General features: G+C 71.8%; 40 protein-coding genes and 2 pseudogenes. 18 read left to right on the forward strand and 24 right to left on the reverse strand.

Translation table 11 applies throughout. The features are described from left to right. Window positions 1–105, reverse strand: a pseudogene (locus tag G3I60_RS46040) (glycosyltransferase); the annotation flags it as partial. Window positions 106–246: 141 nt separating this feature from the next. On the opposite strand from G3I60_RS46040, the gene G3I60_RS38070 reads away from it, so the two are divergent. Further along, entirely contained in the window at window positions 247–1,014 is a 768-nt protein-coding gene (locus G3I60_RS38070) for a response regulator transcription factor (RefSeq protein ID WP_164297833.1), read from the forward strand. After that, window positions 1,007–2,119, forward strand: a complete 1,113-nt coding sequence (locus G3I60_RS38075) for a sensor histidine kinase KdpD (RefSeq protein ID WP_164608335.1) — start codon at window positions 1,007–1,009, stop codon at window positions 2,117–2,119. The genes G3I60_RS38070 and G3I60_RS38075 overlap by 8 nt, the downstream gene beginning before the upstream one ends. 2 nt (window positions 2,120–2,121) lie before the next feature. Here the strand turns inward: G3I60_RS38075 and G3I60_RS38080 are convergent, their stop codons facing one another. The 7 genes from G3I60_RS38080 to G3I60_RS38110 form a co-directional block, all read right to left on the reverse strand. Beyond that, window positions 2,122–3,201 carry an NAD(P)-dependent oxidoreductase gene (locus G3I60_RS38080; RefSeq protein ID WP_164297784.1) on the reverse strand — a complete coding sequence of 360 codons (1,080 nt, stop codon included), beginning with the start codon at window positions 3,199–3,201 and terminating at the stop codon, window positions 2,122–2,124. A 52-nt stretch (window positions 3,202–3,253) separates the two neighbouring features. Further along, entirely contained in the window at window positions 3,254–4,204 is a 951-nt protein-coding gene (locus G3I60_RS38085) for an LD-carboxypeptidase (protein WP_164297786.1), read from the reverse strand. After that, a complete protein-coding gene (locus G3I60_RS38090) occupies window positions 4,201–6,189 on the reverse strand; it encodes a prolyl oligopeptidase family serine peptidase (protein ID WP_164297788.1) in 1,989 nt (662 codons plus the stop codon). Before G3I60_RS38090 ends, G3I60_RS38085 begins: the two co-directional genes overlap by 4 nt. Further along, complete coding sequence (locus G3I60_RS38095; RefSeq protein WP_164297791.1) at window positions 6,186–7,544, reverse strand: M20/M25/M40 family metallo-hydrolase; 1,359 nt, start codon at window positions 7,542–7,544, stop codon at window positions 6,186–6,188. Before G3I60_RS38095 ends, G3I60_RS38090 begins: the two co-directional genes overlap by 4 nt. After that, window positions 7,537–8,370, reverse strand: a complete 834-nt coding sequence (locus G3I60_RS38100) for a M55 family metallopeptidase (RefSeq protein WP_138355534.1) — start codon at window positions 8,368–8,370, stop codon at window positions 7,537–7,539. The genes G3I60_RS38095 and G3I60_RS38100 overlap by 8 nt, the downstream gene beginning before the upstream one ends. Before the next feature lie 88 nt (window positions 8,371–8,458). Then, complete coding sequence (locus tag G3I60_RS38105) at window positions 8,459–9,181, reverse strand: class I SAM-dependent methyltransferase (RefSeq protein WP_164297793.1); 723 nt, start codon at window positions 9,179–9,181, stop codon at window positions 8,459–8,461. 83 nt (window positions 9,182–9,264) lie between these two features. Continuing rightward, a complete protein-coding gene (locus G3I60_RS38110; protein WP_164297795.1) occupies window positions 9,265–11,748 on the reverse strand; it encodes a SpoIIE family protein phosphatase in 2,484 nt (827 codons plus the stop codon). Window positions 11,749–12,029: 281 nt separating this feature from the next. Between G3I60_RS38110 and G3I60_RS38115 the strand changes: the two genes are divergently transcribed. Next, complete coding sequence (locus tag G3I60_RS38115; protein WP_343241812.1) at window positions 12,030–13,676, forward strand: MFS transporter; 1,647 nt, start codon at window positions 12,030–12,032, stop codon at window positions 13,674–13,676. 97 nt (window positions 13,677–13,773) lie between these two features. Here the strand turns inward: G3I60_RS38115 and G3I60_RS38120 are convergent, their stop codons facing one another. Further along, window positions 13,774–16,206, reverse strand: coding sequence for an MFS transporter (locus G3I60_RS38120; RefSeq protein WP_203674885.1), 2,433 nt, complete (start codon window positions 16,204–16,206; stop codon window positions 13,774–13,776). Window positions 16,207–16,369: 163 nt separating this feature from the next. Further along, a complete protein-coding gene (locus G3I60_RS38125) occupies window positions 16,370–16,819 on the reverse strand; it encodes an SRPBCC family protein (RefSeq protein ID WP_164297800.1) in 450 nt (149 codons plus the stop codon). A 102-nt stretch (window positions 16,820–16,921) separates the two neighbouring features. Between G3I60_RS38125 and G3I60_RS38130 the strand changes: the two genes are divergently transcribed. Both G3I60_RS38130 and G3I60_RS38135 read left to right on the forward strand, forming a co-directional pair. After that, entirely contained in the window at window positions 16,922–17,956 is a 1,035-nt protein-coding gene (locus tag G3I60_RS38130; RefSeq protein WP_164297802.1) for an Rv2578c family radical SAM protein, read from the forward strand. 10 nt (window positions 17,957–17,966) lie between these two features. Further along, a complete protein-coding gene (locus G3I60_RS38135; protein WP_239070793.1) occupies window positions 17,967–18,518 on the forward strand; it encodes a GNAT family N-acetyltransferase in 552 nt (183 codons plus the stop codon). Here G3I60_RS38135 and G3I60_RS38140 read toward each other — a convergent pair. Then, complete coding sequence (locus tag G3I60_RS38140) at window positions 18,461–19,009, reverse strand: adenylosuccinate lyase (protein ID WP_164297805.1); 549 nt, start codon at window positions 19,007–19,009, stop codon at window positions 18,461–18,463. The two genes, G3I60_RS38135 and G3I60_RS38140, sit on opposite strands and share 58 nt — an antisense overlap. Window positions 19,010–19,364: 355 nt before the next feature. Here G3I60_RS38140 and G3I60_RS38145 point away from each other — a divergent pair, with 355 nt between their 5' ends. The 8 genes from G3I60_RS38145 to pssA all read left to right on the forward strand — a co-directional run bounded on the left by G3I60_RS38145 (window position 19,365) and on the right by pssA (window position 29,218). Then, window positions 19,365–21,179, forward strand: coding sequence for a 3-hydroxyacyl-CoA dehydrogenase family protein (locus G3I60_RS38145; protein ID WP_164608336.1), 1,815 nt, complete (start codon window positions 19,365–19,367; stop codon window positions 21,177–21,179). Between the two features lie 97 nt (window positions 21,180–21,276). Further along, on the forward strand, window positions 21,277–22,089 hold the full coding sequence (locus G3I60_RS38150; protein WP_239070796.1) for a TetR family transcriptional regulator: 813 nt from the start codon (window positions 21,277–21,279) through the stop codon (window positions 22,087–22,089). 399 nt (window positions 22,090–22,488) lie between these two features. Beyond that, entirely contained in the window at window positions 22,489–23,844 is a 1,356-nt protein-coding gene (gene ccrA, locus G3I60_RS38155) for a crotonyl-CoA carboxylase/reductase (protein WP_164297812.1), read from the forward strand. Further along, window positions 23,844–25,841, forward strand: a complete 1,998-nt coding sequence (locus G3I60_RS38160; RefSeq protein WP_138355544.1) for a protein meaA — start codon at window positions 23,844–23,846, stop codon at window positions 25,839–25,841. Before ccrA ends, G3I60_RS38160 begins: the two co-directional genes overlap by 1 nt. Before the next feature lie 2 nt (window positions 25,842–25,843). Beyond that, window positions 25,844–26,350 carry a MaoC family dehydratase gene (locus G3I60_RS38165; RefSeq protein WP_138355605.1) on the forward strand — a complete coding sequence of 169 codons (507 nt, stop codon included), beginning with the start codon at window positions 25,844–25,846 and terminating at the stop codon, window positions 26,348–26,350. A gap of 1 nt (window position 26,351) precedes the next feature. Then, the gene (locus tag G3I60_RS38170) at window positions 26,352–27,572 is read left to right on the forward strand and encodes an acyl-CoA dehydrogenase family protein (protein ID WP_138355545.1); all 1,221 of its coding nucleotides are present in this window, start codon (window positions 26,352–26,354) and stop codon (window positions 27,570–27,572) included. A gap of 169 nt (window positions 27,573–27,741) precedes the next feature. After that, complete coding sequence (locus G3I60_RS38175) at window positions 27,742–28,389, forward strand: phosphatidylserine decarboxylase (protein WP_138355546.1); 648 nt, start codon at window positions 27,742–27,744, stop codon at window positions 28,387–28,389. Continuing rightward, entirely contained in the window at window positions 28,376–29,218 is an 843-nt protein-coding gene (gene pssA, locus G3I60_RS38180; RefSeq protein ID WP_138355547.1) for a CDP-diacylglycerol--serine O-phosphatidyltransferase, read from the forward strand. Before G3I60_RS38175 ends, pssA begins: the two co-directional genes overlap by 14 nt. Window positions 29,219–29,386: 168 nt before the next feature. On the opposite strand, the gene G3I60_RS38185 is transcribed toward pssA, so the two are convergent. Further along, window positions 29,387–30,511 carry a glycerate kinase gene (locus G3I60_RS38185; RefSeq protein WP_343241813.1) on the reverse strand — a complete coding sequence of 375 codons (1,125 nt, stop codon included), beginning with the start codon at window positions 30,509–30,511 and terminating at the stop codon, window positions 29,387–29,389. A gap of 335 nt (window positions 30,512–30,846) precedes the next feature. Between G3I60_RS38185 and G3I60_RS38190 the strand changes: the two genes are divergently transcribed. From G3I60_RS38190 to G3I60_RS38200, 3 genes are read left to right on the forward strand one after another with little or no spacing between them, the layout of a single operon-like run. After that, on the forward strand, window positions 30,847–31,026 hold the full coding sequence (locus G3I60_RS38190) for a hypothetical protein (protein WP_164297817.1): 180 nt from the start codon (window positions 30,847–30,849) through the stop codon (window positions 31,024–31,026). Window positions 31,027–31,084: 58 nt separating this feature from the next. Further along, on the forward strand, window positions 31,085–31,618 hold the full coding sequence (locus G3I60_RS38195) for a GNAT family N-acetyltransferase (protein WP_164297819.1): 534 nt from the start codon (window positions 31,085–31,087) through the stop codon (window positions 31,616–31,618). A gap of 10 nt (window positions 31,619–31,628) precedes the next feature. Further along, the gene (locus tag G3I60_RS38200) at window positions 31,629–32,186 is read left to right on the forward strand and encodes an NUDIX hydrolase (protein WP_164297821.1); all 558 of its coding nucleotides are present in this window, start codon (window positions 31,629–31,631) and stop codon (window positions 32,184–32,186) included. Here G3I60_RS38200 and G3I60_RS38205 read toward each other — a convergent pair. From G3I60_RS38205 to G3I60_RS38215, 3 genes are read right to left on the reverse strand one after another with little or no spacing between them, the layout of a single operon-like run. After that, window positions 32,168–33,985 carry a gamma-glutamyltransferase gene (locus G3I60_RS38205; RefSeq protein WP_164297823.1) on the reverse strand — a complete coding sequence of 606 codons (1,818 nt, stop codon included), beginning with the start codon at window positions 33,983–33,985 and terminating at the stop codon, window positions 32,168–32,170. The genes G3I60_RS38200 and G3I60_RS38205 overlap by 19 nt on opposite strands. Window positions 33,986–33,992: 7 nt before the next feature. Then, window positions 33,993–34,490 carry an NUDIX hydrolase gene (locus G3I60_RS38210; RefSeq protein WP_164297825.1) on the reverse strand — a complete coding sequence of 166 codons (498 nt, stop codon included), beginning with the start codon at window positions 34,488–34,490 and terminating at the stop codon, window positions 33,993–33,995. 8 nt (window positions 34,491–34,498) lie between these two features. Continuing rightward, window positions 34,499–34,966 carry an SCP2 sterol-binding domain-containing protein gene (locus tag G3I60_RS38215; protein WP_138355553.1) on the reverse strand — a complete coding sequence of 156 codons (468 nt, stop codon included), beginning with the start codon at window positions 34,964–34,966 and terminating at the stop codon, window positions 34,499–34,501. A gap of 122 nt (window positions 34,967–35,088) precedes the next feature. Here G3I60_RS38215 and G3I60_RS38220 point away from each other — a divergent pair, with 122 nt between their 5' ends. Then, entirely contained in the window at window positions 35,089–35,871 is a 783-nt protein-coding gene (locus G3I60_RS38220) for a DUF4037 domain-containing protein (RefSeq protein WP_164297839.1), read from the forward strand. Between the two features lie 78 nt (window positions 35,872–35,949). On the opposite strand, the gene G3I60_RS38225 is transcribed toward G3I60_RS38220, so the two are convergent. After that, window positions 35,950–36,549, reverse strand: coding sequence for a TIGR03086 family metal-binding protein (locus G3I60_RS38225; protein ID WP_138355554.1), 600 nt, complete (start codon window positions 36,547–36,549; stop codon window positions 35,950–35,952). A gap of 95 nt (window positions 36,550–36,644) precedes the next feature. Here G3I60_RS38225 and G3I60_RS38230 point away from each other — a divergent pair, with 95 nt between their 5' ends. Then, complete coding sequence (locus tag G3I60_RS38230) at window positions 36,645–37,385, forward strand: Sir2 family NAD-dependent protein deacetylase (RefSeq protein WP_164297828.1); 741 nt, start codon at window positions 36,645–36,647, stop codon at window positions 37,383–37,385. Here the strand turns inward: G3I60_RS38230 and G3I60_RS38235 are convergent. The 8 genes and pseudogenes from G3I60_RS38235 to G3I60_RS38270 all read right to left on the reverse strand — a co-directional run. Next, complete coding sequence (locus G3I60_RS38235) at window positions 37,357–38,784, reverse strand: NAD(P)/FAD-dependent oxidoreductase (protein ID WP_164297830.1); 1,428 nt, start codon at window positions 38,782–38,784, stop codon at window positions 37,357–37,359. The two genes, G3I60_RS38230 and G3I60_RS38235, sit on opposite strands and share 29 nt — an antisense overlap. Continuing rightward, window positions 38,784–39,602: an inositol monophosphatase family protein gene (locus tag G3I60_RS38240; protein ID WP_138355557.1), complete on the reverse strand. Its 819-nt coding sequence runs from the start codon at window positions 39,600–39,602 to the stop codon at window positions 38,784–38,786. The genes G3I60_RS38235 and G3I60_RS38240 overlap by 1 nt, the downstream gene beginning before the upstream one ends. A 12-nt stretch (window positions 39,603–39,614) precedes the next feature. Continuing rightward, window positions 39,615–41,135, reverse strand: a complete 1,521-nt coding sequence (locus tag G3I60_RS38245; RefSeq protein ID WP_138355558.1) for an NCS1 family nucleobase:cation symporter-1 — start codon at window positions 41,133–41,135, stop codon at window positions 39,615–39,617. A 17-nt stretch (window positions 41,136–41,152) separates the two neighbouring features. Further along, on the reverse strand, window positions 41,153–42,163 hold the full coding sequence (locus G3I60_RS38250) for a TIGR03842 family LLM class F420-dependent oxidoreductase (protein WP_138355559.1): 1,011 nt from the start codon (window positions 42,161–42,163) through the stop codon (window positions 41,153–41,155). Between the two features lie 10 nt (window positions 42,164–42,173). Then, complete coding sequence (hydA, locus tag G3I60_RS38255) at window positions 42,174–43,586, reverse strand: dihydropyrimidinase (protein WP_138355560.1); 1,413 nt, start codon at window positions 43,584–43,586, stop codon at window positions 42,174–42,176. After that, on the reverse strand, window positions 43,583–44,914 hold the full coding sequence (locus tag G3I60_RS38260; RefSeq protein ID WP_164297831.1) for an aspartate aminotransferase family protein: 1,332 nt from the start codon (window positions 44,912–44,914) through the stop codon (window positions 43,583–43,585). Before G3I60_RS38260 ends, hydA begins: the two co-directional genes overlap by 4 nt. Before the next feature lie 5 nt (window positions 44,915–44,919). Further along, window positions 44,920–45,762, reverse strand: a complete 843-nt coding sequence (locus tag G3I60_RS38265) for a nitrilase-related carbon-nitrogen hydrolase (RefSeq protein WP_138355562.1) — start codon at window positions 45,760–45,762, stop codon at window positions 44,920–44,922. Between the two features lie 200 nt (window positions 45,763–45,962). After that, window positions 45,963–46,443: pseudogene (locus tag G3I60_RS38270) on the reverse strand (hypothetical protein); the annotation flags it as partial.

Here is a 46,443-nt window from a genome sequence, read left to right on the forward strand (position 1 = left end):
GCCGGACGGAATGCGCTCCAGCACCCAGGGCAGGGCACCGGCCTCGTCCAGGCACGGCAGTACGACGTCGACGGGCGGTGTCGGTGGGTTGGTCACGCTCTTCACCCTACGAAGCAGAAACCGACATTCCGGGCTTTGGATCCTTACGAAACACGGACGTCGGACTCCTGAGCCCCCACCCGGGAGCCCGCTCCCGGCGCCCGGTGCCAGACTCGAAGCGTGACCACCGAACCCGCACAGCGCCGCATCCTCGTCGTGGACGACGATCCGACCGTCGCCGAAGTCGTCGCGGGATACCTCCTGCGCGCGGGCTTCGCCGTGGACCGGGCCGCCGACGGACCCACCGCGGTGGCCCGTGCCGCCGCCGTCCGCCCGGACCTCGTCGTCCTCGATCTGATGCTGCCCGGCCTGGACGGGCTGGAGGTGTGCCGGCGGATACGCGAGCGCGGCCCCGTCCCGGTCGTGATGCTGACCGCCCGCGGCGACCAGGACGACCGGATCCTCGGTCTGGAGGTCGGCGCGGACGACTACGTCACGAAGCCGTTCAGCCCGCGCGAGCTGGTACTGCGCGTGGAGTCCGTACTGCGCCGCGCCGGGACACCGCCGCCCGCCGGCCCCTGGCTGCGGTCGGGGCCGCTCGCCCTGGACCCGGCCGCCCGGCGCGCCACCCACGGCGGCACGGAACTCGCCCTGACCATCCGTGAGTTCGACCTGCTCGCGTTCTTCCTCCGGCACCCCGGGCGGGTACTGGGACGCGAGGAGCTGATGCGGCGGGTGTGGGGCTGGGAGTTCGGCGATCTGTCGACCGTCACCGTGCACGTACGGCGGCTGCGCGAGAAGGTCGAGGCCGATCCGGCCCGGCCGCTGCTGATCAGCACGGTCTGGGGCGTCGGCTACCGCTTCGACCCGCCACCCGGCACTCCCCCTGCGGATCCCGTGCCCGCAGTGGCGGAATCGGCAGCACCCGCGGCAGCACCTGAGGCAGTACAGGAAACGGTGAATCCCGATGCATGACGTCCTGCTGATCGCGGCCTACGCGGCGCTCGGCGCCGCGGCCGCCGGACTCCTCGGCGCGCTGGCACTGCGGCTGCTGCGGAACCGGTCGGTGGCGCTGTCGCTCGCGGTGGTCGCCGCCGTCACGGTGGCGGCGATGCTCGCCGGCACGCTCTCGGTCGCCTGGGCGATGTTCCTGTCCTCGCACGACCTCGGCGTGGTCATAACGGTCTGCGCGATGGCCGCCGTCGTCTCGCTGGGCGTGAGCCTGCTGCTCGGCCGCAGGGTCGTCGCGGGCAGCCGCGCGCTGGCGACCGCCACCCGCGACTTCGGCGACAGCGACATCTTCGCCGCGCCCGCCGGGGCGCCGACCGCCGAACTCGCCGACCTGGGCCGCGAACTGGCCGCCACCAGCGCGAAGCTCGCCGCGTCACGGGAGCGCGAACGCGCGCTGGAGGCGTCCCGCCGGGAGCTGGTGGCCTGGATCTCGCACGATCTGCGCACCCCGCTCGCCGGGCTGCGCGCCATGGCCGAGGCGCTGGAGGACGGCATAGCGGAGGACCCCGCGCGCTACCACGCGCAGATCAGGACCGAGGTGGAACGCCTCAGCGGCATGGTCGGCGATCTCTTCGAACTCTCCCGCATCCAGGCGGGAGTGCTCGCCCTGGCACCGTCCCGGATGTCCGTCTACGACCTGGTGGGCGACGCCATCGCCGGCGCCAATCCGCTGGCCCGCGAGCACGGGGTCCGGCTGATCGGCGACGGCGTCGAGTCCGTGCCGGTGGAGGTCGACGGCCGCGAGATGACGCGGGTGCTCGCGAACCTCCTCGCCAACGCCATCCACCGCACCCCGGCCGACGGAACCGTCGCCGTCTCCGCGCACCGCGAGGCCGACTCCGTGGTCCTGTCCGTCACCGACGGCTGCGGCGGCATCCCCGCCGACGATCTCCCCCGGGTCTTCGACACCGGCTGGCGCGGCACCGGAGCCAGGACGCCTCCCGCGGGGGCCGGACTCGGCCTCGCGATCGTCCGCGGCATCGTCGAGGCCCACGCCGGCCACGCGGCCGTGCGCAACGTACCGGGCGGCTGCCGCTTCGAGGCGGTCCTGCCGGCCGCCTCGGGCTGACGTCAGGCCGGGGCGGGCGCTGCGGCCCCGCGCAGGGCGGCCCGGGCGAAGTCCCGCATGCCGTCGGTGAAACCGACGGCCGGCGCCCAGCCGAGTTCGGCGCGGATGCGCGCGGACGAGGCCGTGATGTGCCGGACGTCGCCGAGCCGGTACTCGCCCGTCGTGACGGGGGCGGGCCCGCCGGTGGCCGTGGCGAGGGCGGCGGCCATGTCGCCCACGGAGTGGACGGTGCCGCTGCCGACGTTGTACGTCCGCAGCCCGCCGGAGGGTCCGCCGGTGAGCGCGCCGAGGGCGGCCGCGTTGGCTGCCGCGACGTCCCTTACGTGCACGAAGTCCCGCCGCTGGGCGCCGTCCTCGAAGACGCGGGGGGCCTCGCCGCGTGCCAGGGCCGAGCGGAAGAGCGCGGCGACGCCCGCGTACGGGGTGTCGCGCGGCATCCCGGGGCCGTAGACGTTGTGGTACCGCAGGGACACCGCGCGGCCGTCGGCCGCGCGGGCCCAGGCGGCGGCCAGGTGTTCCTGGGCGAGCTTGGTGGCGGCGTAGACATTGCGCGGGTCGGTGGGGGCGTCCTCGGTGACGAGGCCGGGGGCGAGCGGATCGCCGCACTGCGGGCAGGGCGGTTCGAAGCGGCCCGCGTCGAGATCGGCGACCCGGCGCGGTCCCGGGCGGACGACGCCGTGCCGCGCGCAGGCGTACCGGCCCTCGCCGTAGACGACCATGGAGCCGGCCAGGACCAGGGACCGCACTCCGGTCGCTGCCATGGCGGCGAGGAGCACGGCCGTGCCGTGGTCGTTGCAGCTGACGTAGTCGGGCGCGTCGGCGAAGTCCTTGCCGAGTCCGACCATGGCGGCCTGGTGGCACACCGCGTCCACCCCGCGCAGCGCGTCCTCGACGGCCGCGCGGTCCCGGACGTCGGCCCGCCGCCAGTCGGCTCCGGCCGGGAGGACGGGCGGTTCGGCGCGGTCGCCGTGGGCGGCGGGGAGCAGGACGTCCAGGACGCGCACGTCGTGTCCGGCTTCGAGGAGGGCGGTCACGATGTGCGAGCCGATGAAGCCCGCGCCTCCGGTGACGAGTGTCAGCATGCTCCGACGCTACGGTCCCGGCCGGTCCTGACGGCGTGACCCGGCCGGGACGTCAGCGGTCCGTAAGGAGTGCCGGGACCTCGATCGTCAGGGTGCGGGCGTCGGCGTCCAGGACGGCGGGCAGGCCGAGGGGCACGGTGATCGCGGAGTCGCAGTGCCCGAACCCCAGCTCCTCCACGACCGGCACCCCCAGATCGCCGAGCCGGTCGAGCAGCAGCGGGCGCAGGGTTTCGTACGGGCCGCACTCCGCCCAGGAGCCGAGGACGATCCCGGCGACGCCGTCCAGCCAACCGGAGCGCAGCAGTTGGGTGAGGTAGCGGTCCAGCCGGTACGGCTCCTCGCCGGTGTCCTCCAGGAGCAGGATCCCGCCGGCGGCGCCGGGCCGGGCCCCCGGGGTGCCGAGTTCCGCGGCGAGCAGGCAGACGGTACCGCCGAGGGTCCGCCCGCGCGCCCGGCCGGGGACCATGGTCCGGGCGGCGGGCGAGCTGAGGACCTGGACGGTCCCGGGCTCCATCAGGGTGCGGCGCAGATGGTCCTGGGTGGGGTCGTCCTTGAGGAAGGTGGCGGCCGCGGCCATGGGGCCGTGCACGGTGGCGAGCCCGAGCCGGGTGGCGAACGCCTCGTGCAGCACGGTGATGTCGCTGTAGCCGATGAACGCCTTCGGCTCCACGGCTCGCATCGCGTTCCAGTCCAGCAGGTCGACCATGCGCTGGACGCCGTAGCCGCCGCGCGCGCAGAGCACCGCCGCCACCGAGGGGTCGCACCACGCCTGCTGGAGGTCCCGGGCGCGGTCCTGGTCCGCGCCGGCCAGGTAGTCCAGGCCCGGGTGCCGGTCCAGGACATGCGGCGCGACGACCGGGTCGAGGCCCCAGCCGCGCAGGATGTCGAGCCCGGCGTCGAGCCGCTCCCGCGGAACGGGTCCGCTGGGGGCGACGACGGCGACCCGGTCGCCGGGCACCAGTCGGCGCGCGCGACGCAGCGGCTCCGGAACGGTCCCCGTCATCTGGTGAGACCCAGCTTCGGCACACCGGGCGGCACGAAGCCGAAGACCTGCCCGTAGAGCGAGAGTTCGGCCTCCAGACAGGCGACGATCGTGTCCTCGCGGCGGAAGCCATGGCCCTCGCCCTCGAAGGTGAGGTACGCGTGCGGGATGCCGCGCCCGGCGATCCGTTCCAGGAAGCGCTCGCACTGGACGGGTGGACAGATCACGTCGTCCAGTCCCTGCAACAGCAGGAACGGTGCGGTGACGCGGTCGGCGCCGTTGACCGGCGAGCGGTCGCGGTACCGGTCGGGGACCTCGGCGAGCGGGCCGACGAGGGACTCCAGGTACTGCGATTCGAAGTCGTGCGTCTCACCGTTCGCCGACCAGCCGGTGAGGTCCAGGATCGGGAAGCTGATGGCGCCGCACGCGTACAGGTCGGTGGAGGTGAGCGAGGCTCCGGTGGTCCAGCCGCCGGCGCTGCCGCCGCGGATCGCGAGCCGGGCCCCGTCCGCGGTGCCCTCGTCGACCAGGGCCTGGGCGACCGCGGCGCAGTCCTCGACGTCCACGACGCCCCACTGTTCGCGGAGCCGCTCGCGGTAGGCGCGGCCGTAGCCGGTGGAGCCGCCGTAGTTGACCTCGGCGACGCCGATGCCGCGCGAGGTGAAGTAGGCGATCTCCACATCGAGCACCATCGGGACCCTGCTGGTGGGGCCGCCGTGCACCCAGATCACATAGGGCGGCAGGTCGCCCGCCGGCGCGCCGGCCGCCGGGTTGTGCGGCGGGTACACCTGCGCGTGCACTTCACGGCCGCCGGGTCCGGTGAAGGTCCGGGCGGTGGGGTCCGGCAGATACGCGGGGTCGACGGTGTCCTGGTGCGCGCAGCCGATGACGCGGGTGTGCCCGGTGCTGGTGTCGAGTTCGACGACCTCGAACGAGGAGCGCGCGCTCGCGGCCACGTCGAGCACCCGGGTGCCGGAGGTGGCGAGGCCCGCGGCCCATTCCGTCCAGCGGCCCGGGACGTCGGCCAGTTCGCCGGTGGCCGGGTCGAGTATGGCGAGGCGCTGGGCTCCGACGCCGTGCAGAACGGCGAGCAGGCCCTCGCCGACGGGGGCGAACCAGCGGTAGCCGAGCTTCCACACCGGGCCGGCGAACTCCTCCTGGCGCGGGCAGAGGTTGACGGCCTCGCCGGTGCGGGGGTCGACGCGGTGCAGATTCCACCAGCCGGTGCGGTCCGTGGCGGCGATCAGGGTGCCGTCCGCGGCCCATTCGGCCTGGGCCACCGATTCCTCGGAACCGCCGATCAGGGTGCGGGCGCCGGTGAAGGCGCCGGTGAAGGCGCCGTCCTCCCCGACCTGCGCGAGCTTGAGCTCGGTGCCGTCCCAGGGCATCAGCGGGTGGTTCCAGGCGATCCAGACGACCTGCCGCCCGTCCGGTGAGAGCCGGGGGCCGGTGACGAACCGGTCGGCGCCGTCGGTCAGTTCGCGCACCGCACCGCGGTCGGCGGCGGCCGACCCGTCCAGCGGCACGGCGGCGATGACGCGCCGCACGTCGGAGGGCCCGTCGCCGGTGAACTCCTCCAGGACGCACCAGACCTCGCCCCGGTCCTGGTGGATCTGCGGGTCCACCCACCGCAGACCGTCGCCCACCGCCGAGACGGGCGTCAGCGGCAGCGGTTCCGCACCCGGCCGGTACGCGTACAGGCGCTGGTCGGCGAAGTTCACGAAGACGATCAGCGGGCCGTCCGCGTCCGGTGTGCCGGCCCACGGCCGGCCGCCGTACTCCATGACGCGGCTGCGGACGTTCCACGGTGCGGGCAGCGGGCACTGCTCGCTGCCGTCCGCGAGCCGCCGGACCAGCGCCCGGCGCCCGCCCTCGGCGGGGCGCGGCTCGGTCCACCACACCTCGTCCCCGACGAAGCCCACGAATTCGGGGCTGCCGTCGTGCGACGCGGCGGTCGCCGCACCGATCGGCGACGGCCAGGCTCCGTACGGGACGTCCTGGGTCATTCCGGTGCCTTCCCTGAGGAGGAGGTCAGAAAGCGGTCGAGCACCTGGACGCCGAAGTGCAGCGCCTCGACCGGCACACGCTCGTCCACTCCGTGGAAGAGCGCCTGGTAGTCGAAGCCCGGGGGCAGCTTCAGCGGAGAGAAGCCGTAGCCGGTGATGCCGAGCCGGGAGAACTGCTTGGCGTCCGTGCCACCCGACATGCAGTACGGGACGACGTGCGCCTCCGGGTCGAAGTGCTCCAGCGCCTCGCGCATCGCCGCGTACGTTGGCGAGTCCACCGGAGCCTGGAGCGGCACCTCGCGGTGGTGGAACTCCCACTCGACGTCCGGGCCGGTGAGCCGGTCCATGGTCTCGGTGAACTCGGCCTCGCCACCGGGCAGCATCCGTCCGTCCACGTAGGCGGTCGAGGTCCCGGGGATGACGTTGATCTTGTAACCGGCCTGCAGCATCGTCGGGTTGGCGCTGTTGCGGACCGTCGGCTCGACGAGCGCGGCGGCCGGGCCGAGCTTGCCGAGCAGCCCGTCCACATCGTCCAGATCGGGTTCGATGCCGTGCAGCGCGGCGAGTTCGGTGAGCGAGGCGCGCACGGTGGCGGTCAGCCGGACCGGCCAGTCGTGTTCACCGATCCGCGCGATGGCCGCTGCCAGCCTGCTGACCGCGTTCGCCGGATTGACCTTGGAGCCGTGTCCGGCCTTTCCGTGCGCCGTCAGCCGGAGCCAGGCGGTGCCGCGCTCGCCGGCGGCCACCGGGTACAGCCGCATGCCGCCGCCCGCGTGGAAGGTGAAGGCGCCCGATTCGCTGATGCCCTCGGTACAGCCCTCGAAGAGATCGGCGTGCTGGTCCGCGAGGAAGCCGGAGCCGTACACGGCGCTGTCCTCCTCGTCCGCGGTGAAGGCGAGCACAAGGTCCCGGGCCGGACGGCGGCCGGTGCGGGCCATGGCCCGCACCGTGGCCAGCACCATCGCGTCCATGTTCTTCATGTCGACCGCGCCGCGGCCCCAGACCACTCCGTCGCGGATCTCGCCGGAGAAGGGGTGCACGCTCCAGTCCGCGGGCTCGGCCGGGACGACGTCCAGGTGGCCGTGGACCAGCAGCGCGTCGGCGCCGGGGTCGCTGCCCTCGATACGGGCCACCACATTGGTACGGCCGGGGGCGGACTCCAGGATCATCGGCTCGATCCCGGCGTCGGACAGCAGCTCGGCGACGTATTCGGCGGCGGGCCGCTCGTTGCCGTCGCCGCCACCGCGGTTGGTCGTGTCGATCCGGATCAGCTCGGAGGTGAAGCGCACCACCTCGTCCAGCGCCTGCTGGTCCACCCCCAGGCCGACCGATTCGAAGACCGCTTGCTCAGCCATACTGTTCCTCCACCGCTGCCGACACGAGCGTGGTGACCGCCTTGAAAGCGCGGATTCCCTCGTACATGGTCGGTGATGTGTAGCCGACTCGGCGTTCGCCGGTCCGCGCCACGCCGGGTACCACCGTGGCGGCCCCGGCAAGGTGTACGGCATCGAACTCGAGCTCGATGTGGAACGGTCCGTCCTGCGCGGGCTCATGGCGCACCGCGAGGGCCACCGCCTCCTTCGCCGCGGCCCGGATGTCGGCCGCGGTCCTGGCCGGGGGCCGGCAGACCGCCGCGTACCGCGACACGTAGTCCTTGACCGCGACCGTGCGGGCCCGCGGCGCGTAGCCGCGCGCGTCGGCGCCGGTACGGTCGTCGCCGGTCACCAGGATCACCGGCACACCGTACTCGGCGACGACCAGCGCGTTCAGCCGCCCCTCGCTCGCCGGCTCACCGTTGGCCCACACGCCCGTGATCGAGTTGGCGAGATAGGTGTGTGCGAGCACGCCCTCGGTCCCGGCGCCCGTGTGATAGCCGACGAACGCGATGCCGTCCACGTCCCCGTGCTGCACGCCCTCGACCATCGACAGGTCCTTGTGGCGGCCGGTGAGCATCTCGGCCCGCTCGTCGAGTTTCTCCAGCAGCAGGTTGCGCATGGTCCAGTGCGCCTCGTTCACCAGGACCTGGTCGGCTCCGCCGTCGAAGAACCCGGCGATCGCGGCATTCACGTCGGACGTGAACATATGGCGGCAGCGCTGCCACTGCTCGCTTCCCGGCAACACATCGGCAGGCCAGGTGACGCCGGTGGCGCCCTCCATGTCGGCCGAGATGAGGATCTTCATGCGAGGCAACGCTACGCGGTTTTGGGCAGCGCATACCAGAGCTGTGGATAACTGCAGTGGTCTAGACCTCTACAAACCCTGACAGACGCTACCTGACACGGCCCGCCACCAGCCATTGCGACGGCAGCTCGATGCGCGTGCCGTCGGTACGGGACTCCGTCGTCGTCAGCTGCTGCCCGCCGCCGGCCAGCAGCTCCAGACCTGCCGCCCGGAAGTAGCCGGGAACCGCCTCGTCGGCCACCTCGCCCGGGGTGAGGCCGTGCGCGAAGACCGCCCCCAGCTTCGGCGGCGGGCCGCCTGGTCCCTGGGCCAGACCCAGCAGGATGCCCTTCGCGGCCGCGGCCAGCTCGACCGCGAACACCCGCCCCCGCTCGCCGAGCAGTGTCGCGATGCCCTCGACCAGCGGCGCCCGGTCCGCCGGTTCGCACTGGTGCAGGACGCCCCGCATATAGACGTTCGCGTCACCGATCTCCGCGTGCAGCCGGCGTGTCGTGGCCGCGTCGGCGCCGTTGAGCTGCTGGTACTCGGCGACGCCGTGCGGGTCAGCGCGGCGCGCGTGCCCGATCGCCGCCTCGGACAGGTCCACCCCGACCACCCGGTCGTAGCGCTCCGCGAGGTACCGGGTCTGGGTGCCGTTGCCGCAGCCGACGTCGACGACCGGCAGGGCGGCGTCGAAGTACGGCTCCAAGAGCGGCAGCTGCAGGGCGGCAGTGAGGGACGCGTCCGCGTCCCAGAAGACCGCCCCGGCCGTGGCGGGCGCGTCGCGCCAGAAGCTCTCCCAGGCCTGTGTGTAGGTGCCGGGCACGTTCATTTCGGGACTCCCCAGGATCCGACGAAACCTCAGTGACTCGGTACGCGGTGACGCGGCGGCCAGGCGCCGAACAGCCGGCCCCCTCAGCGCCGCCGTCGCGACGCCGACCGCGGCAGCGTCTGCTCGAACCAGACCGTCTTGCCCTGCGCCGTGCGGCTCGTACCCCACTGCCGCGCCAGCCGGCTCACGATCCGCATGCCCCGCCCGTACTCGTCCTCGGGGCCCGTGTTCAGCAGGACCGGGACCGCGTGGTCGTCGTCCGTGACCTCGCACAGCAGGGCGTCGGCCCGCACCAGGCGCAGCTCGACCTCACTGGTGCCCGCGTGCCGGATGGCGTTGGTGACGATCTCGCCGACCAGCAGTTCCGCGGTCTCGGAGACCTCCTCCAGATCCCAGTCGCGCAGCGTCGCGCGGGTCAGCCGGCGGGCGTGCGCGGCCTCGCGCGGATGGCGGGCCAGTTGCCACGTCGCCACGTCCGAACGCGGGATGCCGTTCAACCGCGCCATCAGCAGGGCGACGTCGTCCTTGCGGCCGCCGCGCGGGTTGAGCGCGCGGATGATCGTGTCGCAGGCGTCGTCCATCGACGCCGCCGGGTGCGCGGCGCTCTCGCACAGCGCGGCCAGCCCGGTGCCGATGTCCTGTCCGCGCACCTCGACCAGCCCGTCGGTGCACAGCACCAGCCGGTCGCCCTGCGCGACCGGCACCGTGACCGTCTCGAACGGGACGCCGCCCACCCCGATCGGGGCGCCGGTCGGCACGTCGAGCAGCTCGCTGCGCCCGTCGGCCGCCCGCACCAGGACCGGCGGGATGTGTCCGGCGTTGGAGATCACCAGCTCGGACTCGATCGGGTCGTACACCGCGTACAGGCAGGTCGCCAGATAGTGCTCGCCGAGGCGCTGCGCCAGATCGTCGAGATTGCGCAGCAGCTGGGCGGGCGGCATGCCCATCGCCGCCATGGTCTGGACGGCGGTGCGCAGCTGGCCCATCATCGCGGCCGAGTTCAGCCCGTGCCCCATGACGTCGCCGACGACGAGCGCCAGCCGCGAGCCGGCCAGCTTGATCGTGTCGAACCAGTCGCCGCCGACCCGGCCCAGCCGGGTCCCGGGCAGATAGCGGGTGGCCACGTCACAGCCCGGCATCCGCGGGGTGATGTGCGGCAGCATGCTGTCCTGGAGGGTGTCGGCGACATTCTCCTGGTACGTGTACATCCTGGCGTTGTCCAGCACGAGGCCGGCGCGGGCGGCGAACTCCGCGCCCGTGGCCTTGTCCATGTCGTTGAAGACCGGACGCTCCTGGTGGCGCAGCAGGATCATGAAGCCGAGCACCACGTTGCGGGCCTTGAGCGGCACCACGAGCATCGACCGGTTGTTGATCAGCGGGCTGATGTCGCGCTTCTCGAACTGCGCGGCGATCGCGTTGCCCATCTGCTCGGAGATCCGCGGTACGAGCACCGGCTGGCCGCTGGTCATGCACTGGAAGAACGGGGTGTGCTCGGGGAACGGCATCGACTCGCCGACCGGCACCACGTCGTCCCAGCGCCCCGGCTCGTCGGTGTGCTCGACGGCCACCCGGTACCACATGGTGGTGACGTCCGGCGGCCCGTCGGGGAAGCCCTCACCCGCGAGCACCTGCTCGCGCAGATACGAGCCGGCGACATCGGTGAAGCGCGGCACCACGGCCGCGCTGACCTCCTGGATCGTGCGGGCCAGATCCAGCGAGGTGCCGATGCGGGCGCTGACCTCGTTGAGGAATTCGAGGTGCTCGCGCACCGCGGCGTACTCGAGGTCGGGCGCCAGGTCGGCCGGGGCCGCGGCCTGCGGGTCGAGCTGGGCGGCCGCGGCGGCGGCGCGCTGCCTGGCCCGGCGCTCGTCGCGCCTGGGCACTCCCCAGTCGGGGGTGACCGGCACCCGGTCGTGCCGGCTGAATTCCAGCACCGGATAGCCGAGCTCCAGCACCTGCGAGACGATCCGGGCGCTCTCCACCGGATTCATGCTCGGCAGGATCTCGGGCAGCCGCTTGGCGAGCTGGTCGGCGCCGGAGAACTCGGTGTGCAGCGCGAAGCCGGGCGCGATCCGTTCGAATTCCCCGGCCGGCCCGTGGGCCGCCTGCGAGTCGTCCGCCGAGTCCTCTTCCGGCCCGGAATCCGGCGAGGAGCGTAACTGGGTCGCGTCGGCCGCCAGGACGAGCAGCCGCTCGGGCCCCGGGCCGACGAGCGGGTACGCCCACCACAGGACGTCCACCGCCCCGTCCTCCCGGTCCGCGCCGCCGCCGTGGCAGTCGTCGAAGAGCCGGGCCCGGCCGGCGGTGGGGTACGAGGTCCCTCCGCTGAGCGAGGCGTCCAGCTCGGGGCCGAAGTCGTCCGGCCAGCCCTCGTCCACGACCGCGCTGTTCAGAGCGCCGGAGACCGGGAGCAGATCCACCGCCGGGCGACCGACGGCCTCTTCTTTGGAGCAGCCGAAAAGTTTGCGCGCACCGGTGCTCCAGTGCGATACGAGTCCCGCGCCGTCCACGACGATCACCGCAAGCGGGATCCGTCCGGACAGCCCCGGAGGAATGCGGCGGTCCATGGCTGGGTGGGCTCCTTCCCTCGGAGCCGCTTCACAGGACCGGCCGGGATCTCCCGTCCCGGTGCAAGATCTGCGGCACCTGTACCACCGTACGACCGAGTAAGGGTGCCGCGAAGGGCATTGCCCGAATCCGGGCGCACGCCCGCGCGTGAGCGCCCCCCTGGGCACGTGCTAGCGTCCTTCCTCTCTGTTCGAACTCCAGATCCGTGGTGCGAGTTCGACTCCGGCCGGGTGGGGATCCAAGCCGGAGCACGTAGGACCCGCGACTGGAAGAGAACAACGTGACCACCTGGGAGACCGCGGGCTGGGCCGCCGCAAAGCGTCCCAAGCCCTTTCTCCGACTGGCCGATCCGCGCCGGCCGGTGATGGCGGCGACGCTGTTCGCCGCGGTGCTGCACATCGTGTGGGCGCTGTTCCTGGCCAAGGACGCCGGGGACATGGCCGCCCAGTTCGCGTGGACGGACTTCATCCGCGAGCACCCGGACTCCGCGTACAACCTCTCCTGGTACGGCGGGATGCACCCCGCTTCGTACAGCATCCTGTCGCCCTACATCATGGCGTGGCTCGGGGTCCGTACGACCGCGGTGATCGCGGGCACGCTCTCCGCCACCGTCGCCGCGTATCTGCTGGTCCGCTACCGGATACGGCGGCCGATGCTGCCCGCGCTGTGGACGGCCTTCGCGCTCTGGTGCGACGTGGCGTCGGGCCGGGTGACCTTCGCGCTCGGCATGCTCTTCGCACTGGCCGCCGCCGCCCTGGTCCTCCCCGACGACGACCAGCGGACCTCGCGCATCGTCGGAGCCTCCGCGCTGGGCGGGCTGGCCACCATGTGCAGCCCGGTGGCCGGGCTCTTCATCGAGGTCCTGGCGGGCGCCCTGTTCCTCACCGGGCGGCGCAAGCACGCGTACATCCTGGCCGCGAGCCCGCCGATCGTGGTCGGCGGCACCTCGCTGCTGTTCCCCTTCTACGGGGTGCAGCCGTTCACCTGGTACTTCGCCGCGCTGCCGCTGGCCGCCGCCGTGCTGGTGGCGCTCCTGGTACCGCGCTCCTGGAGCACCCTGCGGACCGGATCGTGGGTCTACGCCGCGGGCATAGTGCTGACCTGGGCGATACCGTCGCCGATCGGCAGCAATGTCGAGCGGCTCTCGCTGCTCTTCGGCGGCACCGCGCTGCTCGCGGCCGCGGTCGGGCGGACCGACCGGGGCCGTAAGACCCTCGTCATCTTCGCGGCGTTCACCGCCGTCGCGGTCTGGCAGGTCGCCAAGCCCGTCACCGACCTGGTCAACACCGCGCCGGTGACCGCGACCATCGAGCACGCCCAGGGGCTCATCGACGAACTGGCCCGGGTCGGGGCCGACCGGGGCCGGGTCGAGGTAGTTCCGCTGCGCTCGCACTGGGAGGCGTCGGGGATAGCCCCGCACGTCAACCTCGCCCGCGGCTGGAACCGGCAGGCGGACGTCGAGCGCAATCCGCTCTTCTACGACGGCACCCTCACCCCGGCAACCTATCTGGCGTGGCTGCAGCGCTGGGGCGTCGGATACGTGGTCCTGCCGTCGGACGAACCGGACGGCGCGGCCGTCGCCGAGGCGAAGATCGTCGCGGCCGGGCACGCCTGGCTGCAGCCGGTCTGGCAGGACGACCACTGGCGGCTGTACAGCGTGACCGGGGCCGAGCCGATGGCCGACCCGCCGTCGATCGTCCGCCAGGCCGGACCGGCCGAGCTGGTCGTCGACGTCCCGACGGCGGGTCCGGTGCTGCTGCGCATCCCGTGGTCGCCGTGGCTGGCGATAGCGGGAGCCACGGACTCCGATCACGGCTGTCTGGAGCAGGCCGGCGAATGGACGCGGCTGTACGCGCCGGCGCCGGGCACGTATCGGATAGGCGGGCGCTACGCCCTGTCCCGCGGGACGCCCTGCAAGAAGGACTGACCCCGGCGCCGCCCGGCGCACATTCCCTCCCCGCGCCCGGACGCCGAGGGAGTTCCGCATCATCCGCGCGCCCCGTCAGCCCCTCCGTCAGCGCGTGTCAGTCCTCGTGCCCCAGCTGCAGATCGCGTTCGGTGCGCCCGCCGCCGGTGACCTGCAGGACGGTGGCCACCGGCGGGTACCCGGCGGCGATCACGGTGTACTCTCCGGCCGCCAGATCGACGAAGCGGAAGAGGCCGTCGGCCCCCGTCGTCACCGAGTCCACGACGTTGCCCGCCGCGTCGAGCAGGGTGACCCGGGCGTCCTCGACCACCCGGCCACCGGGCGCCCGCACCGTGCCGCGCAGCACCGCGCCACCGGCCAGTTCGACGTCCTGCCGGGTCTCACGGGCCGCCTGCACCGAGACCGGCAGCGCGGCGGGGCGGTAGGCGGGAGCGCTGGCGGCCAGCGTGTACTCGCCCGCCACCAGATCGGTCAGCACGTAGCTGCCCTCGCGGGCGCTGCGGGTGCTGGAGACGACGTCGCCGCGTACGTCGGTGAGCGTCACGATGGCGTCGCGGACCGGGGTGCCGTCCGAGGTGTGCACCGTGCCGGCCAGCCGGCCGGCGCCGCCGAGCACCACGTCCAGCTCGACCGGCCGGTCGCCGACCGTCACGCTGACGGCCTGCGGCTGATGGCCGCCCGCCGCCGCGATCAATACATAGCTGCCGGTGCCGGGGGTGCTCAGCGCGTACCGTCCGTCCTCACCGGTCGCGCCGCGGCCGATCTGCCGGCCGGTGACGTCGATCAGGGTGAGCGCGGCCCGGCCCACCGAGGTGCCGTCGGAGTGCTGGACGGTGCCGCAGACCGGGACTCCCCCGGCGTCGGCGGTCCGGCCGGCGGCCGTCCTGGCCGGGGGGACGGCGGGATCGGAGACGGGACCATGCTGGGTCACCAGGGGTTTCTCCTTCAGGAGGAATGCGAGCAGGAAGCCGAGGACGAGCACCGGCACCAGGTACAGGAAGATCCGCGGCATGGCTGCGGCGTACGCCTGGACGTAGCCGTCGCGCAGTGCGGCGGGCAGCGTGTGCACCAGCTGCGGGGTGATCGACTGGGGGTCCGGCAGGTGCGCGCCGCGCGGGAGTTCGACGGCGAGCTGGTCGGCCAGCCGGTTGGCGAAGAGCGTGCCGAAGACGGCCGCGCCGACGGATCCACCGATCTGCCGGAAGTAGTTGTTGGCGCTGGTGGCGGCGCCGATGTCGGCCGGCCGCACCGAGTTCTGCACGGCGAGCACCAGGACCGGCAGCACGAGTCCGATACCGAGGCCGAGCACCGCCATGAAGGCGCTGTACTCGACCCGGGAGGTGCCCGCGTCCAGCAGGGACAGCAGCCACATGCCGAGCGCGGAGAGCGCGCCGCCGAGCAGCGGGAAGATCTTGTAGCGGCCGGTCCTGCTGATCAGCTGGCCGGAGGCGACGGAGGCGAGGACGACGCCGAGCATCATCGGGAGCATCAGCAGCCCGGAGCCGGTGGCGCTGGCGCCGTCGACCATCTGCAGGAAGGTCGGCAGATAGCTGGCGGCGCCGAAGAGCGCGACGCCGACGACCGCGCCGACCAGCGCGGTGACGTTGAAGATGCCGTCACGGAACAGCCGCAGCGGGATGACGGGTTCGGCCGCGAAGTGTTCGGTCAGGACGAAGAGCACGGCGCTGACGACGGCGCCCGCGCCGAGTCCGACGATCATCTCCGAGCGCCACGCGTAGGTGGTGCCGCCCCAACTGGTCAGCAGCACCAGACAGGTGGAGCCGGCCGCGAGCAGCAGCGCTCCCAGCACGTCGAGGCGGGGCCGGATCGTGGGGCGGGGCAGCCGCAGCACGACGGTGATGAGCGCGAGGGTGAACAGGCCGAACGGCACGTTGATGTAGAAGCACCAGCGCCATGAGGTGTGGTCGGTGAAGAAGCCGCCGAGCAGCGGTCCGGCGACGGACGCCACCCCGTAGGCGGCGCCGATCAGGCCCATGTAGCGGCCGCGTTCGCGGGGCGGGACGATGTCCGCCATGATCGCCTGCACACCGATCATGAGCCCGCCGCCGCCGACGCCCTGAACCGCGCGGAAGGCGATCAGCTGGTCCATGGTGCGCGACCAGCCGGCCAGCGCGGAGCCGATGACGAAGACGACGATCGCGAACTGGAAGACCCGCTTGCGGCCGAAGAGGTCGCCGAGCTTGCCGTAGATCGGCAGGCCGATGGTCGACGCGAGCAGGTAGGCGGTGACGGCCCAGGACATCTTCTCCAGGCCGTGCAGCTCTCCGACGATCTTCGGGAGGGCGGTCGCCACGATCATCTGGTCGAGGGCGGCGAGCAGCAGTGTGAGCATCAGGCCGAGGAAGACCAGCCGCACTCTGCGCGGGGTCAGGTCGGCCGGCGGAATGCCGGTGGCCGAACCGGACGGGCCGTCCGCGCCGGGCGGCGGGGCATCGGCCGGTTCAGGGCCGGTCGATGCCGCGCCGTCCGCCGGTTCGGCCCGTCCGGACCTTCCGGCCCGTTCGGCCAGAGTGGTTCCGCCCACGTGCCGCTCCCCTCGTCGCGCCTGCCTCGTCACCCATTTCCCGCATTAAGCGACAACGACGAACAAGCGCGACGATTCTCCGAAGCGATGCAGAACCACCCGTATCAGTGAACGATCGAACCCGGACGGGGCTCAGACGCCACGACGGTTACTCGGCCGTCTCGACCTCGGCGGCCAGCTTCGCGAGCACCTCGTCGTAGATGCGCCCGAGTCCCTTGGGCGCGAAGGTCCGCTCGAAGAAGCCGCCGATGCCGCCGGCGCCGTCCCAGGTGGTGGTGGAGACGACCCTGGACCGGCCGGCACCCGCCGGGGTCACCGTCCACGTGGTGACCATGGACGAGTTGCGGTCGGCCTCGACCAGCTGTCCGGTGGTCGGCGCGGTGACGTCGAAGAGGCAGTCGCGGATCCGCTTGCTGGTCGCCTGCAGCTTCCAGTGCACCAGCGTGCCGGCGCCGCTGCCGCCCTCGCGGACCTCGTACTCGCTGAACTGCTCGGGGAGCAGGGTCTTCCTGGTGCCCGCGTAGTCCGCGAGAGCGTCGTACACCCGCTCCGGTTCCGCTTCGATGACCCGCTGGGTGGTGGCCTCGACCTGCGCCATTTCTTCTCCTCCGGTCCGTGCCCGCATGTGCCGGGCAAGCCAACCACACGCGTTAACCGAATATGTGTTCTATTCTATGGAGGAGCTACTGAGGAGGGCGTCATGCGCTGGGACAACCTGGGCCGCGACGAGGCCACCACCGCCACCACGCCCGCACTGTTCGGGACGGACGTGGTCACCCGGACCTTCGACACCCCCGAATTCCGCGGCATCACCTTCCACGAGGTACGGGCCCGGTCGATCGTGAACCGCGTGCCGGGCGCCTCGCAGATGCCGTTCGACTGGACGGTCAACCCGTACCGGGGATGCAGCCACGCCTGCGTCTACTGTTTCGCCCGCAAGACGCACAGCTATCTGGACCTCGACACCGGTCTCGACTTCGACTCGCAGATCATCGTCAAGGTGAACGCACCCGAACTGCTCCGCAAGGAGCTCGCCGGGCCGCGCTGGCAGGGGCAGCACATCGCCATGGGCACCAACGTGGACTGCTACCAGCGGGCCGAGGGCCGCTACCAGCTCATGCCCGGCATCATCGGCGCGCTGCGCGACCACGCCAATCCGTTCTCGATCCTCACCAAGGGCTCGCTGATCCTGCGCGATCTGGACCTGCTGCGGCAGGCGGCCCGGGTCGCCGAGGTCTCCATCGCGGTTTCCGTCGGCTTCCTCGACCGCGAGCTGTGGCGCACCGTCGAGCCCGGTACGCCGTCCCCCGGCAAGCGGCTGGAGGTCTGCCGGACGCTGAACGGGAACGGGATCCGCTGCGGCGTCCTGATGGCGCCCGTCCTGCCGTATCTCAGCGACTCCCCCGAGCAGCTGCGCGACACCGTGCGCGCCATCGCGCGGTCCGGGGCCACCTCCGTCACCCCGCTCGTGCTGCATCTGCGGCCGGGCGCCCGCGAGTGGTACCTGGCCTGGCTCTCCGTGCACCATCCGCGGCTGCTCAGCCGCTACAAGGCGCTCTACGCGGACGGTTCGTACGCCCCCACGTGGTACCAGCGGCGCATCACCCGCCAAGTGCACGAGTTCGCCACGGAGTTCGGCATCGGCCCGGCCCGGTCCAACGCCCTTCGGGCCGTCCCGCCACCCGCCGCCGCCCCGGTGGAGGTCGAGGGACCGACCCAGCTGTCGCTGCTCTAATCTCCTGCCCATGACCGATGTTCGAGTGATGACCGGCGACGACATCGACGCCGTTTCCGCGATCCGGGTGCGCGGCTGGCAGAGCGCGTACGCCGGCATCGTGCCGCAGGGGTACCTCGACGCGATGTCGGCGCCGGAGGACGCGGCCCGGCGCCGCGAGTGGTTCGCCCACGACACCGGCCGGGTGGAGAACCTCGTGTCGGCCGACGGGACCGAGGTCACCGGCTGGGCCGCCCACGGCCCGTACCGGGGCGACGACGCCGAGCCGGGCGACGGCGAGCTGTACGCGATCTACGTCCGCCCGGACCGGATCGGCACCGGCGCGGGCCGCGCGCTCATCGGTGCGGTGCTGGCCCGCGCCGCGGACCGCGGCTTCCCGCGTCTGCGGCTCTGGGTGCTGGCCGACAACGCGCGCGCCCGCCGTTTCTACGAGAAGGCCGGCTTCGTGCCCGACGGCGCCGAACAGCAGGAGGACTACGACGACGTGTTCCTGCGCGAGGTGCGCTACGTCCGCGGCGCCTCGTCGGACGCGGCGCGCGTGCCGGACGCGTCCGCCTCGTAGCCGCCGATCCGCTCGAGGGCCGCGACGGCGGCCGTGCGCAGCCGGGGATGCGCGCACGCGGCCCGCAGTACGGTCGCCGCCCGGGGGTCGCCGAGCTCGCCGAGCCCCTCCACGCAGGCGGGAACGGCGTCCCAGCCGAGGGTCTGCTCGGCCAGCAGCCGGTCCAGGGTCTCGATGAGCGCGGGGACGGATTCCGGCGCCCTCAATTGGACGAGCAGCCGGATCGGCGGTACGGCGTAGGCGACCCGGAGCGGATTGGTCGCGAGCGCGGCGGCGGCCCGCGCGGTGCGCGGGTCCCCCAGCAGGGCGAGCGCCCGGGCCGCGTTCTCGGCCCGTTCCGGCTCACGGTAGTTGAGCAGCAGGGCGAGGGTTTCGAAGGCCCTCCGGTCGCCTGCGGCGGCCAGGGCCACGGCGGCGGCCTCCCTGACTTCGAGGGGCTGCCCCGGTGCGGTGAGTACGCCGGCCAGTTCGTCGCGCGCTGCGGAATCCACCCACTCAGCCTACGGCGCGCTCATCTGTACGCGGTGCAGATCACATGGGCGGTGGTCTGGCGCGTAGGTTACCGGCCGGTTACCCTCGGACCAACGTGCACGGCAGCCTGGTGACGCAGCCGCCGCGCACAGCCCGGAACGCACCACCCGTACGTGTTCCGGGCACGCACCACCGCTCAGCAGCACGCAACACTTCACGTCGGTTCGGCACCATCGCGGCGCGGCCCCGGGACAGGGCCCGCCCTTCACCCTCATGCGGGCATCCACCCCTTCTCCGTGGCCCGCGACTCCACCAACTCCTCAGCCGCGCGCGCCTCCCGGCAGCAGCGGTCTCCTCAGCATCTGGAGTTTCGCGATGGACCGTCCGTCCAGCAGCAGTCCCCTGCCCTCCCTCGCCCTGCCCACCGTCGCCGTCGTCGGCCTCGGCACCATGGGCGCCGGAATCGCCGAGGTCATGGCCCGCGCCGGCCATGAGGTCATCGGCATCGACACCAGCGACACCGCCGCCCGCACGGCTGTCACGGCGCTGGACCAGTCCACGGCGCGTGCCGTGGAGCGCGGCCGGATCACCGAGGCCGAGCGCGCCGACACCCTCGCGCGGTTCCGCACCTTCCCCGACCTGCAGGCGGCCGCCGAGGCCGATCTGGTCATCGAGGTCGTGAACGAGCAGTTCGAGGCCAAGCAGGCGGTCTTCGAGGCGCTCGACCTGATCGTGAAGCCGGACGCCATCATCGCGACGGGCACCAACGCCCTGTCGGTGACCCGGCTGGCCTCGCACACCACGCGCCCGGACCGCGTCCTCGGCCTGCACTTCTTCGCCCCGGCACCCGCCATGAAGCTGGTCGAGGTGGTCTCCACCGTCCTGACCTCGCCGGAGGCGACCGCCTCGGTGACCGCGCTGGTGCGCGCGCTCGGCAAGGAGCCGGTCCCCGTCGGCGACCGCCCCGGCTTCATCGCCGACGGCCTGCTGTTCGGCTATCTCAACCAGGCCGCGGCGATGTACGAGTCGAAGTACGCGACCCGCGAGGACATCGACGCGGCGATGCGGCTCGGCTGCGGCCTGCCGATGGGCCCGCTGGCGCTGCTCGACCTGATCGGCATCGACACCGCGCAGACCGTCCTGGAGGCGATGTACGAGGCGTCCCACGACCGGCTGCACGCGCCCGCCCCGATCCTCGGCCAGCTTGCCGCCGCCGGTCTGTCCGGCCGCAAGTCGGGCCGCGGTTTCTACACCTACGAGGCTCCCGGCAGCGAGGTCGTCGTCACCGACGCCTCGACCCCGGACACCGCGGGGACCGCCGGTGTCGCGGGCCGTGACGTCCGCAGCGTGGGCGTCGCCGGATCCGGCACCATGGCGACCGGTATCGCCGAGGTGTTCGCGAAGGCCGGTTACGACGTCGTGCTGGCCGCCCGCTCGCAGGAGAAGGCCGACCAGGCCGTCGCCAAGCTGGCCAAGTCGCTGGACCGCTCGGTCGCCAAGGGGCGGCTGACGCAGGAGCAGCGCGACGCGGCCGTCGCCCGGGTGACACCGGCCGGCTCGTACGACGCCTTCGGCGACGTGGACCTGGCCGTCGAGGCCGTCGCCGAGGACCTCGCCGTCAAGCAGGCGCTCTTCACCGCGCTGGACGAGGTGTGCAAGCCCGGTGCGGTGCTCGCCACCACGACGTCCTCGCTGCCCGTCATCGCCATCGCCCGCGCGACCTCGCGCCCGCGGGACGTGATCGGGATGCACTTCTTCAACCCGGCGCCCGCGATGAAGCTCGTCGAGGTGGTCCGTACCGTCCTGACCTCGGACGATGTGCACGCCACCGTCCGAGAGGTGTGCGGGAAGGTGCGCAAGCACGCCGTGGACTGCGGGGACCGGGCCGGCTTCATCGTCAACGCCCTGCTGTTCCCGTACCTGAACAACGCCGTGAAGATGGTCCAGGAGAACTACGCGACGGTGGCGGACATCGACACCGCCATGAAGCTCGGCGGCGGGTACCCGATGGGCCCGTTCGAGCTGCTGGACGTCGTCGGACTGGATGTGTCCCTGGCGATCGAGCAGGTGCTGCACAAGGAGTTCCGCGACCCGGGCCTGGCGCCCTCGCCGCTGCTGGAGCACCTGGTGTCGGCGGGGTGCCTGGGCCGCAAGACGGGCCGCGGCTTCCGCGAGTATGCCCGGCGCTGATCATGAGGGCGGCTGGGGCGGTCTGCTCGGCCCGCGGGGGCCGTCCCGGCCGCCCCGTACGTCCCGCGCGGGCCCGGCCATGGAGTACGTTCCACGTATGGCCCAGCCCCTCAAGTCCGCGACGAAGACCACCGCAGAAGGCCCCGCGCCGGCTACGGCGAACGGCCGCCGTGCCGCCGCCCAGCGCCACCGGGTGCGGCAGGACCTCGCCGCGTCCGCGATGCACCTGTTCGCGTCCCGGGGGTACGAGGCGACGACCGTCGACGACATCGCGGCGGCGGCCGGGGTGGCCCGCAGGACGTTCTTCCGGCACTTCCGGTCCAAGGAAGAGGCGATCTTCCCGGACCACGACGACACGCTGGTGCGGGTCCAGGCCGTCCTGGACTCCGCGGAACCGCATGAGCACCCGCTGGACACCGTGTGCCGCGGCATCACCGAGGTGCTGCGGATGTACGCGGAGTCCCCCGAGGTCTCCGTGGAGCGGTACCGGCTGACCCGTGAGGTGCCGACGCTGCGGGAGCGCGAGATCGCTTCTGTGGCCCGCTACGAGCGGCTCTTCACCCGTTATCTGCTGGGCCACTTCGACGAGTCGGCGCACCATGACGGCGACGACGACCCGCTGCTCGCCGAGGTCGCCGCGTCGGCCGTGGTGGCGGCGCACAACCATGTGCTGCGGCGCTGGCTGCGGGCCGGCGGCAAGGGGGACGTCGAGGCGCAGCTGGACCACGCCTTCGACGTGATCAAGGCGACCTTCGGCACCGGCATAGGGGTCAGGCGGCCGGCGGGGCCTCGTTCGGCGCCCGCCGCGGCGGTCTCGCAGACCGGCGAGGTCGTGGTCACGGTGGCGCGTACGGACGCCTCGCCCGCCGAGGTGATGCGGATCATCGAGCGGGCGCTGCGGGGCGGCTGACCGCCCGCCGAGCCCCCGCAGAGGTAGGGAACAGCGGCCGTCCGGGTGATCCGGGCGGCCGCTGTTGCTCGTTTGTGGCGCCGGGATGACACTTGAGAGAAATTGTTGGCACGCAGTGTCTTTACGAGTGGCACCCCGTGCCATAACGTAAGCCGTGTCCGGGCGGGCGGCGTGTGGTGATCCCACGCACGCCGTCTGTCCCCAAAGGCCCGGACGCCTGCGTCACAGGCACCCCCGGATCCCGTCCGGGGGAACCACCGCGCCACCGCGCGCACCGGTTCCACCCGTGCGACCGTCACGGGAGCAGTACCCCCGCCGAACCGACGGCACCAGTCACCCGTCAGCCCTCGCCGACGTTCCCTCAAACGTATCTACGTCGCGCTTCGCCGGAGGCACCCCGTGAAGGAAATTCTGGACGCGATTCTCGCGTCGGACAGCTCGGACAACTCGGACCGTTCGGCCGCCGACTTCGCGGCCCTGCCGCTGCCCGAGTCGTACCGCGCCATCACCGTCCACAAGGACGAGGCCGAGATGTTCGCCGGCCTCGACAGCCGTGACAAGGACCCGCGCAAGTCCCTGCACCTGGACGATGTGCCGGTCCCCGAACTCGGTCCCGGTGAGGCCCTTGTCGCCGTCATGGCCAGCTCGGTCAACTACAACTCCGTGTGGACCTCGATCTTCGAGCCGGTCTCCACGTTCTCGTTCCTGGAGCGGTACGGGAAGCTCTCGCCGCTCAGCAAGCGGCACGACCTGCCCTACCACGTGATCGGCTCCGACCTCGCGGGCGTCGTCCTGCGCACCGGACCCGGCGTCAACGCCTGGCACCCCGGCGACAAGGTCGTGGCGCACTGCCTCTCCGTCGAGCTGGAGTCCTCCGACGGCCACAACGACACGATGCTCGACCCCGAGCAGCGCATCTGGGGCTTCGAGACCAACTTCGGCGGTCTCGCCGAGATCGCGCTCGTCAAGTCCAACCAGCTGATGCCCAAGCCCGCGCACCTCAGCTGGGAGGAGGCCGCCGCTCCCGGCCTGGTCAACTCGACCGCCTACCGCCAGCTGGTGTCCCGCAACGGCGCCGGCATGAAGCAGGGCGACAACGTCCTCATCTGGGGCGCGTCCGGCGGACTCGGCTCGTACGCCACCCAGTTCGCGCTGGCCGGCGGCGCCAACCCGATCTGCGTGGTCTCCAGTGAGCAGAAGGCGGACATCTGCCGCTCGATGGGCGCGACCGCGATCATCGACCGCAGCGCCGAGGGCTACAAATTCTGGAAGGACGAGCACACCCAGGACCCCAAGGAGTGGAAGCGCTTCGGCAAGCGCATCCGCGAGCTGACCGGCGGCGAGGACATCGACATCGTCTTCGAGCACCCCGGCCGGGAGACCTTCGGCGCCAGCGTCTACGTCACGCGCAAGGGCGGCACCATCACCACCTGCGCCTCGACCTCGGGCTACATGCACGAGTACGACAACCGCTACCTGTGGATGTCGCTCAAGAAGATCGTCGGCTCGCACTTCGCGAACTACCGCGAGGCCTGGGAGGCCAACCGGCTGGTCGCCAAGGGCAAGATCCACCCGACGCTGTCGAAGACGTACTCCCTGGAGGAGACCGGCCAGGCCGCGTTCGACGTGCACCGCAACCTGCACCAGGGCAAGGTCGGCGTCCTGGCGCTGGCCCCGCAGGAGGGTCTCGGCGTCACCGACCACGAAATGCGGGCACAGCACCTGCCGGCGATCAACCGCTTCCGGAACGTCTGATGCCGCGACGCGAAAAAGACCGTCCGTGGCTCATGCGGACGTACGCCGGCCACTCCACCGCCGAGGCGTCCAACGAGCTGTACAAGAACAACCTCGCGAAGGGGCAGACCGGCCTGTCCGTCGCGTTCGACCTGCCGACCCAGACCGGCTACGACCCGGACCACATCCTCGCCCGCGGCGAGGTCGGCCGGGTCGGCGTCCCGGTCTCGCACATCGGTGACATGCGGCGGCTCTTCCAGGACATCCCCCTGGAGGGGATGAACACCTCGATGACCATCAACGCCACCGCCATGTGGCTGCTGGCGATGTATCAGGTGGTCGCCGAGGAGCAGGGCGCGGACATCACCAAGCTCCAGGGGACGACGCAGAACGACATCGTCAAGGAGTACCTGTCGCGCGGGACGCACGTCTTCCCGCCCGGCCCCTCCCTGCGGCTGACCACCGACATGATCACGTACACGGTCAACAACATCCCCAAGTGGAACCCGATCAACATCTGCAGCTACCACCTGCAGGAGGCCGGGGCCACACCGGTCCAGGAGATCGCCTTCGCGATGTCCACCGCGATCGCCGTCCTGGACGCGGTGTTCGCCTCCGGGCAGATCCCGGAGGACCGCCGGGGCGAGGTGGTCGCCCGGATCTCGTTCTTCGTGAACGCGGGTGTCCGCTTCATCGAGGAAATGTGCAAGATGCGGGCCTTCGGCCGGCTCTGGGACACCGTCACCCGGGAGCGCTACGGCATCGAGGACGCCAAGCAGCGCCGGTTCCGCTACGGCGTGCAGGTCAACTCGCTGGGGCTGACCGAGGCCCAGCCGGAGAACAACGTCCAGCGCATCGTCCTGGAGATGCTGGCCGTCACCCTCTCCAAGGACGCCCGCGCCCGCGCCGTGCAACTTCCCGCCTGGAACGAGGCGCTGGGTCTGCCCCGGCCCTGGGACCAGCAGTGGAGCCTGCGCATCCAGCAGGTGCTCGCCCATGAGAGCGACCTGCTGGAGTACGAGGACATCTTCGACGGCAGCCATGTCATCGAGGCCAAGGTCACCGAGCTCATGGAGCTGGTGACGGCCGAGATGGAGCGCATCGAGAAGATGGGCGGCGCCATGGCGGCCGTCGAGTCCGGCTATCTGAAGTCGGCGCTCGTCTCCTCGCACGCCGAGCGGCGCGCCCGCATCGAGTCGGGCGAGGAGAAGATCGTCGGGGTCAACTCGTACCAGGGCACCGAGCCCAGCCCGCTCACCGCGGACCTCGACACCGCCATCATGACCGTCGACCCGGCCAACGAGGCGCGCGTCGTGAGCGCGCTGCACACCTGGCGGGACAACCGCGACGAGCAGCGCGCCCAGGAGTCGGTGGCGGCGCTGAAAGCCGCGGCGGCGGGCAGTGAGAACCTGATGGCCGCGACACTGGCCTGCGTACGTGCCGGTGTCACGACCGGCGAGTGGTCCTGGGCGCTGCGGGACGTCTTCGGCGAGTTCCGCGCCCCCACGGGCGTCAGCAGCGCCCCGGTGGCGGTCACCGCCGAGGCGGGCACCCCGCTGGCCGAGGTCCGCCGCAAGGTCGCCGCGACCGCCGCCGAACTCGGCAGCGGCAAGCTCCGGCTGCTGGTCGGCAAGCCGGGTCTCGACGGGCACTCCAACGGCGCCGAGCAGATCGCCGTACGGGCCCGCGACGCGGGCTTCGAGGTGGTCTACCAGGGCATCCGGCTCACCCCCGAGCAGATCGTGTCCGCGGCCGTGGCCGAGGATGTGCACTGCGTGGGCCTGTCGATCCTGTCCGGTTCGCACGCGGCACTCGTGCCGGACGTGCTGGACCGGCTCCGCAGGGCCGGGGTGGACGACGTACCGGTGATCGCCGGCGGGATCATCCCCCCGGCGGACGCGGCGGCGCTGCGGGCCGCCGGGGTGGCGGCGGTGTTCACCCCGAAGGACTTCGGTATCACTGAGATCATCGGGCGGATCGTGGACGAGATCCGGCTCGCGAACAAGTTGGAGGTATGACGGTGCAGTTCGGTCGCACTTACGAAGAGTTCGAGGTCGGTGCTGTCTACAAGCACTGGCCCGGAAAGACGGTCACCGAGTACGACGACCATCTCTTCTGCCTCCTCACGATGAACCACCACCCGCTCCACATGGACGCGAACTACGCCGAGAACACCACCGACTTCGGCAAGAACGTCGTGGTGGGGAACTACATCTACTCCCTGCTGCTGGGCATGTCCGTGCCGGACGTGTCGGGCAAGGCGATCGCCAACCTGGAGGTCGAGTCGCTCAAGCACGTGGCACCGACGTTCCACGGCGACACCATCTACGGGCAGACCACCGTCCTGGACAAGTGGCCGTCCAAGTCGAAGGACGACCGCGGCATCGTCCACGTCGAGACCAAGGGCTACAAGCAGGACGGCACCATGGTGTGCGTCTTCCGCCGCAAGGTCATGGTCCCCACCGCCACGTACATCAAGGAACGCGGCGGCGAGCAGCCCGGCCGCCCCGAGCTGCAGGAGAAGTGACATGACGCGTCTTGCTCACACCGACGGGCTGACCGACGTCCAGCGGGAGATCCTCTCCACGGTCCGCAGCTTCGTGGACAAGGAGATCCTGCCGGTCGCGACGGAGCTGGAACACCGCGACGAGTACCCCACCGAAATCGTTGAGGGCCTCAAGGAACTTGGCATCTTCGGGCTGATGATTCCCGAGGAGTACGGGGGTCTTGGTGAGTCTCTTCTCACATACGCCCTCACGGTCGAGGAGATTGCCCGGGGATGGATGAGTGTTTCCGGAATTATCAACACTCACTTCATCGTCGCCTACATGCTCAAGCAGCACGGAACGCAGGAGCAGAAGGAGTACTTCCTGCCCCGGATGGCGGCCGGTGAGGTGCGTGGCGCGTTCTCGATGTCGGAGCCCGGCATGGGTTCCGATGTGTCCGCGATCCGCACCAAGGGCGTCAGGGACGGCGACGACTACGTCATCAACGGTCAGAAGATGTGGCTGACGAACGGCGGTTCGTCCAACCTGGTGGCCGTGCTCTGCAAGACCGACGAGGGCCTGTCCCCGGAGGAAGCGGCGGCCAAGCCGCACAAGTCGATGACGACCTTCCTCATCGAGAAGGAGCCGGGCTTCGGTCCGAATCCGACGGTTCCGGGCCTCACCGTGCCCGGCAAAATCGAGAAGATGGGCTACAAGGGCGTCGACACGACGGAGATGATCCTGGAGGACGTCAGGATCCCGTCGAACCGCGTTCTCGGAGGTCAGAGCGGTCGTGGCTTCTATCAGATGATGGACGGCGTCGAGGTCGGCCGGGTCAATGTGGCGGCGCGCGGCTGCGGAGTCGCACAGCGCGCGTTCGAACTCGGGATCTCCTACGCGCAACAACGCCACACCTTCGGCAAGCCGATCATCGAGCACCAGGCGATCTCCTTCAAGCTCGCCGAGATGGCGACCAAGGTCGAGGCCGCGCACGCGATGATGGTCAACGCGGCCCGCAAGAAGGACTCAGGGCACCGCAACGACCTCGAGGCCGGCATGGCGAAGTACCTGGCCTCGGAGTACTGCAAGGAGGTCGTGGAGGACGCCTTCCGCATCCACGGCGGGTACGGCTTCTCCAAGGAGTACGAGATCGAGCGGCTCTACCGGGAGGCCCCGATGCTCCTCATTGGTGAAGGAACCGCTGAGATCCAGAAAATGATCATTGGCCGCAGGCTCCTGGAGGAGTATCGTATCCAGGGTTAATGTCCTGATATAAGCGATATATCCGAGGTGAAGGTCACACCGAGTCATCGCTTACCGGCCATCGACTCGCCCTCGCGCTTGCCGAGTTGTGGGTGGCAACCGATACCATCTTGGTAAAGCCGCCGTCCCCAGAACCATCTTGCGGCACCCTCCGCTACGAAGGTCTTCCATGCCCCACAGCCATTCCTCTGCACCTCGCGGCCGGGTCCGCCTCGCGCGCGGAGCGTCGCCGTGGCTCCTCCCGACCGTCGCCGCCGCGGCGGTCAGCCTTACCCGCGCCCGCCGCTCCGGGCGCTGGGCGACCGTGGCCGTACCCACCACCGCCCTGGCGGCGGGCATGCTGTGGTTCTTCCGTGACCCTGAGCGAGAGATCGCTCAGGGCCGGGTGATCTCACCGGCCGACGGCGTGGTGCAGAGCATCATGCCGTGGAAGGACGGGCGCACCCGCGTCGCGATCTTCATGAGCCCACTGAACGTCCATGTGAACCGCGCACCGCTCGCGGGCACCGTCACCTCCGTGGAGCACATCCCCGGCGGATTCGTTCCGGCGTTCAACAAGGAGAGCGAGAACAACGAACGCGTTGTCTGGCACTTCGACACCGAACTCGGCGACATCGAGATGGTGCAGATCGCCGGCGCTGTGGCCCGCCGCATCGTTCCTTACGTGCCCTCGGGCACCAAGGTCGAGCAGGGCGAGCGCATCGGTCTGATCCGCTTCGGCTCCCGCGTCGACATCTACCTCCCGGAGGGCGTCCTGCCCGATGTCGAGGTCGGCCAGACCACCATGGCTGGGGTGACTCGTCTTGACCGTGATTGATCCCGACACACAGGCCCCCTGGGTGACCGAGCTGGAGGAAGAGGTCGACGACCTCCCACTCTCGACCCGGCTCTCCATCGCGGACACCCTCACTCTCGGTAACGCCATCTGCGGATTCATGGCCGTGTACTTCACGACCACCGGAGTGCTGGTGCCGCACCTCATGGGCACCGCCGACGGCGGCATGGCGCGGCACAACGCCGCGACGGCCGTGACCCTCATGCTGATGGCGTCCGTCTTCGACCTCCTGGACGGGCTCGTGGCGCGCAAGCTCCGCAGCTCGGCGATGGGGGCGGAGCTCGACAACCTGTCCGACCTGATCAGCTTCGGCCTCGCGCCAGCGTATTTCGTGGTGGTGTGGGGGCTGGTCGCGGACGACGCGCACGGCCGGGTCTCGGCGGTGGCCGCCGTCGTGGTGCTGCTCGCCGTGGTCCTCAGACTCGCGCGCTTCTCCTGCACGACGGTGCGGGACGGGGTCTTCCAGGGCATGCCGAGCCCCTTCGGCGCGATGACGGTCGTCTCCGTCGTCCTGCTGGAGCTGCCGTTCATCCCGACGCTGCTGGCGATCGTGGGTGTGGCATGGCTGATGATGAGCCGCGTCGAGTACCCCAAGCCCCGCGGTCGGCTCGCGCTGATCACGCTGGCCTGGATCTTCATCAGCATGGGCTGCCTCGCGGCCTGGACGCTGGACGTACCGGGCGGGCACCTGCTGCTCCAGACCGGTGCGGCGCTCCAGATCGTCGCCGCGGCGGTCATCCCGCTCTTCGCGACCACGCGACGGGTGAACACGTTCCGTAACAACCGCCGTGAGGCACGCGCCGAGCAGTGACGGCGCCGCCGCCGAGCGCGCGGTACAGCAACGAAGGGCCCCGGGCGATCCGCCCGGGGCCCTTCGCGTTCCTCGCCCATGGTTCTCCGCCGTCCAGCTGCGCGGCTGAGGGGCGGACAGCAGTAAGGGCGGGCCGGAGGTTTTCCGGCCCGCCCTTGCCGCGTTGCGTTACGGCGCCAGGAAGTCCCGGGCCAGGGCCTGGGCGACGCGCTCCAGGAGGGGGCCGGCCTGTGCCATGCAGACGGCCGGGTCCGGCTCGATGTCGGTCAGGGCGTAGGCGCGGCGGATGCCGGCCCCGCCGAGAGCGCCGGGGGCCAGGGCGAGCCGGCCGCAGACGGCGACGACGTCGATGTTGCGGGCGCGGGCGGCCTGCGCGACGCCGACCGGGGCCTTGCCGTGCAGGGTCTGCTCGTCGAGCGAGCCCTCCCCGGTGATCACCAGGTCGGCGCGGTCCAGCGCCTCGGCGAAGCCGAGGACGTCGAGCATGACGTCGATACCGGGCCGGAAGGCCGCGTCGAGCCCGACGAGCGCTCCGTAGCCGATACCGCCCGCGGCGCCGGCGCCCGGTGCCTCCGCGGCATTCGCCGCGGCGGAGCCACGGGCCTCGGTGAGCACCTCGACGAACCGTCCGAGGGCGGCGTCGAGGGTGGCCACGTCCTGCTCGGTGGCGCCCTTCTGCGGACCGTAGACGGCCGCGGCGCCCTTCGGGCCGAGCAGCGGGTTGTCGACGTCGCTGGCGAGCACCACCTCGGTGTCGGCCAGCCGCGGGTCGAGCCCGGAGAGGTCCGCGGTGGCGAGGGCGGCCAGCGCCCCGCCGCCGGGACCGACCGGCGCTCCGTCCGCGTCGAGCAGGCGGGCCCCGAGCGCGACGAGCATGCCGGCCCCGCCGTCGTTGGTGGCGCTGCCGCCGACGCCGAGCACGATGGTGCGCGCACCGTCGTCCAGCGCGGCGCGCAGCAGCTCGCCGGTGCCGTGGGTGGTGGCCGTGAGCGGCGCGAAGACGCCCTCCGGCAGGTACCGCAGGCCGGAGGCCTCGGCCATCTCGACCACGGCGGTGGTGTCACGTACGGCGTACGTGGCGGTCACGGGCTCGCCCAGCGGCCCGGTCACCTGGAGCTCACGGCGCTCGAAGCCGGCCGCGACCGCCGCGTCGACGGTGCCGTCACCGCCGTCGGCGACCGGCAGCGACTCGACCGTCAGCCCCGGCACCACGTGCAGCAGGCCGGCCGTGACGTGCTCGGCGACTTGCACCGCGGTCAGCGAACCCTTGAACTTGTCGGCGGCGATCAGCACGCGCCCCGTTGTGTGTCTTGCAGCGTCGGACACGTTTACTCCCCATCCGATACGGAACATCGCGCCGCTCGGACCATATCCCGCCATCGGCCGCCTGCCCATGGCCGGTCCAGCGCGTCACCCCCGCAAACCACAAGATTCACGACCATAGCGGGATGTCCTGAACGGTGACGGCATGGCACGGGAGCACGCTCCCGCCCCTCCGTACCGGGCGCCGAGCACCGCCGGGGACAGGCCGCGGCACGACCGGGAGAGCGTGCACCTGGAGTGCGCGAGGGCGCTGGAGCTCTGGCGGGGCCGGCCGCTTTCTGCGGTCCGCCGAGGGGTGCCGCGAGGTGGGCGACCCGTTCTACGAGTCCCTGGCGCTGACGGACCTCGGCGAGACCCGGCTCGCCGCCGGCGATCCGACCGGCGCACGGGAAGCCTGGCGGCAGTCCCTGGAACTGCTGGACACGCTGAACCACCCCGACGCCGAGGGCGTCCGGGTCCGGTTGACGGCCGTGGACGGCCCGTGACACGCCCGCCGGCCATATTCGTTTGCGGCGGCCGGGCGCGGTGCGCCACAGTTCGCCGGTGCTGATCCGACGTGAACGACCCACCGACATCGACGCGATCCGCGACGTCATCGCCGCCGCGTTCACCAAGCCCGGCCAGGCCGCCGGCAGCGGCACCGTCGAAGCGCTGCTGGTCGACCGGCTCCGGGCGGACGACGCGTGGCTCCCCGAGCTGTCGCTGGTCGCGACGGACGAGGAGGAGCGGATGACCGGGCATGTGCTGGCCACCCGCGGCCATGTCGGCGGGACACCCGTGCTCGCGATCGGCCCGCTGGCGGTGGCTCCCGGCCACCAGCGGTCCGGCGTCGGCAAGGCCCTGATGCACGCCGCCCTCGGCGCCTGCGACGCGCTGGGCGCGCCGCTGGTGATCCTGCTGGGCGATCCCCGCTACTACGGACGGTTCGGTTTCCGGCTCGCCGAGGAGTACGGGATCACCCCCGCGGTGCCCGAGTGGCGGCCGTACTTCCAGGTCCGGACGCTGGCCGGCTACGATCCGGCCGATCCGGCACTGCGTGGCGCGTTCGCCTACGCCGCGCCTTTCGACGACGTCTGAGCCGCGTAGGTTGGGGTCCGTGACCCAGGACTACGCCTCATACATCGCCGGTCTGCCGAAGATCCTCGCCGGAGCGGCGGTGCTGTTCCGTGACGGGGCGGGCCGTGTGCTGCTCGTGGATCCCAACTACCGCGAGGGCGAGAAGAAGTGGATTCTGCCCGGCGGGACGATCGAGTCGGGGCAGGACGAATCGCCCCGGCAGGGTGCGCGCCGCGAGGCCGCCGAGGAGATCGGCCTGGACATCGCCCCCGGCGCGCTCATCGCGATCGACTGGGTGACCGGCCCCGGCCAGCCGCCGCTGGCGGTGTACCTGTACGACGGCGGGGTGCTCGACGGGGAGCAGCTCGGCGCGATCCAGCTGCAGAAGGAGGAGCTGGACGCCTGGAACCTGGTCCCGCTCGACCAGGTCGGCACCTTCGTCCAGCCGGGTATGGAACGCCGGATCCGCGCCGGGTTCACCGCGTTGATGGCCGGCACCGGGCCCGCTGAGCTGGAGAACGGCCACCGGGTCGGCCCGCCGGCAGCGGTGGATCACACCGGCAGGACGGGTCAGCGGCCGACCGCGTAGCCCTGCATGCCGCGCGGGTTGGCGCCCGCGGAGAGCACACCCGTCGCGGGGTCGCGGGCGACCGCGCAGAGCCGGCCCTCCGACCAGGGGCCGCCGACCGTCACCTGGTGGCCGCGGCGCCGCAGTTCGCCGATCGCCCGCTCACCGAGGCGCGACTCGACGGTGACGCTGCCGGGCCGCATGGCACGCGGATGGAACGAGCCGGGGAAGCTGTCGGTGTGCCAGCCGGGCGCGTCGATCGCCTCCTGCAGTCCGAGCCCGCCCAGCGCGACGGCCAGGAAGAAGTGCAGCGACCACTGGTCCTGCTGGTCGCCGCCGGGGGTGCCGAACGCCAGGACGGGTTCGCCGTCGCGCAGCGCGATCGACGGCGACAGTGTGGTGCGCGGGCGGCGGCCGGGCGTGAGGGAGTTGGGCAGTCCCTCCTCCAGCCATGTCATCTGCAGCCGGGTACCGAGCGGGAAGCCGAGTTCCGGGATCAGCGGGCTGGACTGCAGCCAGCCGCCGCTGGGGGTGGCGGCGACCATGTTGCCCCAGCGGTCGACGACATCGACATGGCAGGTGTCGCCGCGGGTGCGTCCGTCGGCGGCGACGTCGGGCGCGGCGGTCGGTCCGGCGGCAGATCCTGCGGCGGGTTCGCCCGACGCGACGGTCGGTTCGCCTGTACCCGGTGCCTGCGGTGTGCTGTCGACGGTGAAGCGCGGCAGCCGGGGCGCGCGTCCGTCCGGGTTGCCGGGGCGCAGCTCGTAGGACGCGTCGGCGCCGATCAGTGCCCGGCGCCCGGCGTTGTACGCGGGTGACAGCAGCGCGCCGACCGGGACCTCCGCGGCGTCGCCGTACCAGGCCTCGCGGTCGGCCATCGCGAGCTTGGCGCCTTCGACGAGGGTGTGGACGTAGCCGGGCTCCTCGTAGCCGAAGCCGTCGGGCAGCAGGGCGAGCTGCTGCGCGAAGACCGGGCCCTGGCTCCACGGCCCCGGTTTGCAGACCGTCCAGCCGAACCGGTCGTACGTCAGCGGGGGTTCGTAGCGGGCCTCGTAGCCGGTCAGGTCGTCCCCGGTGAGCGTCGAGGCGTGCCGTTCGCCGGAGGTGTCCATCGCGGGGCGGGCCGCGGCGGCGGCCAGCGCCTCGCCGATGAAGCCCGAGCGCCAGATCCGCCGGGCGGCCTCGATCCGCTCCTCCCGCCCGCTGCCCGCCGCCTGCGCGTCGGCCTCGCGCAGCAGGCGCCGCCAGGTGGCGGCCAGGGCGGGGTTCCGCAGCAGGACGCCGGGCCGCGGTGCCCGGCCCGCCGGCAGATAGAGCGCGGCGGAATCGGTCCACTCGGTCGCGAAGAGGGTCCGCACCGCCTCCACGGTCGCGCCGATCGCCGCGACCGCCGGATGCCCGTGTGCGGCGTAGCCGATGGCGTACTTCAGGACCTCGGCCGGGGACTTGGTGCCGTGGTCGCGCAGCAGCACCATCCACGCGTCGAACGCGCCGGGCACGGCGGCGGCCAGCGGTCCGGTGCCGGGCACCAGGTCGAGCCCGAGGCTCCGGTAGTGCCCGACGGACGCTCCGGCGGGGGCCGGGCCCTGTCCGCACAGCACCCGCACCGGACCGCCTGCCGGGGCGAGGAGGATCGGCACCTCGCCCGCGGGACCGTTCAGATGCGGTTCGACGACGTGCAGCACGAAGCCGGCGGCCACCGCGGCGTCGAAGGCGTTGCCCCCGTCCTCCAGCACGGCCATCGCCGACTGCGACGCCAGCCAGTGTGTCGAGGAGACCATGCCGAAGGTGCCCTGGAGGGTGGGCCGGGTGGTGAACACCGGGCGCCTACACGGCTCGGGGGCCGGCATCGGCGATGAACCCGAGCTCGACGGGACGCTCCGGCGGGCCTTCGTCGCGCAGCCGGGCGAGCAGCTCCGGCAGCTGCGGCGGCCACAACGCCTCCGTCGTCGCCGCGAGCTCCTCCGGGGTCCACCAGCGCCATTCCAGGATCCCGTCCTCCTCGTGGACCCCGCTCACATCACCTGTCGGCGGCCTGCGCGGGCCGCTGCCGAGGAAGATGTGCTCGAACTGCCGGACCGGCACACCCGCCCGGGTGAAGTCGTGCTCCCAGGTGCACAACACAGCGCCGGGCTCGACATCCGACCAGCCGGTCTCCTCCAGCACTTCCCGCAGCGCCCCCTGCACGGGGGTCTCCCCCGGGTCGAGACCGCCACCGGGCATGAGCCAGTGGACGCCGACTTCCTCGTTGTCCGACCTGAGCAGGAAAATCGCTCCGGCCGGGTCGAGCACCGCGACTCTCGCCGCTTGCCGGGGTATCCGCATCTACACCCTCACGCCTTCGGTATGTCGAAGAAGTACGTCAGTCCGCCGGCGAGGCGGATGTCGCCCTGGATCTTGAGCTTACGGGTGAAGAACAGCGCCGGGCCAGAGGCGTTGCCCGACGCCAGCTTGAGGAATTCCGGGGCGGCCATGGTGAGGGTGAGCTGCGGATCACGGCCGCTGTCCTGCCGGGAGACCGTGCAGGCGCCGTCGGCGATATGCGTCTCGTAGACGTCGCGGGCGTCGTCGCCGTTGGTGATCCGCCACCGGATGAGCGCGTCGCGCTTCCCCGCGACGTCCGGCTTGAAGAGGGTCTCCATCCGGTTGAACACCTCGTCGAGCACGCGCTTGCGCTGCGGCCCGCTCATCAGCTCGGCGATCCGCCGGACGGGCAGCTCCTTGACGATGCGTGCGAATTCCTTCGGCTCGACCGTACCGAAGTCGAGCGTGTCGAGGTCGAGATCGCCGATGTCGGCCATGCCGGGCACCACCCTTACTCCAGAGTAAGTTTACTGGTGGGTAAGCCTAGAGCCGCCACGTCTAGGCTGGCAACGTGTCCCACGATTCCTCCCTTGGCGCTGAGAACTCCACGGTGCACGCGATGGCCGAGCGGCTGGCCGGCGTCCCGGGTATCGCCGGTGTGCTGCTCGGCGGCAGCCGGGCCCGCGGCACCCACCGCCCGGACTCCGACTGGGACCTCGGCCTGTACTACCGGGGCGAGCCCGACACCGCGGCACTGGCCGCCCTCGCCGCGGAGTTCACCGGCGGACCCGTCGAGGTCGCGGGCCCCGGCGGCTGGGGACCCTGGGTGAACGGCGGCGCCTGGCTGACGGTTGACGGGGTGCCGGTCGACTGGATCCTGCGCGACCTCGACCGCGTCGAGCGCGTCTGGGACGACTGCCGCGCCGGCCGCTACGAGGTCGGCACCCAGCCCGGCCACCCACTCGGCTTCTGGTCCCCCGCCTACCCGGGCGAGGTGGCGCTGGGCCGCGTACTCGCCGACCGGGACGGGGAGTTGACGGCGCTGCGGGAGCAGACCCGGCACTATCCGGAGCCGTTGCGCGCGGCGCTCGTCGCCGCCGCGTGGGAAGCGGAGTTCTCGGTGGCCGGAGCCCGCAAGTCCGCCCGCGCGGGCGACACACTGCATGTCGCGCTCTGTCTGTCCCGGGCGGTCGGCGTCCTCACCCAGTCACTCCACGCGCACCACCGCGCCTGGTGCCTCAACGAGAAGGGCGCCCTGGCGGCCGCCGCGGCGCTCCCCGGGACGCCCCCGGAGTTCCGCAGCCGCGCCGAGGACGTTCTGACCCGGCTCGACGATCCGGCGGCCGCCGTCGAAGCGGCGGCCGCACTCGTCGCCGACACCCGCGACCTGCTCAACTCCTAGAACTCCCAGAACTCCTGGAAGCGGAACAGGCCACGGGTCCGGAACGGCGTCAGGCACCCGGCAGCCGCTGCGGGCAGATCAGGCGTCCCGCGGCCACTGCGGGGAGCGGCCCAGTATCGCGACGATCCGGTCGAGCGGATCGCCCGTACCGCCGTCGGCCACCGCGGGCCCGAACGCCGCTCCGGCGGTCAGCCGGCTCTCACCCGCCGGTACCGCCGCGGCCACCGGCAGCGCCGCCTCCAGCACCTCCGGGTCGAACTTCGCGTCGACGCCGAGCGCCCGCGCGACATCCCAGCCGTGCACCACCGTGTCCACGAAGTGGAATCCGATCGCCACCGGCGCCGGGAAGGGCCGCCCGTCGCGGACCTCCGGCAGCCACCACCTGCGGTCCAGCACCCCCGATTCGCTGAAGGCGGCCGCCACATCGGCGGCCGACGCCGCGAACGCCCCGGCCGGGTCGTCCCCCACCGGCCGGTCGGCGAACACCGACCGGTCCTTCGTCTCGCCCCGCGCCGCCGCCGCAAAGCCGTGGTTCTGCCCCACCATGTGCTCCAGCAGCCGCCGCAACGTCCAGTCCCCGCACGGCGTGGCCACGTCCAGCCGGGTCGATCCGATCCTTCCGGTGATCTCTTCCGCCGTCCGCAGCGCCTGCCGATGCAATACCCGAAGATCCGTCATACCCGAAACCGTAGCCGCCGGGTACGACAACGCGGTGGGCCGGCCGCGGCGGAAACCCGTTCGTCCGCACCCATGTTGGGCCCTACGCTGCGGAGATGAGCAACCGCAAGCCCCTCGTGGCGATCCTGAGCGGGGCCGGTATCTCCACGGACTCGGGGATTCCGGACTACCGCGGCCCCAACGGCCTGTGGCGGCGCGACCCCGGTGCCGAGAAGCTCGTCACCTACGACACGTACATGGCCGACCCGGACATCCGCCGCCGCGCCTGGCTCATGCGGCGCGACAGCGAGACCTGGCACGCGCGCCCCAACGCCGCGCACCTCGCGGTGGCGGAGCTGGAAAAGTCCGGCGTCCCGGTCCGTGTCATCACCCAGAACGTCGACGGGCTGCACCAGTTGGCGGGGCTCCCGGACCGCAAGGTGTTGGAGCTGCACGGCACGGCCCGCGCCGTCGTCTGCACGAAGTGCCATGCGCGCAGCGGCATGGACGTGGCGCTGGAGCGGGTGGCGGCAGGCGAGCAGGACCCGCCGTGCCTGGTGTGCGGGGGGATCCTGAAGTCCGCGACGGTGATGTTCGGGCAGCGCCTCGACCCCGAAGTGCTGGCGCAGGCGATGGCCATCACGAAGGCGTGCGACGTGTTCTTCTCCGTGGGCACGACGCTGCGGGTGCAGCCCGCCGCGTCACTGGCGGGCATCGCGGCCGAGCACGGGGCGCGGCTGGTGATCGTGAACGCGGAGCCCACGCCCTACGACGAGTTGGCCGCCGAAGTGGTGCGGGAGCCGATCGGTACGGCGCTGCCCGCGCTGCTCAGCGCGCTCGCTTCGCCAGGGATCTGAGGACGGAGCGGGCCGCGTGGTGCCCGCTCATGCCGTGCACTCCGGGGCCCGGCGGAGTCGCGGAGGAGCAGAGGAAGACGTTGGGGCGGGCGGTGGCGTACGGGTTCCAGGCGATCTTCGGGCGCAGCACGGTCTGGAGCCCGGCGAAGGCACCGCAGGCGATGTCACCGCCGACGTAGTTGACGTTGTGGGCGGCGAGTTCGGCCGGTCCGGCGACGGCGCGGGCCAGCACGAGGTCGCGGAAGCCGGGCGCGAAGCGCTCGATCTGCCGCTCGACGGCGTCGGTGGCGTTGCCGTGCCAGCCGTGCGGGACGTGGCCGTAGGCCCAGAAGACGTGCTTGCCCTGCGGGGCGCGGGACGGGTCGACGACCGTCGGCTGCGAGGTGATCAGGAAGGGGGTCTGCGGCGGCCGGCCGCTGACCGCCCGGTTGAGCGCGTCGCCGATCTCCGTGTACGTCGGGCCGATGTGGACCGTGCCGGCCCGGCGGGCGTCGGGCGCGCTCCAGGGGACGGGACCGTCCAGCGCGTAGTCGACCTTGAAGACGGACGGGCCGTAGCTGAAGTTCCGGTAGGCGTCGCCGAGTCCGGCGATACGGGCCAGCGCGGTCGGTGACGTGTCGAAGACATAGGCCCGCGCGGGCGGCAGCTCGTCGAGCTTGCGCACCGTCACCCCGGTGTGGACGACGCCACCCTGCTCCGTGAGGTACGAGGCGAGGGCGTCCGAGATCGCCTGCGAGCCGCCGCGTGGAATCGGCCAGCCGCCCGCGTGCGCGGCCAGCGCGAAGATCAGGGCGGTGGCACCGGTCAGCGGCGAGCTGAGCGGGGTGATCGCGTGCGCGGCCAGTCCGGCCAGCAGGGCACGGGCCTTGGGGTCGCGGAAGCGCCGGGCCAGCAGGGCGACCGGCGGCAGCCCGGTCAGGCCGAAGCGGACGAACCGGTAGGGGTCGATGGGTACCCCGCGCCACTGGGGCCGCAGCAGGTCGGCGGCCATCGTGTTCCAGTGGCCGATGTACGGGGCCACCAGCCGCCGGTAGCGGACGGCGTCGTGCGCGCCGAAGGACGCGGCGGTCTCCCCCACCGAACGCGACAGCAGCGCGGCCGTGCCGTCCGGGAAGGGGTGCGCCATCGGCAGCTCGGGGTGCAGCCACTCCAGGCCGTGCGCGCGCAGCGGCAGCGCCTTGAACGCGGGCGAGCCGGCGCCCATGGGGTGCACCGCGGAGCACGGGTCGTGCCGGAAGCCCGGCAGCGTCAGCTCCTGGGTCCTGGCGCCGCCGCCGATCGTGTCCTCGGCCTCGTAGATCTGTACGGACAGGCCCGCGCGGGCCAGCTCGGCCGCGGCCGTCAGCCCGTTCGGCCCCGCCCCGACGACCACCACGTCCACTACTGCGGTCCGGCTCATCACGCGCCCATCAGCTCGATGATCCGCCGCGCGGTCTCCGCGTCGCGGGCGATGGAGAACGGCAACGCGTTGCCTCCGGGGATACGGAACGGCTCACCGGTCACCGTCAGACTCGCGCCGCCGGCCTCGGTCACCAGGAGGAGCCCGGCGGCGTGGTCCCAGGGCAGTTCCCAGAAGAAGGCGACGCCGTCGACGCCGCCTCGCGCCAGCTCCAGGTACTCGATGCCGGCGCAGGTGCACGAGCGGGTCGCCGCGCCGGCCGCCTCCAGCCGGCCGAGCAGCACCCGCTCCTGGTCGGTGCGGAAGACCGGGTTCGACGTCGAGACCCGCAGGGTGCCGTCCGGCGCGGCGGCCGTGTGCATCCGCTGCCCGTTGAGATACGCGCCGGCGCCGCGCCGTGCGGTCGCCATCAGCCCCCGCTCGGGGACATAGGTCCAGGACGCGAGCGGCTCGCCACCCTGCACGAGGGTGACGAGCGTCGCGTAACCGTCCTCGCCGCGGACGAAGTTGGCGGTGCCGTCGACCGGGTCGACGACCCACACCGGGTCGTCGCCGTCCAGCCGCTTGAGGACGCCGGGGTCGGCGCTCACCGCTTCCTCGCCGACCACCACGGAGCCCGGCAGCAGCGCGGTCAGCTCCTCGGTGAGCCGTTCCTCCGCCCGGCGGTCGGCGGTGGTCACCAGGTCGTAGGGGCCGTTCTTCTCGATCACGTCCTCGGCCGCGAGCCGCCGCCAGCGCGGCGTGACCTCCTCGGCGACCACGCTCCGCACCACCCGCTCGACGGCGGCGAGCAGCTCCTCGTTGACCTCGTTGACCATGCCTCCATCAAATCAGACCGGGGCCGCGTCCTGTCGTACGGTTCGCCGGAGCAGGGGGTGCATGAGGGCCGTGTAGAGGACGAGCGCGGAGCCGAGACCCACGGCCCAGCCGTAGTCCGCGAGCGGTTTGAGGAACGGGATCATGCCGTCGGCGGGGAAGGGCCCCTTGCCGGGCTCCGAATGGGAGCCGCCGACCGCCAGCACCCCGCCGACGACGAAGGCCGCGACCGCCCGCCAGTTCCAGCCGGCGGTGTACCAGTAGCGGCCGCCGGGGGTGTAGAGGTCCACCAGGTCCAGGACGGTGCGGCGGATGATCCAGTAGTCGGCGATGAGGATGCCCGCGACCGTTCCCAGCAGCCCGCCGACCACGCCCAGCCAGGTGAAGATGTAGAACTCGGGGGTCTCGATGAGCTTCCACGGGAAGATCACCACACCCACCACTCCGGTGATCATCGCCCCGGTGCGGAAGTTGATGTACTTCGGCGCGAGGTTGGACAGGTCGTAGGCCGGTGACACCACATTGGCCGCGATGTTCACACTGATGGTCGCGATGAGCACGGTGACCAGCGCGAAGACCAGGCCGAAGACGTTGTCGGTCTTGGCGGCCAGCTCGACCGGGTTCCAGATGGCCGCTCCGTAGACGGCCTGCGATCCTGAGGTGACCAGCACCGACAGCAGCGCGAAGAACGTCATCGTCGTGGGCAGGCCCAGCGACTGGCCCCAGATCTGGGCCCGCTGGCCGGCGCCGAAGCGGGTGAAGTCGGGGATGTTCAGCGACAGGGTGGACCAGAAGCCGATCATGCCCATCAGTGAGGGGAAGAAGACCGGCCAGAAGTCGCTGCCCCAGCCGAGCTTCGACGGCTGGTCGAGCAGCGGCCCCAGGCCGCCGGCCTTCACCGTGATCCAGATCAGCAGCACGACGGCGCCGACGAGGACGAACGGCGCGGCCCAGTTCTCGAAGCGCCGCAGCGTGTCCATACCCCGGTAGATGATGGCCAGTTCGAGGGCCCAGAAGACCACGAAGCACAGCCACATGGTCCACGGGTAGCCGCCGATCTTCCCGACGTCCGCCCAGCCGCCGCCGAAGATCTTGCCGAGCAGGACGAATATGCCCTGCCCGCCGATCCAGGTCTGGATGCCGAACCAGGCGCAGGCCACCGCCGCCCGCACCAGCGCCGGCAGGTTCGCCCCGCGGAGCCCGAACGAGGCCCTGGCCAGCACCGGGAACGGAATGCCGTACCGGGGTCCCGCGTGCCCGGTGAGCAGCATCGGGAAGAGCACGATCACGTTCGCCAGGGCGATCGTGAAGACCGCCTGTTTCCAGTCCATGCCGAGCGCGACGAGTCCCGAGGCGAGCGTCCAGGAGGGGATGTTGTGCGCCATCCCGATCCACAGCGCGGTGAAGTTGTACGTCGTCCACGTACGGTTCGCGAGCGGGACGGGCAGCAGGTCCTCGTTGGCGAACCGGGTGTCCGGCAGGGCCGCGTCGGCCGGCAGTTCGACGCGGTCCCCCGGGCTTGCGGTTATGGTCATCGGCACCTCGTCTCAGGTCAGCTCAGCGCGGGGATGATGTGCTCGCCGTAGGCGTCGATGGTCGACTCCTTGGCGTCGTGCATGTCGTACAGCGCGAACTGATCGACGCCCAGGCCCCGGAGGTGTTCGAGCTTGGCGAGATGCGCCTCGACCGGGCCGAGCAGACAGAAGCGGTCGACGATCTCGTCGGGCACGAAGGCGGTGTCGGGATTGCCCGAGCGGCCGTGGTGGGCGTAGTCGTACCCCTGGCGCTGCTTGATGTACGCGGTCAGCTCGTCGGGCACCAGGCCGGAGTGCTCGCCGTAGCGGGAGACGAGGTCGGCGACGTGGTTGCCGACCATGCCGCCGAACCAGCGGCACTGCTCGCGGGCGTGCGCGAGCTGTTCGTCGCTGCCGTCCGTGACGTAGGCGGGCGCCGCGACGCAGATGGTGATCTCGGACGGGTCGCGGCCGGCGGCCGACGCCGCTTCCCGCACGGCGTGGATCATCCACTCGGTGAGGAACGGGTCGGCCAGCTGCAGGATGAACCCGTCGGCCTTCTCACCGGCCAGGGCGAGCGCCTTGGGCCCGTAGGCGGCCATCCAGACGGGCAGCTTCCCGTTCTCCACCCATGGCAGCCGCATGGGCGTGCCGTCGACGGACGCCTCGCGGCCCTCGGCGAGGTCGCGGATGACGCCCATCGCCTCGCCGACGCGCGCGAGGGTGTTGGGCTTGCGCCCGGCGACCCGCATCGCCGAATCGCCGCGCCCGATGCCGCACACCGTGCGGTTGCCGTACATGGAGTTGAGGGTGGCGAAGGTGGACGCGGTCACTTCCCAGGTGCGGGTGCCGGGGTTGGTGACCATCGGGCCGACGATCAGTTTGCGGGTGTGTTCGAGGATGCGGCTGTAGATGACGAAGGGCTCCTGCCAGAGCACGGCGGAGTCGAAGGTCCAGCCGTGGGTGAACCCGTTGCGCTCGGCGCGGCGCATGAGGCCGACGACACCGGAAGCGGGCGGATCCGTCTGCAGGACGAGGCCGAAGTCCATGGCGCTGCTCCTAGATGAGGTACTGGCAGGTGCTGCGCGGGGTGTACTGGCCGTGGCCGGCCCGCCCCACGTACGTCCGGTCGGTGATCACGGGCTCGCCGCGCGACAGGACGCTCTCGACCCGTCCGGTGAGCCGCTTCCCCTCGTACGCCGAGTAGTCGACGTTCATGTGATGGGTCTCGGCGGAGACGACCTGCTCGGCGTGCGGGTCGTAGATGACGATGTCGGCGTCGGCGCCGGGCGCGATGGTGCCCTTGCGCGGGTAGAGGCCGAACATCCTGGCCGGGGTGGCGCAGGCGATCTCGATCCAGCGGCGCCGGCTGATGCGGCCGTCCACGACGGCCTGGTGCAGCAGGTCCATCCGGTTCTCGACGCCCGGCAGCCCGTTGGGGATCTTGGAGAAGTCGCCGCGGCCGAGGTCCTTCTGCCCGGTGAAGCAGAACGGGCAGTGGTCGGTGGAGACGACCTGCAGGTCGTTGGTGCGCAGCCCCCGCCAGAGCGCCTCCTGGTGCTCCTTGGGGCGCAGCGGTGTGGAGCAGACGTACTTGGCGCCCTCGAAGCCCGGCTCGGCGAGGTTGTCGGTGGACAGGAAGAGGTACTGCGGACAGGTCTCGCCGAAGACGTTGAGGCCCTTGTCGCGGGCCTGCGCCAGCTCGGCGAGCGCCTCCTCGGCCGAGACGTGCACGACGTACAGCGGGGAGCCCGCCACCCGCGCGAGCTGGATGGCGCGGTGGGTGGCCTCGGCCTCCAGCAGGGCCCTGCGGACCTCGCCGTGGTAGCGCGGGTCGGTGTGCCCCGCCGCCAGCGCCTGCTGGACGAGGACGTCGATCGCGATGCCGTTCTCGGCGTGCATCATGATCAGGCCGCCGTTGCCGGCCGAGCGCTGCATGGCGCGCAGGATCTGGCCGTCGTCGCTGTAGAAGACGCCGGGGTAGGCCATGAACAGCTTGAAGCTGGTCACACCCTCCTCCACCAGGACGTCCATCTCCTTCAACGTGTCCTCGTTGACGTCGGAGAGGATCATGTGGAAGGCGTAGTCGATGGCGCACTGGGCGTCGGCCTTGGCGTGCCAGGCGTCCAGGCCGGAGCGCAGCGAGTGGCCGACGCTCTGCACCGCGAAGTCCACGATCGTCGTGGTGCCGCCCCAGGCCGCGGCCCGGGTGCCGGTCTCGAAGGTGTCGGACGCCGCGGTGCCGCCGAACGGCAGCTCCATGTGGGTGTGCGCGTCGACGCCGCCCGGGATGACGTACTTGCCGGCGGCCTCGACGATGCGGGCGTCGCCGCTGGTCCAGCTCTCCGCGACGGCCGACTCGTGGGCGGCAAGGGCCACCACCCGGCTGCCCTCGATCAGCACATCGGCGTGGATCTCCTCGGCGGCGGTGATGACGAGTCCGCCGCGGACGACGGTGCGTTCGGTGCTCATGACCTTCCTCCGGCGAGCTTGTCCTGGGTCTGCCTGAGCGCGTCCGCGAGGGCGCTCGCGCCTTCTTCCGCCTCGGCGACGCTGAGCGTCAGCGGCGGTGCGATCCGCAGCGCGTTGCCGGCCCGGCCGCCCTTGCCGATCAGCAGCCCGTACTCGCGGGCCGCCTCCAGCACCAGGCTCGCGGCCTGCGCCGACGGTTCGCCGGTGTCGGGTTCGACGAGTTCGATGCCGAGCATCAGACCCCGGCCGCGCACCTCGCGGACGATGGGCAGCGCGGCGCTGATCGCCTCCAGCCGGGACTTGAGCAGCCCGCCGACCCGGCGGGCGTTGCCCTGCAGGTCGTGGTCGACGAGGTACGTCAGGTTGGCCAGCGCGCCCGCGGTGGTGATCGGGCTGCCGCCGAAGGTGGAGATGGAGTTCGCGGTCAGGCAGTTCATGACCTCGGCGCGGGCCACGACACCGCCCATGGACATGCCGTTGCCGATGCCCTTGGCGAACGTCAGGATGTCCGGCGGGCCGGCCTGGTCGTGGGCCTGCCAGCCCCAGAAATGGTCACCCGTCCGGCCCCAGCCGGTCTGCACCTCGTCGGTGATCCACAGAATGCCGTGCCGGTCCAGGACCCGCTTGAACGCGGCCAGCAGCCCGTCCGGCCCCGAGGTGAAGCCGCCGACGCCCTGGATCGGTTCCGCGATCAGCGCCGCGACGCTGCCGTTGGCCTGGCCGAGGATGTCCTCCAAATCCTCGACGCAGGCGGCGGTGAACGCGGCGTCGTCCAGATGCGCGTACGGGCCGCGGGAGCGGACGCCGCCGTGCACGTACAGCGTCTGGAGCGGGGAGAGGCTGGTCGGCGACCAGGCGGAGTTGCCGGTGATGCCGATCGAGGTGAACGAGCGGCCGTGGTAGCTGTTGCGCAGCGCCAGGACCTGGTTAGAGCCCCGGTAGGCGGTGGCGAGCAGCAGGGCGGTGTCGTTCGCCTCGGTGCCTGAGGTGGTGAAGAAGACCCGGGCGTCCGGGATGCCGGACAGCCGGGCGATGCGCTCGGCCAGGTCGACGGTCTGCCGGCTCAGATAGAGCGTCGAGGAGTGCAGGATCTTCCCGGCCTGCTCGGTGATGGCGGCGGTGACCTCGGGGAGGGCGTGCGCGGTCATCGTGGTCAGGATGCCGCCGAAGAAGTCGAGGTAGCGGTTGCCCTCGGCGTCCCAGACATGGCGGCCCTGGCCGTGGGTGATCTCGATGGGCTCGCTGTAGTACGTGGCGAGCCAGTCGGGCATGACGGCCTGGTGGCGGGCGTGCAGGGCGGAGTGCAGGTTCTCGGTCACAGTGGCCATAACGATCAGGCCTCCGTGAGGTCGCCGTAGGCGTCCGGCCTGCGGTCCCGGTAGAACGCCCACTGCTGGCGCACCTCGTCGATCAGGTCGAAGTCCAGGTCCCGGACGACCAGCTCCTCCTTGGTGTCGGAGGCGACCTCGCCGACGAACTTGCCGCGGGGGTCGACGAAGTAGCTGGTGCCGTAGAAGTCGTTGTCGCCGTACTCCTCCTGGCCCACCCGGTTGATGGCGGCGATGAAGTACTCGTTGGCGACGGCGGAGGCGGGCTGCTCCAGCTGCCAGAGGTAGGCGGACAGACCGCGGGAGGTCGCCGACGGGTTGTAGACGAGCTGGGCGCCGGCCAGCCCCAGGGCGCGCCAGCCCTCGGGGAAGTGGCGGTCGTAGCAGATGTAGACGCCGATCCGGCCGACCGCGGTGTCGAAGACGGGCCAGCCGAGGTTGCCGGGCTTGAAGTAGAACTTCTCCCAGAACCCCTTGACCTGCGGGATGTGGTGCTTGCGGTACTTGCCGAGGAAGGTTCCGTCGGCATCGATGACCGCGGCGGTGTTGTAGTAGAAGCCGGACTGCTCGACCTCGTACACCGGCACGACGATCACCATGCCGGTCTCGCGGGCGAGCGCCTGCATCCGCTGGACGGTGGGTCCGTCGGGGACCGGTTCGGCCCAGCGGTAGTGCTCGGCCTCCTGGACCTGGCAGAAATAGGGGGCGTTGAACACCTCCTGGAAGCCGATGACCTTGGCGCCCTGGGCGGCCGCGGCCCGGGCGTACTCCTCGTGCTTGGCGATCATCGACTCGGTGTCACCGGTCCAGGTCGCCTGGACGAGCGCGGCACGCACAACGTTGCTCATGAGCAGCTCCTCTGACGTGGCATCACGTCCGGTCTACGCACGTAGATTCCGGCCGTGTGGAAGAACGTAGAAGCGCCTTACCCGCTCTGGCAAGACCGCTACCGTTACTTGACCGGGTCGATCACGTTTCCAGCCCGACCGGGGCAACCGGCGGCCGCTCCGGCAGTCCGGCGTGCTCCCCGCCGGTGATTCCGGCGCGCTCACCGGTCCGGCAGACCCGCACGGCGCAGGGCGGCCGCAATGTCCCGGCGGCGCGGCTTGGAGATCGACGCGGCGACCGCCAGCAGCGGCGCGGCGAGCCCGGGGTACGCGCCCGCGACGGCCGCGGCCTCCTCAGGCAGCCGGGTCCTGACCACGGCGCCCAGGAGTATCCCGGCCGCCTCGCCCCCGTTCTCCTCGTACAGCGCGGCCGCCAGCACCGCGACCTCGCCGGCGGGGCGTGCCGCGGCCTGGTGCAGCAGGGTGCGGCAGTCGTCCGTGCGTCCGGCCTGCGCCAGGGCGGCCGCGGCGGCGGCCAGCCGGTCCGGCGGCAGGCCGGCGACCTCCCACAGCAGCGTCGCGACATCCGCCGCCAGACCGGCGCGTTCCAGCTCACGGGCCAGCACCGGCAGCGCGGCGGCCGGGCCTGCCGCCGCCTCGCACAGCACCACGTACGCCTCCCCGCCGCGCCCGGCCCGGCGC

Source organism: Streptomyces sp. SID13666, from assembly GCF_010548325.1.
GTDB lineage: Bacteria > Actinomycetota > Actinomycetes > Streptomycetales > Streptomycetaceae > Actinacidiphila > Actinacidiphila fildesensis.

Coding starts and splice junctions, on each gene's coding strand:
- G3I60_RS38105 (WP_164297793.1), bottom strand. CDS start 9,181: ATGAACGTGCCCGGCACCTACACACAGGCCTGGGAGAGCTTCTGGCGC.
- G3I60_RS38230 (WP_164297828.1), top strand. CDS start 36,645: ATGAGCAACCGCAAGCCCCTCGTGGCGATCCTGAGCGGGGCCGGTATC.
- G3I60_RS38260 (WP_164297831.1), bottom strand. CDS start 44,914: ATGGCCACTGTGACCGAGAACCTGCACTCCGCCCTGCACGCCCGCCAC.
- G3I60_RS38135 (WP_239070793.1), top strand. CDS start 17,967: ATGACCGATGTTCGAGTGATGACCGGCGACGACATCGACGCCGTTTCC.
- G3I60_RS38220 (WP_164297839.1), top strand. CDS start 35,089: ATGGCCGAGCGGCTGGCCGGCGTCCCGGGTATCGCCGGTGTGCTGCTC.
- G3I60_RS38170 (WP_138355545.1), top strand. CDS start 26,352: ATGACGCGTCTTGCTCACACCGACGGGCTGACCGACGTCCAGCGGGAG.
- hydA (WP_138355560.1), bottom strand. CDS start 43,586: ATGAGCACCGAACGCACCGTCGTCCGCGGCGGACTCGTCATCACCGCC.
- G3I60_RS38150 (WP_239070796.1), top strand. CDS start 21,277: ATGGCCCAGCCCCTCAAGTCCGCGACGAAGACCACCGCAGAAGGCCCC.
- G3I60_RS38095 (WP_164297791.1), bottom strand. CDS start 7,544: ATGGCTGAGCAAGCGGTCTTCGAATCGGTCGGCCTGGGGGTGGACCAG.
- G3I60_RS38245 (WP_138355558.1), bottom strand. CDS start 41,135: ATGACCATAACCGCAAGCCCGGGGGACCGCGTCGAACTGCCGGCCGAC.
- G3I60_RS38240 (WP_138355557.1), bottom strand. CDS start 39,602: ATGGTCAACGAGGTCAACGAGGAGCTGCTCGCCGCCGTCGAGCGGGTG.
- G3I60_RS38175 (WP_138355546.1), top strand. CDS start 27,742: ATGCCCCACAGCCATTCCTCTGCACCTCGCGGCCGGGTCCGCCTCGCG.
- G3I60_RS38100 (WP_138355534.1), bottom strand. CDS start 8,370: ATGAAGATCCTCATCTCGGCCGACATGGAGGGCGCCACCGGCGTCACC.
- G3I60_RS38110 (WP_164297795.1), bottom strand. CDS start 11,748: ATGGACCGCCGCATTCCTCCGGGGCTGTCCGGACGGATCCCGCTTGCG.
- G3I60_RS38130 (WP_164297802.1), top strand. CDS start 16,922: ATGCGCTGGGACAACCTGGGCCGCGACGAGGCCACCACCGCCACCACG.
- G3I60_RS38210 (WP_164297825.1), bottom strand. CDS start 34,490: ATGCGGATACCCCGGCAAGCGGCGAGAGTCGCGGTGCTCGACCCGGCC.
- G3I60_RS38085 (WP_164297786.1), bottom strand. CDS start 4,204: ATGACGGGGACCGTTCCGGAGCCGCTGCGTCGCGCGCGCCGACTGGTG.
- G3I60_RS38090 (WP_164297788.1), bottom strand. CDS start 6,189: ATGACCCAGGACGTCCCGTACGGAGCCTGGCCGTCGCCGATCGGTGCG.
- G3I60_RS38215 (WP_138355553.1), bottom strand. CDS start 34,966: ATGGCCGACATCGGCGATCTCGACCTCGACACGCTCGACTTCGGTACG.
- G3I60_RS38265 (WP_138355562.1), bottom strand. CDS start 45,762: ATGAGCAACGTTGTGCGTGCCGCGCTCGTCCAGGCGACCTGGACCGGT.
- G3I60_RS38125 (WP_164297800.1), bottom strand. CDS start 16,819: ATGGCGCAGGTCGAGGCCACCACCCAGCGGGTCATCGAAGCGGAACCG.
- G3I60_RS38080 (WP_164297784.1), bottom strand. CDS start 3,201: ATGCTGACACTCGTCACCGGAGGCGCGGGCTTCATCGGCTCGCACATC.
- G3I60_RS38075 (WP_164608335.1), top strand. CDS start 1,007: ATGCATGACGTCCTGCTGATCGCGGCCTACGCGGCGCTCGGCGCCGCG.
- G3I60_RS38235 (WP_164297830.1), bottom strand. CDS start 38,784: ATGAGCCGGACCGCAGTAGTGGACGTGGTGGTCGTCGGGGCGGGGCCG.
- G3I60_RS38160 (WP_138355544.1), top strand. CDS start 23,844: ATGCCGCGACGCGAAAAAGACCGTCCGTGGCTCATGCGGACGTACGCC.
- G3I60_RS38145 (WP_164608336.1), top strand. CDS start 19,365: ATGGACCGTCCGTCCAGCAGCAGTCCCCTGCCCTCCCTCGCCCTGCCC.
- G3I60_RS38250 (WP_138355559.1), bottom strand. CDS start 42,163: ATGGACTTCGGCCTCGTCCTGCAGACGGATCCGCCCGCTTCCGGTGTC.
- G3I60_RS38225 (WP_138355554.1), bottom strand. CDS start 36,549: ATGACGGATCTTCGGGTATTGCATCGGCAGGCGCTGCGGACGGCGGAA.